The following is a 53,654-nucleotide window of genomic DNA, read 5'->3' on the forward strand; positions in this document are numbered from 1 at the left end:
TCCACTTGAATGGGGGAACGCGGCGGTGTACACCGCCGCGTTCCCTTTGCCCTATTGGGCGGTTTGGGCGCCGTTGAGGCGTCCTGTTCAAATTGGCTGAAGACTGTTTTAGCGCTCGGAAAGCGCCGGTTCTCCGGCATGGCTCCGACGGAAGGACGAATGCAATGAACGGCCAGAATATCCGCATCCGCCTGAAGGCGTTCGACCACCGAGTGCTCGACGCTTCCACCCGCGAGATCGTATCGACGGCAAAACGTACGGGCGCTAACGTGCGCGGGCCTATCCCGCTGCCGACGCGCATTGAGAAATTCACGGTGAACCGCTCGCCCCACATCGACAAGAAGTCGCGCGAGCAGTTCGAAATGCGGACCCACAAGCGGCTCCTCGACATCGTCGACCCGACCCCGCAGACCGTGGATGCGCTGATGAAGCTCGACCTCGCCGCTGGCGTCGACGTCGAGATCAAGCTCTGACGAGCCTAACAAGAACCGACCGGGTGTTGAGCCCCTAAGGTTCCTCTGAAGGAAGAACATATGCGTTCAGGTGTGATTGCACAGAAGGTCGGCATGACCCGCATCTATAATGATGCAGGCGAGCATGTTCCGGTCACGGTCCTGAAGATCGAAAATCTGCAGGTTGTCGGCCAGCGGACCGAAGAGAAGAACGGCTACACGGCGGTTCAGCTCGGCGTCGGTCTTGCGAAGGTCAAGAACACGTCCAAGGCCATGCGCGGCGTCTTCGCCCAGGCCTCGGTCGAGCCCAAGCGCAAGGTCGCGGAGTTCCGCGTTTCGAGCGACAACCTCATCGAGGTTGGTGCCGAGATCACGGCCGAGCACTTCGTAGCGGGTCAGCTGGTGGACGTCACCGGTACCTCGATCGGTAAGGGCTTCGCCGGCGCCATGAAGCGCCACAATTTCGGCGGTCTTCGTGCCACGCACGGTGTGTCCGTGTCGCACCGTTCGCACGGTTCGACGGGTCAGCGCCAGGATCCGGGCAAGGTCTTCAAGAACAAGAAGATGGCCGGTCACATGGGCCAGACCCGCGTGACGACCCAGAACCTCGAAGTGATCCGTACGGATGCCGACAAGGGTCTGCTCCTGATCCGTGGCGCCGTCCCCGGCTCGAAGGGCGGCTGGATCTACGTTCGCGATGCGGTCAAGGTTCCGCTTCCTGCCAACGCTCCCAAGCCCGCCGCGATCCGCCAGGCCGCGAATGCCGGCTCGGCCGCTGAAGCCGCTTCCGAGGGTACGGAATAATGGACATCAAGATCACTTCCCTTTCCGGCGGTGACGCTGGCTCGGTGACGCTCGCCGACGAGATTTTCGGTCTCGAGCCGCGCGAAGACATTCTGCAGCGCGTCGTTCGCTGGCAGCTCGCCAAGCGTCAGCAGGGCACGCACCAGTCCCTCGGTCGCGCGGAAATCGCTCGTACGGGCGCCAAGCTCTACAAGCAGAAGGGCACCGGTCGCGCTCGTCACGGTTCGGCTCGCGCTCCGCAGTTCCGCGGCGGCGGTAAGGCTCACGGTCCTGTGTCGCGTTCGCATGCTCACGACCTGCCCAAGAAGCTGCGCGCCCTCGGTCTGAAGCACGCGCTTTCGGCCAAGGCCAAGTCCGGCGGCCTGATCGTCGTTGACGACCTCGCGTCGAACGACGGAAAGACCAAGGCGATCGCCACGCAGTTCGCCGGCCTCGGCTGGACCAATGCGCTGATCATTGGCGGCTCCGAGCTCGACGTGAACTTCTCGCGTTCCGCTCGCAACCTTCCGAACATCGACGTGCTGCCGATCCAGGGCATCAACGTCTATGACATTCTTCGCCGTCAGACGCTTGTCCTGTCGAAGGCGGCCGTCGAGGCTCTCGAGGAGCGCTTCAAATGACCGATCTTCGTCATTACGACGTCATCACCAGCCCGGTGATCACCGAGAAGTCGACCTTCGTGTCGGACTTCAATCAGGTGGTCTTCAACGTTCCCGGTACCGCGACCAAGCCGCAGATCAAGGCCGCCGTCGAGGCGCTCTTCGGCGTCAAGGTGACGGCCGTCAACACGCTGGTCCGCAAGGGCAAGACCCGTCGCTTCCGTGGCCGTCTTGGCCGTTTGAGCGATCAGAAGAAGGCGATCGTGACGCTGGCCGAAGGTCAGTCCATCGACGTCTCGACCGGTCTGTGACGCCTGGCCGCGAGGAATTGAGAACATGGCACTGAAAAGCTTCAATCCGGTCACTCCGAGCCAGCGCCAGCTGGTCATCGTTGACCGCTCGGGTCTCTGGAAGGGCAAGCCGGTCAAGCAGTTGACCGAAGGGCTGCATTCCAAGGGCGGCCGCAACAACATGGGGCGCATCACGGCGCGCTATCAGGGTGGCGGTCACAAGCGCACCTACCGCATGATCGACTTCAAGCGTCGCAAGCTCGACGTCGTCGGCACGGTGGAGCGCATCGAGTACGATCCGAACCGCACCGCCTTCATCGCGCTGATCCGCTATGCGGACGGCGAGCTGGCCTACATCCTGGCCCCGCAGCGCCTCGCTGCCGGCGATCAGGTCGTGGCCGGCCTCACCGGCGTCGACGTGAAGCCCGGTAACGCGATGCCGCTGTCGGCGATGCCGGTCGGCACCATCATCCACAATGTGGAGATGAAGCCGGAGAAGGGTGGTCAGATCGCGCGCTCGGCTGGCGCCTACGCGCAGCTCGTCGGCCGCGATCAGGGCATGGCGATCCTTCGTCTGAACTCGGGCGAGCAGCGTCTCGTCTCCGGCTCGTGCTTCGCCACGGTCGGTGCCGTGTCCAATCCGGACCACGGCAACATCAATCTGGGCAAGGCCGGTCGCTCGGTCTGGCTCGGACGTCGGCCCCATGTCCGCGGTGTCGCGATGAACCCTGTCGATCACCCGCACGGTGGTGGCGAAGGCCGCACCTCGGGTGGCCGTCACCCGGTTTCGCCCTGGGGCAAGCCGACGAAGGGCAAGCGGACGCGTCAGAACAAGTCCACGGACAAGTTCATCATGCGCTCGCGCCATCAGCGCAAGAAGTAAGGGAAACACTCCATGACACGTTCCGTCTGGAAAGGTCCGTTCGTTGATGGCTACCTGCTGAAGAAGGCCGAAAAGGTCCGCTCCGGCGGTCGCAACGAAGTCATCAAGATCTGGACTCGTCGGTCCACGATCCTCCCGCAGTTCGTCGGTCTGACGTTCGGCGTGTACAACGGCAACAAGCACATCCCGGTCCTGGTCAACGAGGATATGGTCGGACACAAGTTCGGCGAATTCTCCCCGACCCGCACCTATTACGGCCACGGCGCCGACAAGAAGGCGAAGAGGAAGTAACATGGGCAAGGCCAAGGCCGAGCGTGGGCTCAAGGACAACGAGGCTCGGGCAGTTGCTCGCACCATCCGCGTCAGCCCGCAGAAGTTGAACCTGGTCGCGCAGCTGATTCGCGGCAAGAAGGTTGATCGTGCTCTCGCCGATCTCACCTTCTCGCGCAAGCGCATCGCCGAGACCGTGAAGAAGACGCTGGAAAGCGCCATCGCCAACGCCGAGAACAATCACGATCTCGACGTCGACGCTCTGGTCGTTGCCGAAGCGTTTGTCGGCAAGTCGATCACGATGAAGCGTTTCCACGCTCGTGGCCGCGGTCGGGCGAGCCGGGTGGAGAAGCCCTTCTCGCATCTGACGATCGTGGTCCGTGAAGTGGCCGAAGAGGAGGCCGCGTAATGGGTCAGAAAGTCAATCCGATCGGCCTTCGTCTCGGCATCAACCGGACCTGGGACTCGCGTTGGTTCGCCAACACGAACGAATACGGCAAGCTGCTCCATGAGGATCTTGCGATCCGCAAGTACCTCCTCAACGAGCTGAAGCAGGCGGCGGTCTCCAAGGTCGTCATCGAGCGTCCGCACAAGAAGTGCCGTGTCACGATCCACTCGGCTCGTCCGGGCATCGTGATCGGCAAGAAGGGCGCGGACATCGAAAAGCTTCGCAAGAAGCTCGGCGCGATGACCAATGCCGAAACGCACATCAACATTGTTGAAGTGCGCAAGCCCGAGACCGACGCGACGCTGGTCGCGCAGGGTATCGCGCAGCAGCTCGAGCGCCGTATCGCCTTCCGTCGCGCCATGAAGCGTGCCGTGCAGTCCGCGATGCGTCTGGGTGCCGAAGGCATCCGCATCAACTGCTCGGGTCGCCTGGGCGGCGCGGAAATCGCGCGCATGGAATGGTACCGCGAGGGCCGCGTGCCCTTGCATACCCTTCGTGCGGATGTCGATTACGGCACGGCCGAAGCCCACACCGCTTACGGCGTGTGCGGCGTCAAGGTCTGGATCTTCAAGGGCGAGATCCTCGAGCACGATCCGATGGCGTCTGAGCGTCGGGCGGTGGAAGGTGAAGCCTCGGGTGGCGGCAACAACCGTCGTCGCGAGCGCGAGCGCGATAACGCCTGATAGGCCAGCTCCGGAGTAAATGAAATGTTGCAGCCAAAGCGCACGAAGTTCCGGAAGGCGTTCAAGGGACGCATTCACGGGGCTTCCAAGGCCGGCGCGGTTCTGAGCTACGGAACCTTCGGCCTCAAGGCTCTCGAGCCGGAGCGCGTCACCGCACGCCAGATCGAAGCGGCCCGCCGCGCGATCACGCGTCAGATGAAGCGCCAGGGCCGGGTGTGGATCCGTATCTTCCCCGACCTTCCGGTCACCGCGAAGCCGACCGAAGTCCGCATGGGTAAGGGCAAGGGCGCGATCGAATATTGGGCGGCTCGCGTCGCTCCCGGTCGCATCATGTTCGAGATCGACGGCGTTGCCGAAGAGGTGGCGCGCGAAGCCCTCCGCCTCGGCGCGGCGAAGCTTCCGATCCGTACCCGTTTCATTCAGCGCATCGCCGAATAAGGGGTAGGGATCATGAAAGCCAACGATCTCGTCGCCAAGACGCAGGACGAACTGAGCGAAGAACTCGGCAAGCTGAAAAAAGAGCAGTTTAATCTGCGCTTCCAGCGTGCTACAGGCCAGCTCGAAAATACGGCTCGGGTCAAGGAAATTCGCCGCGACATCGCCCGTATCAAGACCATCGCCCGCCAGAAGGCGGATACGGCCAAGGCCTGAAGGTAAAATCTACTATGCCGAAACGCGTTTTGCAGGGGACTGTTGTCTCCGATAAGAATGACAAGACGGTCGTCGTGCTCGTGGAGCGTCGCTTCACGCATCCGCTCTTCAAGAAGACCGTTCGTCGGTCCAAGAAGTACAAGGCGCACGACGAGTCGAACCAGTACAAGATCGGCGACATGGTCTCCATCGAGGAGACCAAGCCGATCTCGAAGGACAAGACCTGGATCGTCGTTGCTGGCGAAGCAGCGGCTCGTTGAACACTTGTGCCGGGTGAAGCGCGCGATCCTGCGCTCCCCGGCCGCTCGTTATTTGAAGGCGGCCTGACATGATTCAGATGCAAACAAACCTCGATGTGGCGGACAATTCCGGCGCACGTCGTGTCATGTGCATCAAAGTGCTGGGCGGTTCCAAGCGGAAGTATGCTTCGGTCGGCGACATCATCGTCGTCTCGATCAAGGAAGCCATTCCGCGTGGCCGCGTGAAGAAGGGTGACGTGATGAAGGCGGTCGTGGTTCGCACGGCCAAGGACATCCGTCGTCCCGATGGTTCGGTGATCCGGTTCGACCGCAATGCGGCCGTCCTCATCGACAACAAGAAAGAGCCGGTCGGCACCCGTATCTTCGGACCGGTTCCCCGCGAGCTTCGCGCGCGGAACCACATGAAGATCATTTCCCTGGCACCTGAAGTGCTGTAAGGAGCCGGTTCTATGCAGAAGATCAAGAAGGGCGACAAAGTCGTCGTACTCGCCGGTAAGGACAAGGGTCGTACCGGCACCGTGACGCAGGTGATGCCGAAGGACGACCGCGCGGTCGTGTCCGGCGTCAACATGGTGAAGCGCCACCAGAAGCAGTCCGCCAGCCAGGAAGCCGGCATTGTTTCCAAGGAAGCTCCGATCCATCTCTCCAACCTTTCGGTCGCCGACCCGAAGGATGGTAAGCCGACCCGCGTTGGGTTCAAGGTCGTCGGTGAAGGTGAGAACGCCAAGAAGGTCCGTTTCGCCAAGCGTTCGGGAGAACAGATCGATGGCTGACACCCAGTACATGCCGCGCCTGAAGTCGGTTTACCGCAGCGAGATCCGCAAGCAGCTTCTCGAGGAGTTTAAGTACTCCAACGAGATGCAGGTGCCGCGTCTCGATAAGGTCGTGATCAACATGGGCGTCGGTGAAGCCACCGGCGACTCTAAGAAGCCGACCGTTGCCGCCGAAGACCTGGCCTTGATCGCCGGTCAGAAGCCGGTTATCACGCGCGCTCGCAACTCGATCGCGGGCTTCAAGGTTCGCGAGAACATGCCGATCGGCGCGAAGGTCACCCTTCGCAAAGATCGTATGTATGAATTCGTGGATCGCCTGGTTCAGATCGCGCTCCCGCGCGTTCGGGACTTCCGCGGTCTCAATCCGAAGAGCTTCGATGGTCGTGGCAATTTCGCCATGGGCATCAAGGAGCACATCGTGTTTCCCGAGATCAACTATGACAAGGTTGATCAGATGTGGGGCATGGACATCATCGTGTGTACGACGGCGCAGACCGACGAGGAAGCCCGGGCCCTTCTGAAGGCGCTCAACTTCCCGTTCCGCCAGTAACGGCAGGCGAAAGGACAAAACATGGCTAAGAAAAGCGCCATCGAGAAGAACAAGCGACGCACAAAGCTCGTCGCCAAGTTTGCGGCCAAGCGTGAGGCTCTCAAGGCTCTCACGATGAACCAGAGCGCGAGCATGGAGGAGCGGTTCCGCGCTCAGCTGCAGCTCGCCGAGTTGCCCCGCAACTCCGCCAAGGTTCGCATTCGCAATCGCTGCGAAGTTACCGGCCGCCCCCGGGCTTACTACCGTAAGCTCAAGATGAGCCGTATCGCCCTTCGTGATCTCGGCAACACGGGCCAGGTGCCCGGCGTCGTCAAGTCGAGCTGGTAAGAGGAGCAATCGATATGGCTTTGTCCGATCCTCTCGGCGATATGCTGACCCGTATCCGCAACGCGACCATGCGTAACAAGTCGACGGTCGCGACCCCGGCTTCCAAGCTGCGTGCGCGTGTGCTCGACGTTCTTAAGGAAGAGGGCTACATCCGTGGTTACACGGAAACCCGCTTCGAGAACGGTACGGCTGAGTTCACCATCGAACTCAAGTACTATGAAGGCGCTTCGGTGATCCGCGAGATCGCTCGCGTATCGAAGCCCGGTCGCCGCGTGTACGTCTCTTCGAAGACCATCCCGCACGTCGCCAACGGCCTCGGTATCTCGGTTCTGTCCACGCCCAAGGGCGTGATGGCCGACCACGCCGCCCGTGAACAGAATGTCGGTGGCGAGATCCTCTGCCGCGTCTTCTGACGCGGCATCGAGGTTTGGTTCCGACTAATCGACAGGTTCAACGATGTCTCGTATTGGTAAGAAGCCGGTCTCCGTACCGGCAGGCGTGACCGCCTCCGTGGACGGTCAGACGGTCAAGGCGAAGGGTCCGAAGGGCGAGCTGTCTTTCGTCGTCAACGAGGAAGTCCTCGTGAAGATGGAAGACGGGTCGATCAAGGTCGATCCGCGTGACGAGTCGAAGGATGCACGTTCGAAGTGGGGCATGTCCCGCACGATGATCGTGAACATCCTGTCCGGCGTGAAGGACGGCTTCGAGAAGCGTCTCGAAATCAGTGGCGTGGGTTACCGCGCGGCTATGCAGGGCAAGAATCTTCAGCTTGCCCTGGGCTTCAGCCATGACGTTCTGTATCCGGTGCCGGAAGGCATTCAGATCGTCGTTCCGAAGCCGACGGAAATCGTCATCACCGGTATCGACAAGCAGCAGGTCGGCCAGGTGGCGGCGGAGATCCGCGAGTTCCGTGGACCCGAACCCTACAAGGGCAAGGGCGTGAAGTACGCGGGCGAGAAGATCGTCCGTAAGGAAGGCAAGAAGAAGTAAGGCTCGGGAACATGGCTACCCAGAAGGAACTCCTCCGCCGCCGCGCGTCCCGCGTGCGTCGCGCGCTGAAGGCCGTTTCGAACGGCCGTCCGCGCCTTTCGATTCATCGCTCTTCGAAGCACATCTACGCGCAGGTGATCGACGACGCCGAGGGCAAGACCCTTGCGGCCGCGTCGACGCTCGACACGTCGCTGCGCTCCGACCTCAAGACCGGCGCGGACACCGCAGCGGCTGCTGCCGTCGGCAAGCTGGTCGCTGAGCGCGCCAAGCAGGCCGGCGTCACCGACGTCGTCTTCGATCGCGGTGCGTTCATCTATCACGGCCGCGTCAAGTCGCTGGCCGATGCCGCTCGCGAGGGCGGACTCAACTTCTGATCCGCATCCCGCTTCGGCGGGATCGATCTACCCTAAGCGGCGAAGCGGGGTTTTCTCGCTGCGCCGCTTATGCTTTAAGCCGGACGCCGCAGAGTCGGCATCCATTCTCAGACGCCTCCGGAAAAAAATAAGGACAGGATATGGCGCCTCGTAACGAACGCAATGACCGCGAAGAGCGGGATGACGGCTTCGTTGATAAGCTGGTTCACATCAATCGCGTCGCCAAGGTGGTGAAGGGCGGCCGTCGTTTCGGCTTCGCAGCTCTCGTCGTCGTCGGCGATCTCAAGGGCCGCGTCGGTTTCGGACATGGCAAGGCGCGCGAAGTGCCTGAGGCCATCCGCAAGGCCACCGAAGCCGCCAAGCGCGAGTTGATCTTCGTACCGCTGCGCGACGGTCGTACGCTGCATCATGACGTGCAGGGCCGCCACGGCGCCGGCAAGGTCATCCTGCGCACCGCGGAAGCGGGCACGGGCATCATTGCTGGTGGTCCGATGCGCGCGGTCTTCGAAGCCGTCGGCATGCACGACGTCGTCGCGAAGTCGCTCGGTTCCTCGAACCCCTACAACATGGTTCGCGCCACGTTCGACGCGCTCAAGGGTCAGATGCACCCGAAGGACGTCGCCGCCCGTCGTGGTATCAAGTACTCGACGCTGCAGGCTCGTCGCCGTGACGTCATGGGCGCTGGCGCGGAGGAGTGATGCGCTCGGGGCGCGATTTCGCTGCCCCAGTGTGTCCTTTCAAGGGATAGAGGAGCCAAGACATGGCTGAGAAGAACGCAGCGGGCAAGACCGTGACCGTCGAGCAGGTCGGCAGCCCCATTCGTCGTCCGAGCGAGCAGCGTGCCACGCTGATCGGCCTGGGACTTAACAAGATGCACCGCACGAGCACGCTGGAGGACACCCCTTCGGTTCGTGGCATGATCGCCAAGGTCAGCCACCTCGTTCGCGTTGTCGACGGCCAGTAAGCCGGGAGCAAGAGTAATGAAGCTTAACGAAATCGCCGATAAGGCAGGCGCGACCCATTCGCGCAAGCGTCTCGGACGCGGTATCGGCTCCGGCTCGGGCAAGACCGGCGGACGCGGTGTGAAGGGTCAGAAGGCTCGTTCGGGTGTTGCGATCAACGGGTTCGAGGGCGGTCAGATGCCTCTCTACCGTCGCCTCCCGAAGCGCGGCTTCGTGAACACCTTCGCGAAGGACTACAACATCGTGTCGCTGGCTCGCATCCAGCAGGCGATCGAAGCCGGCAAGCTGAACGCTTCGGCCACGATCGATGCCGAAGCCCTCAAGGCCGCTGGCGTCGTGCGCCGCGTCCTCGACGGCGTTCGGATCCTGTCGGACGGTGAGGTTTCGGCCAAGCTGACGATTCAGGCGGCTGGCGCCTCGAAGGCCGCGATCGAGAAGGTCGAGAAGGCCGGTGGTTCGCTGACCGTGCCGCAGAAGGTCGAAGCCGAAGCTTAAGCCTCGCGCAATCGATGACGAAAATAAGAAGCCGCCTGCCTTCGCAGGCGGTTTTTTTGTGCCGAGACGATTTTCGGTTGGAAATAGCTTGTCTTTCCCGCGGCAAAATCGTTTGAAACAAAGCAGTATGGGCGTTCCTGAATCATGTGGGTTCGGGGGAGGGGAAACCCGCGCTCGGGGGTAACCCGGAGAAATCGCACTCATGGCATCCGCTGCGGAACAACTCGCCGCAAATCTCAACTTCGCCGCCTTTTCGAAGGCCGAAGATCTCAAAAAGCGCATCTGGTTCACGCTCGGTGCCCTGCTGGTCTATCGCCTCGGGACCTATATCCCGATGCCCGGCATCGATCCGCACGCGCTGTCCCAAGCCTTTCAGCAGCAGTCGACAGGCATTCTCGGGCTTTTCAACATGTTTGCCGGCGGTGCGGTCGGCCGAATGGCGATCTTCGCGCTCGGCATTATGCCCTACATCTCGGCCTCGATCATCATTCAGCTGATGACCTCGGTCATTCCGTCGCTCGAGAACCTGAAGAAGGAGGGCGAGCAGGGCCGGAAGGTCATCAACCAGTACACGCGCTACGGCACTGTCTTGCTGGCGACCGTTCAGGCCTACGGCATAGCCGCCGGTTTGCAGTCTTCCAGCAATATCGTGACCAATCCTGGCGCGTTCTTCCTCGTGTCCAGCGTAATCACGCTGGTCGGCGGGACGATGTTCCTGATGTGGCTGGGAGAGCAGATCACTTCTCGCGGCATCGGCAACGGAATCTCGCTGATCATTTTCGCGGGGATCGCAGCCAACCTCCCGTCCGCCATGGCGAACCTTCTCGAGCTCGGCCGCACGGGCGCTCTTTCGACGGCGATCATTCTCTTGGTGATCGTGGTTGTCGTGCTCTGCATCGCCGGCGTGGTCTTCTTCGAGCGGGCCCAGCGTAAGCTTCTGATCCAGTATCCGAAGCGTCAGGTCGGCAACCGCATGTTCCAGGGCGACACGTCGCACCTCCCGCTGAAGCTCAACACCGCCGGCGTTATTCCGCCGATCTTCGCGTCTTCGCTTTTGCTACTGCCGGTGACGATCGCCAACTTCGCCGACACCAGCCGTCTTCCCGGTTGGGCGACGGGGATCGTGGCCTCGCTCGGCCATGGGCGTCCGCTCTACATGTTCCTCTATGCGGCGATGATCGCGTTCTTCGCTTTCTTCTACACCGCGATCGTGTTCAATCCGAAAGACACGGCCGACAATCTAAAGAAGCATGGCGGCTTCATTCCCGGCATCCGTCCGGGTGAGCGCACGGCTGAGTATATCGATTACGTGCTGACCCGCATCACGGTGGTCGGCGCGATCTACCTCATGGTGATCTGCCTTCTGCCGGAGATCCTGATCTCGGCGGCCGGTATTCCGTTCTATCTTGGCGGGACCTCGCTTTTGATCGTGGTTTCGGTCACCATGGACACAGTGGCGCAGGTGCAGGGGCATTTGCTCGCCCATCAATATGAAGGCCTCGTGAAGAAGGCAAAGCTGCGCGGAGGCAGACGGGGAACACGATGAGACTGATTTTGCTGGGACCTCCGGGGGCGGGGAAGGGCACACAAGCCCAACGGCTCATCGACAAGTACGGGATTCCGCAGCTCTCTACCGGAGACATGCTGCGTGAGGCCGTCGCCAAGCAGACCGAGATCGGCAAGCGCGCGCAGGCGGTCATGGATGCCGGTCAGCTTGTATCGGACGAGATCGTCATCGGGATCGTGGCAGATCGCATCGAGCAGCCCGATGCCCGTAAGGGCTTCGTGCTGGACGGCTTCCCCAGGACCTTGGCGCAGGCCGAGGCTCTGGATCAGATGCTGCAGAGCCGTAACCTGTCGATCGACGCGGTGATCGAGTTCAAGGTCGACGAGGAAAAGCTCGTCGAGCGGATCGAGAAGCGCGCTCGCGACGCAGAGGCCGCCGGCCTTCCGGTGCGCAAGGACGACAATCCGGATGTCTTCCGGCGTCGTTTGGTCGAGTTCCGGGCGTTGACGGCGGCCGTCGCGCCCTTCTACCGCGAGCGTGGTCGTTCGTTCGAGATCGACGGCATGGCTTCGATCGACGAGGTCAGCACGCAGATCGACACGATCCTCAAGCAGGCCGTCGCGGCCTGATTTCGTGTTCGCGCCGGGTCTTTCTGATCGGGTACGTTCAGACCATATTGACGAAACCGCCCCGAATCTTATAAGGGTCGGCCCAATTCGCGCATGATCGAGCGATCGGCACGCTGCCCGGCGGGGCGGCGCCGGTCGTTCGGCGTTTGAAGAGAACGGTGATGACCCGTTCGACTATGGTTCGTCGCGGCGGATCCGCGACATAAGGAGGCTCATTTGGCCCGTATTGCTGGTGTCAACATCCCGACCGGGAAGCGCGTCGTCGTCGCGCTTCAGTACATCCACGGCATCGGCCCGCGTTTCGCGGCCGAGATCATGGAAAAGGTCGGCCTTTCCGCTGAACGTCGTGTCAACGATCTGACCGACGCCGAGGTTCTGCAGATCCGTGAGATGATCGATCGCGACTACCGCGTCGAGGGCGATCTCCGTCGCGAGACCTCGATGAACATCAAGCGTCTGATGGATCTCGGTTGCTACCGTGGCCTGCGCCACCGTCGTGGCTTGCCGGTTCGCGGTCAGCGTACCCACACGAACGCCCGCACCCGCAAGGGTCCGGCGAAGCCGATCGCCGGCAAGAAGAAGTAGCGAGAATGCGCGCCGGACTTCCGGTCTGGCCGATGCATTCATGCTCCGTTTGAACGAGCGGGGCAGGTGGAGCCGCCGGTGTTACGGCGGTGTCGAGATCCAAGGATAAGAAAATGGCTAAAGAAGCACAGCGCGTCCGCCGCCGCGAACGCAAGAACATCATCTCCGGCGTGGCACATGTGAACTCGTCGTTCAACAACACGCTGATCACGATCACCGACGCGCAGGGTAATACGATCGCTTGGTCGTCCGCCGGTGCGCAGGGCTTCAAGGGCTCGCGCAAGTCCACGCCCTTCGCCGCGCAGATCGCTGCGGAAGACGCCGCCAAGAAGGCGCAGGAACACGGCATGCGCACGCTCGAAGTCGAGGTCTGCGGTCCGGGTTCGGGCCGTGAGTCGGCTCTGCGCGCGCTTCAGGCTTCGGGCTTCACCATCACGTCGATCCGCGACGTGACGCCGATCCCGCACAATGGCGTGCGTCCGCGCAAGAAGCGCCGCGTCTAACGATCCTCAGGGGTCGGGTTCTTGCCGCGTGCTCCGAAAGGGGCGCGCGGCTTTCGCCGTATGAGGGAAGCCGAATCTTCCCGCTCAGATCAGTCGCCACGATTGGATGGTGGCGATGTTACTGAAAGGCTCGCGTCATGATCGCCAGTAACTGGCAAAACCTCACCAAGCCGAACCAGGTCGTCTTCAAGAGCGGCGGCAGCCGCACGAAGGCGTCTCTCGTTGCGGAGCCGCTCGAGCGCGGTTTCGGCTTGACGCTGGGCAACGCGCTTCGCCGCGTGCTTCTGTCTTCGCTTCAGGGCGCGGCTGTCACCGCGATCCAGATCGACGGTGTTCTGCATGAGTTCTCTTCGATCGCCGGCGTGCGCGAGGATGTCACCGACATCGTCCTGAACGTGAAGGAAATCTCGATCGGGATGCAGGGCGAAGGCCCCAAGCGCATGGTCCTGCGCAAGTCCGGTCCGGGCGTCGTGACTGCTGGTGACATCCAGACGGTGGGCGACATCGAGATCCTGAACCCCGAGCATGAAATCTGCACGCTCGACGAGGGTGCCGAAATCCGCATGGAGTTCACGGTCAACACCGGCAAGGGCTACGTGCCGGCCGACCAGAATCGCGCCGAGGATGCGCCGATCGGCCTAATCCCGGTCGATGCGTTGTTCTCGCCGGTCAAGAAGGTGTCCTATAAGGTCGAGGCCACCCGCGAGGGCCAGGACCTGAACAAGGACAAACTCACGATGGACATCGTGACGGACGGCTCGATCACGGGCGAAGACGCCGTGGCCTATGCCGCTCGCATCCTGCAGGACCAGTTGTCGGTTTTCGTGAACTTCGAGGAGCCGCAGCGCGAAGTGCGCGGCGCCGAGGAGCAGATCGCCGAGTTGGCCTTCAACCCTGCGCTTCTCAAGAAGGTGGACGAGCTTGAGCTTTCGGTTCGTTCCGCCAACTGCCTGAAGAACGACAACATCGTCTATATCGGCGACCTGATCCAGAAGACCGAGGCGGAAATGCTCCGCACGCCGAACTTCGGACGCAAGTCGCTGAACGAGATCAAGGAAGTGCTGGCCTCGATGGGTCTGCACCTTGGTATGGAAGTGAACGCCTGGCCGCCGGAGAATATCGACGACCTGGCCAAGCGCTACGAAGATCAGTACTGATCCTCACCGAGAGGGATGACCGGCGGCGAGAGCCGCCGGCGCCGAACCGAACCCAAAAGATTCAAAGGCACATGCACCGGGATCAACCGGATTGCGAGGATGCCGACCCCGGCCAAGGCCGGACCTTCTAAACGGAGACTGATATGCGTCACGGTAAAAGCGGTCGTAAACTCAACCGCACCCACGAACACCGCAAGGCGATGTTCGCCAACATGGTCGCTTCGCTCATCGAGCACGAGCAGATCGTGACCACGCTGCCGAAAGCGAAGGACCTGCGTCCGATCGTCGAGAAGATGATCACGCTCGGCAAGCGCGGCGACCTTCATGCTCGCCGTCAGGCGATCAGCCAGGTTCGCGACGAAACCGTCATCAAGAAGCTGTTCGACACGCTGGCGCCCCGTTACTCCGAGCGTCAGGGCGGCTACACGCGCGTTCTGAAGGCCGGCTTCCGTCGTGGCGACAACGCCCCGATGGCGGTGATCGAGTTCGTGGATCGCGACGTTGACGCGCGCGGCGCCGTTGATCGCGCCCGTCTGGAAGCCGAACTGTCCAACGCTGACGCCTGATTTTTCGGGCGATCGACAGCATTTGAAAAAGGGCCCCAAGGGCCCTTTTTTTGTCTTCCGCGCTAGGATGCCGACAACCGAAAGGAGCGGACGGATATGCTGACGGGCGATACCATTCTGGTGACCGGCTGTACGGGCTTTATCGCCAAGCACATCGTGGTCGAACTGGTTCGCCGAGGTGCGAAGGTGCGCGGGACGCTTCGCGACCCGTCTCGTGCCATCCAGATACATCGTATCCTGCGCAATGAAGGATTGCCGATCGATGCCTTCTCCTCTGTCACCGCGGATCTTCGAGAGGATGCCGGGTGGGCGGACGCGGTTCGCGGTTGCCGCTTTGTCATGCACACGGCCTCACCTTTTCCCGCCTATCAGCCGCGTTCGAAATTTGCGCTCGTTCCCGCTGCGCGGGGAGGGACGGTTCGCGTGCTGGAAGGGGCCGAGAATGCGGGGGTGGAAAGGGTCGTGCTGACCTCCTCGATCGCCTCGATCTACTATGGGCACGACGAGTCTCCAGGGCATGTCTTTGGCGAAGGCGATTGGTCCCGCGTCGAAAGCGATTCGATCTCACCCTATGCCGTCTCCAAAACAGAAGCGGAGCGTGCCGCCTGGAACGTGCTGGAGGGTAGCGCGACGCAGCTTGTTGCGATCAACCCGTCGCTTGTTTTCGGGCCGCTGCTGGACGCGCGGCCTGGAACGTCCGCCTCGCTGATTCGGCTGATGATGGGAGGCCGCTTGCCGGCGTTCCCTCGCATGGGCTTTGGGGTCGTGGATGTGCGAGACGTCGCGCAGGCGCATGTGGCGGCGCTGACGGTTCCCGATGCGGCGGGGCGACGCTTTGTGCTGAACGGGGGCAACCTGACACTGTCGGACATCGTGGCCATCTTGTCGGAGACCTATCCCGATCTGGCGCGCCGCCTACCCAAACGCCAATTGCCGGATGGCTTGATTCGATTTGCGGCCCGCTTGTCCAGCCGCGTTCGCATGTTGGCCGCCGAACTGGGACCCGCCAAGCAACTGGATGCCGACCCGGCGCGGTCCGTGCTGGGCTTGTCGTTTCGCAGCCCGGAGGAGGCGGTTCGATCCCTCGCGGACTCGCTGTTTCGAGAGGGTTTGGTCAGACGATGAAGGAAGTCTGAAGACGACGCATCAAATTCGAGTTTCGCTCGGTTTTCACAAGTGAAGCTGAAATACCCGACAAATCAGCGATGTTGCAGATGCGCGATAGGCACCTTGCGCGAGCCTGTGCGATATCTGTGGCAACGGCGACACCCCCCGAAGAAGTCCTGACGAAGCGGGCAACCTTTTCCCACTCGTGGCATTTTGAAGGCAACGGGATCACCGCCTCCCGAGCGGTCGAAGCTTTACACGGAATAAACGAAAATCATGGAAAATCGCGTCAATACTCTCCCAACCGGCGGATTCTCGATGCGTCGTACTGTGCTGACTCTCCTTGGCGCGACTTTGGCTTTCGGTGTGCTCACCGCAAGCTATGCAACGGCCGAATTGCCGGAATCGGCATCCATGGCGATGGAGCGCACCATCGTCTCGCGTTGACCTGCCAGCGCGGGTGACCTCTTTAGTGAGTTGAGAAAAGGGCCGTGAGGCCCTTTTTTCTTGCGCGCTGCGTCCTGTCGGAGGAATGCCCCATATCTGCCAGATGCTGCGAGCCCGTCGCGTTGACGGTTCGCCTTTCGATTGGAGCTTTGTATGAGATCGTCCCGTCCGTTTTGGGCTGCCCTTCTTCTGTCCGTTTCGGTCATGGCGCAAGGCGCGGCCGCGCAGTCGAGGAGTGACATGCCGGTGCCGGCGCAGCCGGTGGAGCGGACGCCCAGCGTGCAGGCCGACATCAAGCTCACCTTCGCGCCCTTGGTGAAGAAGAGCGCGCCCGCGGTGGTCAATGTCTACGCGGCCAAGCGTGTGCCCCAGCGCAGCCCCTTCGCGGGCGATCCGTTCTTCGAGCAGTTCTTCGGCAACCAGTTGCGCAGGCCGCGCCTCGAATCATCGCTCGGCTCCGGTGTGATCGTCGATGCCGATGGCCTCGTGGTGACGAACAATCATGTGATCGAGGGCGCTGACGAGGTGAGGGTGGCGCTGGCGGACGGGCGCGAGTTCGATGCCAAGATTCTGCTAAAGGATCGCCGGGCCGATCTCGCGGTTCTGCGCATCGAGTCGGACAAGCCGTTTCCGGTGGTGCCGATCGCCGATTCCGACACCGCCGAAATCGGTGATCTCGTTCTCGCCATCGGCAACCCGTTCGGCATCGGGCAGACGGTCACAAGCGGCATCGTCTCGGCCGTGGCCCGAACCCATGTCGGATCCGACGATCTCGGCTATTTCATTCAGACGGACGCCGCGATCAACCCCGGCAATTCCGGCGGTGCGCTGATCGATATGAAAGGCGAACTCGTCGGCGTGAACACGGCGATCTTCTCCCGCTCGGGGGGCTCTCTCGGGATCGGATTTGCCATTCCTTCCAATATGGTGCGCGCCTTCGTGGAGGCGGCGCGCGAAGGGCGGCCGTTCCTGCGGCCCTATATCGGCGCGAGTTTCGTGCCGGTGACGGCCGACATCGCGGAAGCGATCGGCCTCGACAAGCCGGCGGGCGCGCTGGTGCAGGGTGTCGTGGACGGCGGCCCGGCTTCGGACGCAGGCTTGCGGCCGGGCGATGTGGTTCTCGCCATGGACGGGTTCTCGATCGAAGGGCCCGATTCGTTGGGATACCGCTTGGCGACCGCAGGGTTGGGGCGCAAGACCGATCTGACCGTTCGCTCGAGCGACGGTCAGACCGAGCGCGTGCGCCTTCCGCTTGAGATCGCGCCCGAAACCCCGGCGCGCGACGAGCGCACGCTGGACGGGCCGACTCCCTTTTCCGGCGCGAGCGTCGCCAATCTGTCGCCCCGCCTTGCGGACGAGTTGGAGATGTCGCAGACCAAGAACGGCGTCGTCGTCACCGAGATCGAGCCGCGCAGCCCGGCCGCGCGCCTCGGCCTCCAGCCCAAGGACATCATCCTGTCGCTCAATGGGCGTGAGGTGGCCTCTACGGCCGATCTGGAGCAGCGGGCGGCCGATGGCCGGCGCGGCTGGCGGGTGGATGTGGAGCGGGACGGCAAGGTGCTGACCCAACTCGTCCGCTAGGGCGAGAGCGGCTGACAAGGGAGGGGACGGCGCATGGCCGACCTGTTCGGAACTGCGCCGGAGCCTGCGCCTCGGCCTCGACCGTCTGACGCCGCCAAGGTGCCGCTGCGCGCGGGGCCCTTGGCCGATCGCCTGCGGCCGCAGGCCCTCTCCGAGGTGGTGGGGCAGGAGCACCTGACGGGGCCGGACGGCGTGCTGACCCGAATGCTCGGAAACGGGAGCCTTGGCTCCATCATCTTCTGGGGACCGCCCGGTACGGGCAAGACCACGGTCGCGCGGCTTCTGGCCGGCGAGGTCGGCTTCGCCTTCGAGCAGATCTCGGCGATCTTTTCCGGTGTCGCAGACCTCAAGAAAGTGTTCGAATCGGCCCGTCTGCGCCGGCAGAGCGGTCGGCAGACGCTTCTGTTCGTGGATGAGATTCACCGTTTCAACCGCGCGCAGCAGGATTCCTTCCTGCCCGTGATGGAGGATGGAACGGTGGTGCTCGTCGGCGCGACGACGGAGAACCCCTCGTTCGAGCTGAACGCGGCGCTCCTTTCGCGCGCCCGCGTGCTGACCTTCCAATCGCATGACGCAGCCAGCCTGTCGCAGCTTCTGGAGCGCGCGGAGGCAGTGGAGAATCGCCCGCTGCCGCTGGATGAGGAGGCGCGCGCCGTTCTTCTGCGCATGGCCGATGGCGATGGCCGCGCGATCCTGACGCTGGCCGAAGAGGTCTGGCGCGCAGCCAAGCCCGGCGAGACCTTGGATGCCGAGACCCTCCAGCGCATCGTCCAGCGCCGCGCCCCGGTTTATGACAAAAGTCAGGACGGACATTACAATCTGATCTCGGCCCTGCACAAATCCGTGCGCGGATCGGACCCGGACGCCGCGCTCTATTATCTCTGCCGGATGCTCGATGCGGGCGAGGACCCGCTTTATCTCGGCCGCCGTCTCGTGCGCATGGCGGTGGAAGACATCGGCCTCGCCGACCCGCGCGCCCTCATGATCGCCAATGCCGCGAAGGATGCCTACGATTATCTCGGCTCGCCCGAGGGCGAGTTGGCGCTGGCGCAGGCGACGATCTATCTCGCCAGTGCGCCGAAATCGAACGCGGTCTACACCGCCTATAAGGCCGCGATGCGGGCCGCTAAGGAAAACGGCTCGCTCCTGCCGCCGCGCCATATCCTGAACGCCCCGACCAAACTGATGAAGACGGAAGGCTACGGATCGGGCTACGCCTATGATCACGACCAGCCGGACGCCTTCTCGGGCCAGGATTACTTCCCCGAGGCACTCGGCCGCCAGAGCTTCTATCGCCCGACAGAGCGGGGCGAAGAGGCACGGATCGGCGCACGCATGGTGGAATGGGACAGGCTGCGCCGCGCGCGGCGCGACGAGGGCTGAGGGACGGGGCGCGCTCCCTCACGTCTCGCCGTCATAGCCCGCCATGCCGCTGTCCAGAAGGCGGCGAAGCTCCGTCATTCCGTTAGCGATCGTGGCGCGATCTCCAGAGGAATAGGAGATGCGGGCGCGATAATAATTATGCTCCATGCGCTCCGGCTTATATTCGTCCTCGTCGTCGATCAGGATGTCGCGCCGCGCAGCCGCCGCCTTAAACGTGCCGGAAAGCCAAGGGTCTGGAAGTTTCAGCCAGACGAAGGGCGCAAAACGATGGGTCGTGACGTCCGCACCGGCGAGTATCTCCGATACGATCCGGTGCCGGGCCTCGATCTCCGCCATGGAGCGACGCCTCAACTCTTCCGCCGTGCCCGATAGAACCAGCCGCGCGCCGGCCTCCGCCAGCACGAAGGAAATGCCGCCCGTCAGAAGGCGATGCGTGACGGTGATGCGCTGCGCGAGATGCGACGGGCAGGCCACCCAGCCGACGCGCAGCCCGGCGGCGACGCATTTCGAGAGACTGCCGACGACGAAGGTGCGGTCGGGCGCGAACTCCGCGACGAGCGGCGTCGCATCGTCCGACATGGACCCGTACAGATCGTCTTCGATCAGCCAGACGCCGTAGCGCTGCGCGATATTGGCGATCTGACGCCGCCGGTCTTCCGACAGGATCGCAAGGGTCGGGTTGTGCAGCGTCGGCATGAGGAAGGCGAGTTTGGGATGCTGCTGGGCGCAGATGCGCTCGAAATCCTCCGGTACCATGCCGCCCGAATCGATCTCGACGCCCACCGTCCGCCGCCCCGCCAGACGCGCGCTGCGAGCAATGGGACTGTAGGTCAGCTTCTCGAAGACGATCCGATCCCCCGGCGCCGACATGGCGGTGATGACCGATAGCGCGGCGGAGAAGGCTCCATGGCTGGGGACGACCGCCTCCGCGTCCGGCGCCCAGCCATTGCGCGAGAGCCACCGGGCCCCGGCCGTGCGCCAATGGGGTGGGGTCGAGCGCGAATAGCTGGCGACCTCGATCGACATGTCCCGTGCCACATCGGCGAGCGTCGCGCCGATCCGTTCGCTCTGGCCGATATCGGGCGCGGCCGTCGTGTCGAAGCGCAGCTTGCCGGACGGGGAGTCGATCGGCCGCGTTCCCGTATAGGCGAGGGCGAAACTGTCCCGCGGCGGTTGGTCTGCCGCGTGCCGCTGATCGAGCACATAGGTGCCCCGGCCGATCTCGCCGCTGACCAGCCCTCTCTCGCGCAACAGCGCATAGGCGCGTCCGACCGTCCCGACAGTGACGCCAAGGTCGAAGGCGAGATGGCGCTGAGGCGGAAGCTTGTCCCCAGGGGACAAGCGTCCATCGGCCATGGCCGCCTCGAAGGCGTCCGCCAGACGCACATAATAGGGACTGTGACCGTCCAAAGGAGAAGGGAGGAAACTTGTCATCGTCACAATTTCCTATATTGTAACCCTTTGAATGTCAATGATACGGAATGAACCCATTCAAGGTGTGCTTGGGTGGAGCTTGTACGGTGACAATTCGAGATTGGACGGGTTCAATCGTATTTCGCTCTCGCCCTCCATCCCCTCTCGAAACCGGGGAGCTTGAGACCGGACCAGACAGGAGATTAACCGGCTTGCCGCTCTGGCATCGGTTCCGGGACTGGATGCACCATCGTTGGGAGCTTCGGCGGACGCGCCGGACGCTGCTCGGCCTGACGGACGAGCAGCTTCGCGATGTCGGTTTGACGCGGCAGCAGGCCGAGACCGAGGGAGAGCGTTCGTTGCATGTCTTTTGATCTCCGCCAAAGGAAAGCCCCCGTGCGTCGTCCTACCCTTTGATTTAGAAGGGGCGGACGCCGCGCGAGGCGCGCGGCCGGAAGGTCTGGCCTGCGATGATGAATTTCCTTTTGGTTGCCGTCGGCGGCGGGCTCGGCTCGGTCCTGCGCTATGGCGCGGGTCTGGCCGCCGCGCGCTGGCTGGGGACGGCCTTTCCGTTCGGCACGCTCTTCGTCAACGTCACCGGCTCTTTCGCCATGGGCGTGCTGGTCGAATTTCTGGCGCGGCGCTATGGCGGAGCAGATGCCAATTTGCGGCTGCTGCTCGCGACGGGCGTGCTTGGCGGCTACACGACCTTCTCCAGCTTCTCGCTGGACTTCGCCACGCTGGCCGAGCGGGGGGAGCTTGCCACCGCCTTTGCCTATCTCGCTGTGACAATCCTCGTTGGTCTCGGGGCGCTGTTTGCCGGTCTGGCCTTGGCGCGGCAGGTCTTCTGAGCCGAAAAGCCGTTTTCGCACGGGCGCATATGCGCTATGGCCGAGGGAAAGCAAGAAGGACGATCCCTCATGGCAAGCGTGGAACAGATCCGGGTCGAAGCGGACGAAACGGGGCTTCGTCTCGATCGCTGGTTCAAGCTGCATTATCCCGGTCTCGGCTTCGGCCATTTGCAGAAGCTTCTGCGCTCCGGTCAGGTGCGCGTCGATGGCGGCCGCGCCAAGACGGACACCCGCGTCGAAGCGGGCCAGTTGATCCGCATCCCGCCCATGGGTGGCGAGTCCGCCAAGATGAAGGTCGCCCCGCTCACGGCCAACACGATCCGCGACAAGCACGACGGCGATGTGCTCGGCCAGATGCTGCTTTATGAGGACGAGAAGGTCTTCGTCTTCAACAAGCCGGCGGGCCTCGCCGTGCAGGGCGGCTCGGGCGTCTCGCGCCATGTCGACAAGATGCTGGAAGCCTGGCGCTCCAAGAAGGGCGAAAAGCCGCGCCTCGTGCACCGCCTGGACCGCGACACCTCAGGCATTCTGGTCGTCGCGCGCACGCGCGGCGCGGCCGTGGCGCTCACCAAATCCTTCCGCGAGCGCGACACGCAGAAGCGCTACTGGGCGATCCTGAAGGGCGTGCCCCAGCCGAAAGAGGGGCGTATCTCCACCTATCTCGTCAAGGAGGCCACCGCCGACGGCGACCGGATGCGCATCGCCCGTCATGGCGATGAGGGGGCCGACCATGCGCTCTCGCATTACCGCGTGATCGATCAGGTGGCGCAGAACTTCTCCTGGGTCGAGCTGGAGCCCTATACGGGCCGCACGCACCAGTTGCGCGTCCACGCGCTCCATATCGGTCATCCGATCATCGGCGACCCCAAATATTTCGAGCACGATACCAACTGGGAATTCCCGGGCGGCGTGCAGAACAAGCTGCATCTCCACGCCCGCCGCATCACCATTCCGCACCCGGACGGCAAGGGCAAGGTGATCGACCAAATCGCGCCGCTGCCCCCTCACATGGTTCAAACCTGGAACCTCTTCGGCTTCGACGAAGCGGCCGAGAACGACTGATGCGTCTCGTTCTGTTCGACTGCGACGGCACGCTGGCCGATACGTTCGGCCTGATCGTGGAAACGATGAAGCGCTGCTTTTCCGACGCCGGCCTGCCGGAGCCGGAGGATGCGGCGGTGCGCGGCATTATCGGCCTGTCTCTGGATCTCGCCATCTATCGTCTCGCACCGACCGTGCCGGACGTCGAGATTCCGCACCTTGTTCAAGGCTACAAGGACGCCTTCCATCGCGTGCGAGCGGAAGGAACGCATTCCGAAGCACTGTTTCCGGGCATCGAGCCCATGCTGCGCCGGTTGTCGGCCATCGACGATCTTCTGATCGGCATGGTTACCGGCAAGTCGCAGCGAGGCGTGCGCATGATCGTTGAACTGCATGGCCTAGAGGGCATCTTCCTCGCTGTGCGCACGGGGGACGACTGCCCCTCCAAGCCGCATCCGGCCATGGTGCTGGAATGCTGCGCGGAGCTGGGTGTCGATCCCGCCGATACGCTTGTGATCGGCGATGCCATCTACGATATGCAGATGGCGAGAGCGGCCGGCGCAGAGGCGCTGGGCGTCGACTGGGGCGCGGGCTCGCCCAACGAGCTGATCCTGGCGGGCGCAACGGCCGTCGCCGCGACAGCCGAAGGGCTCGAAGCTTGGATCGAGGATTGGAGAGCCAGCGCGCCGGCCTCCAAACCCCGGTTCAAGCTTTCGCCGTCCTGAAGCCGCGTCTATCCCAAGAGTTCCTGCCATGTCCACTCTGCCCGCCCGCCCCGAATTGCCCAAGCGCTTCTATCAGGACGTGTCGATCGTCGAGGAGGAGGGCGGCTTTGCGGTTCGTCTCGACGGGCGGCCGGTGCGCACGCCCTCGCGCGCGCTTCTGCGCGTGCCCTCAGCCGATGTGGCGCGGGCAGTCGCCGCCGAATGGGAAGCGCAAAAGACCCATATCGACCCCGCAACCATGCCGATGACGCGGCTCGTCAACACCGTTCTCGACGGCGTGGCGGCTGACCTGGCCGGGGTGGCCGAGGATCTCGGCCGCTATGCCGAGACCGACCTTCTCGCCTACCGCGCGGCCGAACCGCAGCGGCTGGTGGATCGCCAGACCGAGGGGTGGGACCCGGTGATGGATTGGGCACGCCAGCGCACGGGGCAGGGTTTCGCGCGCGGCACCGGGGTCATGTTCGTGGCGCAGCCGGAAGCCAGCGTCGAAACGCTGCGGGCGATCGTGCGGGCCGAGACGGATCCTTTCCGCTTGGCCGCCCTTCACCAGATGACGACGCTCACCGGCTCGCTGCTGCTGGCGCTGGCCGTCAGCGAAGGCTTCCTCGATGTGGAGCGCGCCTGGGCGCTCGCTCATATCGACGAGGACTGGAACATCGAGCAGTGGGGCGAGGACGAGGAAGCCCGTGCGCGTCGCGACAGCCGCTACCGCGACATGCGCATGGCGGCGATCATGCTCGGCCGGGCGTAAGACCCGGCCCCGACAATCTCAAATCCCAGCGAACCACTCGTAGCCGCGATCTTCCCAGTAGCCCCCGCCGCCATCGCCGAAGCTCGAAAGATTGTCGGCCAGTGTGATGGCGCGGATATATTTGGCCATCTTGTAGCCGAGCTGCCGCTCGACGCGCACCCGGATGGGCGCGCCATTGGCAACCGGCAGCGCCGCGCCGTTCATGCCATAGGCGAGGATCGTCTGCGGATGGCGAGCGTCCAGAAGGTCGATCGATTCGTAATAGCGGATCGGCCCGGTGAAGCCGTTCTCCAGCGTGTCGAAGCAGGAGAACACGACGAAGCGTGCCTGCGGCTTCACGCCGACCTGATCCAGGATCAGATGCAGCGGCGCGCCCGTCCATTCCGCAATGCAGCTCCAGCCTTCCACGCAGTCGTGTCGGGTGATCTGCGTGCGCGCCGGCATGTTTCGGATTTCCGCCAGGGAGAAGCTCGCGGGTCGATCCACCAGCCCGTTCACCTCCAAGCGATAGGTCTCGAAATTCGCGGCGGCCAGCGCGCGATAGTCCTCGTCCTGCGGGTCGGTCACGCCGTTCGGGCGCATGGGCTGGCGAATTTCGGAGCGCGAGAACTCTCGCGCCAGATTGTCGCTGCCGAGCAGCAGGCGTTGCGCGCGGTAGGTGAGGTCGTTGGCCTTGGCCAGGACGCCGCGCACCTGCGAGTCATTGGCCAGAAGCGGGTCGAAACAGCCCGCCAAGGCCGAGGTCGAGGCGATGGCGGCTCCGGTCAGAAATCGGCGGCGGTCGAGCCGGATGGTCATGCTGCGTCCTCCTCGCGGTCCACCCGCATCCGCCCCGTCACCATGGAGCGCAATTCGTTGAACGGGCCGGCCAGGAGCACCATGGCGATATGGACGGCGACAAAGAGAACCAGGAGCAGCATCACCGTGAAATGGATCGTGCGCGCCGTCTGCCGCCCCCCGAAGAGATCGAGCGTCCAGGGAGCCCAGGCGTTCATGCCCGGCGACATGGTGAGGCCTGTCGCGATCATCAGCGGCAGGGCAACGAAGAGAACGCCGAAATACGAAAGCTTCTGAAGCGGCCCATAGGTACGCCGGTGGTGCAGGCGCAGCCGCGCGTGATCGGCCATGTCGCGCGGCAGGGCCGAGACGTCCCGGCCGCGCGGGAGGATGTCCCGCGACAGGTGCCGATTGATCAGGCTGCCGACAAGCCAGAAGAGGAGCGTGCCGACCAGCACCCAGGCAAAGAAGAAATGCACGACGCGGCCCGTTGCCAGATCGCGATAGGAGGGCACGGTCAGCCAAGAGGGGAAGGTCTGGGGCTGAAGCGTTCCAGCGTTCCCGATCGCGCCGAGCCAGCCTGTCGTGTCGAAACTCGAACCGAACAGGCGGGTCACGCCGACCAATTCGCCGTTCTGGTAACCTGCGCCGATCGAGAGGATGGAATTGTCGAAGGCAAAGCCCGACTGCTGGCCGATATAGAGATCGGGCCGGGCCATGAAGATCTGCAATCCGGACAGGAGCAGGAAGAACAGGCAGATCACCCAAAGCCAATGGGTGAGGCGCGTGGTGAGGGCGTGGCGGCGAATGATCGGGCCGTCGCGCTGGGCGGTGAGTTTCATGGGGCGGGCACCATCCTGTCTCGATCCTTTCCCTTCGAAAGCGCAAGCGCTTGGGCGGGAAACGATCCGGGCTGATGCCTCATATACGGCGCGCGAGCGCGAAGGGATGCCCTCGCCCGATGTCTTTTTACGAGGTCAGCCGCCTGACAGCGCGGTCCAGCTCCTGGCGAAAGCGCGAACGGTCCTGTGCGGTGAAGGCGCGGTTCAGGCCTTTGCTCTCGCCGGTCTCGCGCAGATGCTGGTTGAAGCTGCGCATGGAGAGGGCATAGCCGATCGATTCCGGCGTGAAGGCGCGCCCGTCCGGGTGCAGCACGATCGCGCCCTTTTCGAGGGCACGGGAGGCGAGGGGGATATCGGCTGTCACGACGACATCTCGGCTCGTCGCCTCCTCGGCGATCCAATGATCGGCAGCGTCCGCGCCGGCTGAAACGGTGACGAGCCGCGCGCCGGGATAGCGCGAGGGGCGCAAGCCCCCATTGGAGACGAAGACCGCCTGCGCCCCGAGGCGCGTTGCGATCTCCAGCGCCTCGTCCTTCACGGGGCAGGCGTCTCCATCCACCAGAACCCGAACAGCCTCGCTCATGCCGCTTCGAAGCTCCGTGCCTCGGTCGGCCCGAAGACCTGTTCGAAGCCGGCGCGCATCACGCTGTCCACCTCCGGCATGGAGACGGGCAGGCCGAGATCGACGAGGCTGGTGACGCCATGGCCGGAGATTCCGCAGGGGACGATCCCAGAGAAATGGGAGAGGTCGGGATCGACATTCAAGCTGATGCCGTGGAACGTCACCCAGCGGCGCAGCCGAATGCCGATCGCGGCGATCTTGTCTTCCGCCTGAGTCCCGTCGGGCATCGGTGCCTTTTCCGGCCGACGCACCCAGACGCCGACGCGGTCCTCCCGCCGCTCACCTCGCACCTGATATTGCGCCAAGGTCTCGATCACCCAATGTTCGAGCGCCGAGACGAAGGCGCGAATGTCCGGCCGGCGGCGTTTGAGATCGAGCAGGACATAGGCCACGCGCTGGCCCGGCCCGTGATAGGTATATTCGCCCCCGCGCCCGGCCGCGAAGACAGGAAAGCGATCGGGCTGAAGCAGGTCGCCCGGCTGCGCGGAGGTGCCGGCCGTGTAGAGCGGGGGATGCTCGACCAGGAGCACGGCCTCGGACGCATCCCCCCGCGCGATGGCCTCCACCCGCCGTTCCATCCAATCGAGCGCTTGCGGATAGGGCATGAGCCCGTCGTGAATGATCCAATCGACAGGCGCGTTCGGGCCATCCGAGCGAAAATGTTCCGGCTGCGTGGCGAGTCGCGGTTTGGGCTGGGGGAGGGGCGCGTCCATGGAATCTGTCTAACGCTCCACGACGAATGTGCAAAGTCTGTTTGCCAGCGGGATCAACGGGTTCGAAGAAAAACGAGCCGCGGGCGGCGAAAGTGCTTGTGTGCTCGGGGGGCGTTTGCTAAACGCCGCTCACCGGTCGAAAGGCCGGTGCCGAACGAGAGTTCGGACACGACGTGCGGTCGTGGCGGAATTGGTAGACGCGCAGCGTTGAGGTCGCTGTGGGGCAACCCGTGGAAGTTCGAGTCTTCTCGACCGCACCATTCTCCTTCATATTTTGAGGGATGAGGTCAGGCTACCAACTGATCTCATGGCAGATCGGCCGAAAGGCCATTCCGGACGAGAGTTCGGACGCGACGTGCGGTCGTGGCGGAATTGGTAGACGCGCAGCGTTGAGGTCGCTGTGGGGCAACCCGTGGAAGTTCGAGTCTTCTCGACCGCACCATTCATATTCTGATGATCACCGAGTTTGGTTTTGATCGCTGCATGGCTCGTGCCAGCGGCGTTTTTGGCGTTTGGTGCGCTCCCGGATCGCTCCCGATCATCGATCTCGTCTTCCCGGCTGCAAAGAAAAGGCCGGCGCTGAGGCCGGCCTCCTGGCTTAGATGTTCAGATCGCTGGCGCCTGTATCGATATACGGCGCCCAGAAGGCGATGCTCTCGGCGATGGCCGGGATCACGGCCCGGTCGTTCGGCTCGCGCTCCTTGAAGGAGAGTTCGAGGCAGATTTCATTGTCCACCGCGCCGCCTTCCGCGAAGGCTTTGAGCAGCGGCTCGGGCTGGATGCGGCCCTTGGCGTTGTGCTCGGCCGTGAAGGGGCGATGGCCGCTCTTATCCATCGTGGATTGCTTGATGTGGATGATCGGCGAGACCTTCGGCACCGCGCGCGCCCAGGCATAGGGGTCGGTGTCGTCCGGGTTGGGGGAGGTGATGTCGCCATGGTCGATATCGGCCATCATCCACATGGGCACGGCCATGTTGGCCGCCGTCAGCCGGTTCTGCAGCGCCATGGTCTCGGCGATCGTATGGCCGAACTCGCGGCCGACCGACATGGGTTCCCAATAGACATAGGAGAGGCCCGCTGATTTGGCGTGCTCCGCAACCTCCGCCCAGCAATCGATCGCGATCTGGATCAGCTCTTCGCGCCGGCCCAAGTCGTCATAGTCCTGGAAGGTGAAGATCGCGAACTGCGTGCCGACGGAGAGGCCGCCGAGATCGGCGGTGATGTCGGCGAAGGTCTTAAACCAGTCGACGTAGTAGCGGCGCACGTCCCGGTCGGGGTGGCCGAAATGATTGAGCCGGCCATAGGGGCCGGTCATGCCGGACGTGACGCGAACGCCGGTGCGCCGGAGCGCAGCCTCCATCTGCCGTGTCAGGCGGCGGATGACGGGCGCGGGCCAGGACGGGTTGATGAACTCGTGCGTCAGCTGAAGGTCGCGGATGCGTAAGTCCCGCGCCACCGTCTCGATCAGATCGTCCGGATCGGCGAAGCGGTTTACCAGCGGATTGGTGTTGAGAGATAGGGTCAGGGCCATGGGGCTCGTCTCAGGATAAGGGAGAGGCGGGGAGGCGCGCGACCGGGGGCGAGCCCGGCCGCGCTGCGACCCTCAGGCGGCGCGCAGCAATTCGCCATCGAACCATTGCGCGAAGGTCTCGCGCTCGGCCGGGCTCATGTGAAGCCCCTGCTTGGTGCGCCGGAACAAGACGTCCTCGGCGCTGAGCGCCCATTCATTGTTCACAACGTGGCGAACTTCCGCCTCGTAGAGCTTGGCGCCGAAATGGCGGCCGAGCCCTTCCATCGAGGTCGCGCCCGAGAGGAGTTTGGTCATCCGCGCGCCGTAGAGATGGCCGTAATGATGGAGGAGGCCGCGCGGCAGCCACGGATAGGCCTCACGCATCTTCTCGGTGAAGGCGACGAAATCGGCATTCTCGATTTCGCCGCCCGGCAGCTTGGAGCCGGCCGTCCAGTCCGGCCCCATGTTCGGGAAGAACTTGCCGACCTTCTGTACGGCATGTTCGGCGAGCTTGCGGAAGGTCGTGATCTTCCCGCCGAAGATGTTGAGCATGGGCGCACCGCCCGTTTCATCCAGATCGAACGTGTAGTCGCGCGTCACGGCGGAGGGGTTGCCCTGCCCGTCGTCGAAGAGCGGGCGCACGCCCGAGAAGGTCTCGATCACGTCGCTGCGGCGCAGCTTTTCCTTGAAGTAGCGGTTCACGGCCGCCAGCAGATATTCGACTTCCGACTCGTCGGCCTTCACCTCTTCCGGCCGGCCCTCATAGGGAATGTCGGTCGTGCCGATCAGCGCCTTGTCGCCCTCATAGGGGTTGATGAAGATGACGCGCTTGTCGTGATTCTGGACGAGATAGGCGTGGTCGCCGTCCCAGAACTTGGGAACGATGATGTGGCTGCCCTTCACGAGGCGCACATTGCGGCGCGAATTGCTGCCGGCCACGCGTCCAACGATATCGTTGACCCAGGGGCCGCCGGCATTGATCAGGCAGCGAGCGAGAACCGTGCGCGTCGCGCCCGTGCGCTCGTCGCGCATCTCGACGCGCCACTGGCCGTTCTCGCGGCGCGCGCTGGTGCAGGCGGTGCGAGTCAGGACTTCCGCGCCCTTCTCCGCTGCGCCGACGGCGTTCAGCACCACGAGGCGGGCATCGTCCACCCAGCAGTCCGAATACTCGAAGCCCTTGGTGTATTGGTCGAGGATCGGCGCGCCTTCGGGGTCGCGGCGCAGATCCAGCGAGCGCGTGCCCGGCAGCTTCTTGCGGCCACCCAGATGATCGTACAGGAAGAGACCGAGGCGCACGAGCCAGGCCGGGCGATCCTGCGGGCTGTGCGGCAGGACGAATCGCATGGGCCAGATGATGTGGCTCGCCGAGTTCAAGAGCACTTCGCGCTCGATCAGCGCTTCGCGCACCAGCCGGAACTCGTAATATTCGAGATAGCGAAGCCCGCCATGGACGAGCTTGCCCGAGCGCGAGGACGTCCCCTGCGCCAGATCGTCCTTCTCGCAGAGAATGACCTTGAGCCCGCGCCCGGCCGCATCGCGCGCGATGCCCGCGCCATTGATGCCGCCGCCGATCACGAAGAGATCGACCATCGGAATATCCGTCATCATGCGCTCCTTTCGGCCGACTGGGCCGCGAGTAGGGTCTGTTCGGTGTGTTCGGGTTCGAGATCGGGCGCGCTGGCGGGCGCGTTGCGCTGATCCGCCAACTGGCTCCAGACCGGAACGAGGGCGCGCCGCGCCTGCGCATAGGCCGGGAAGAGGCCGCGATAGGTGCGCATGAGATCGGCATTCGGCGCTTCGGCTTCGCCCAGAAGCGGCGTCACCCATTCCGCGATGCAGGCGTCCATCGTGGGATAGGCACCGATGGCGACGGCGGCCATCATGGCCGCGCCCGCTGCGCCCGCTTCCTCCCGCGCGGAGACGCGAACGGGAGCCTCGACGCAGGCCGAGAGAACCGCGCGCAGCGCCTTAGAGCGCGCCGCGCCGCCGGTGAGCCGGAGTTCGGCCGGCAATTCGCCCATGGCCGAGTAGCAGTCGCGCGCGGCAAGGCCGAGGCCTTCCACGACGGCGCGAAGCAAGTCCGGAAAGCGGTGGTTGGCGGACAGACCGATGAAGTCGGCCCGCGCATCGGCATTCACGAAGGGGCCGCGCTCGCCGGTGTCCGAAATATAGGGGTGGTAGAGAAGCGCGCCCGGCTGGCTCTTCTTCATCCAGCCTTCGATGCGCTGCACGAGATCGGCATGGCTCGTCTCGCAGCCCATCTCGGCCAGAAGGTCGCCCGCCACGCGCAGCGCCCAATCGATATTGAGCGTCGCGGCCATGTTGGTCTGGACCTGCGTGACGATGCCGGGAATCGGCAGCGCGATCACATAGCCCGTGCCCTCGGCGTTGAGCACGACGTCGGATGCGGAAACCGCGCGCGTGTGAACGCCGGTCGAGCCGACCGTGGAGCAGGCGGCCGGCGCGCCGCCGGCATGGACGCCCGCGCCGAGCGCCGTCATCACCATGTCGACATAGCCCAGGCTCACGGGCGTCCCGGCGAGCAGCCCTGTCGCCTGCGCGGCCTCCGCGGACAGCGGATGGGTGGTTTCAGTCCCGTCCACGATCTCCGGCAGGAGCGAGCGGCGATGGGTCAGACCCAGCGATTCGATCACCGTGTCATCATAGCGCCGCGTGCGGAAATCGCCGAAGGTGAAGCTCGCCTCGGACGGGTCGGTCGCCCGAACGCCGGTCAGGTTGAGATAGAGCCAGTCCTTGCAGTGGAGCGCGATCTCGGCTCCGTCGAGCAGTTCAGGCGAGGTGGCGTCCATATGCGCCATCTGTGCGCCCTGCTGGCAGGTGTTCAGCCCTGTGCCGGTGCGCTCGAAGCGCTGGCGCTCCAGCGGCGATTGCACGAGACGGCGCACGCTCGGTGCGGCGCGGGCGTCGAGCCAGAGCCAGGCATCCGTCACCGGCCGGTTACGCGCGCCGACCAGCCATGTCCCGTCGCCCTGAGCGGTGACGGCGACGCCAGCGGTGCGGCGGGCGAGGTTTTCCACCTTCGTCCCGAGATCGCGCAGCGCGCGGGCGCAGTCGTCCCAGGTCTGGCTTAGAGATTGCCGGGCGGAGCCGTCGCGGCCGAGCGCATAATGGTTGAGAACCGATGCGACCGCGATCTGACGGCCGCCGAGATCGAAGGCCACGGCCTTGATCACCGAGGTTCCGGCGTCGATGCCGATCAGAAGATCCTGCATGTGCGACATGTCAGGCCTCGTCGCTCGAGACAGGCGCGGCCGGGAAACAAGAGGCGCTGAAGCCTTGCATGAAGATTCCTCCCTTTGATGCCGGCCGGTCGGTTGGGTCCGAAGCGCGAAGCCGGCTTGTCGTCGTGTCGAACGGCTGACGGTGAAATGCCGTGCCCCTGAGTGTCAGTTTTCGGCGCGTTCCATCAGCGCCGTTGCGGTGCGCTCGTCGGTGAGGAGACCGCTCAGCAGGCCGCTGCGGAGAATGGCACCGATCCCCTCGATCTTGGCCGGCCCACCGGCGATCGCCACGATTCGGCGCTCCCGGAGGGCCGCGAGATCGGGCGAAAGGGTGCGCGCAGCGAGCGAGGTGTCGATCGGCTGGCCGGCGCGATCGAAGAAATGGCCGAGGATTTCGCCGACACCACCACCGTTCTGCACTTCGCGAATCTCGTCGAGATCGATCATGCCGGCGCCGACGAGTTGCGCATCGGGCTGCGTCGTGCCGATCCCGACGATCATCAGATCGGCGGTGGTCGCGAGCGCAAAGACATCCGCCACACCGCGCTGAGACAGGAGCACTTCGCGGTCCGACGCCGAATTCGCAACGAAGGGAACCGGCAGAACATAGGCGGCGCTGCCCGTGCGCTCGGCGAGGCGATGCATCACGTCATGCGGATTGGCGGCGTAATTGCGTGTCAGCCCGCCCATCAGCGAGACGAAGCGGGTCGAGCCGCAATCGATGCGGGGGCTGGCGGAAATAACAGCGGCGAGCGTGCGCCCATGGCCGATCCCGATGACGCGGCCTTCCGTGCCCTCGATCTCGCGCTTCAGATAGCCTGCGCCCGCGATGCCGAGCGCGCGTAGGGGCAACCCGTCCTCATAGAGATTGGGAACGACCTGCGCATAGGCCAAGCCGAAACGCTGGCACAGGCGCTCTTCCAAGAGCAGGCATTCGGTCACATCGCCGTCGATCGTGACCTTCACCGCACCCGACTGGCTGGCCCAGGAGACGAGTCGATGCGCTTTCACATTGGACACGCCGAGCCGCTCGGCCACCTCGGCCTGCGTCAGGCCGGCGGCGAAGTGAAGCCAGGCGGCGCGAATGGCAAGGCTGTCGTCATCGGCCCGCTTGGTCGCGATCCGCGCCATGTTCGATCCCAGAGGTTTGCGTATTGAATTATTTTTCAATTGGTGCAAAGTCTTTCACGCAGCCTCGCGCTTGTCAACGAAATCACGGCGTTGGTGCGCAGGGCGGTGGGAGATGGCGGATTTCTAGTGAGGCGACGGACGCTGCCGGGAATGAGGCAGTGACTGTGGCGCGCTCGATCGCAGTTTCGAAACCATCCCTTCGATATGTCGTGTCTTGAACCCTTGTCGACGATTGACAGGTTGTTGGATTTCTAACAGTTCTTGTGTTCAAGATCACAGAATATGTAACACGGGCTGAGCCCGTGGCGGTGGGTGACGAGGTCGGCCGACGTGGAGGATCGGGTCGGTTCGGCTTCGCAGGGGAGGCAGTCTTATGCGCTTGACGATGGCATCCCGGCTGGATCATGCCGCGCGGCAGCTTTCTGGCCGCGCTCGCCGCACGCTTCCCCGCTCGCACTGAACGCATCGCCGGTCTTTTCCGGTGCGGCGCGCGATTGTCCGCTGCCCGCGCCGGCTCAACATCAATGGGAGGTCGCCTGTCATGACCGCATCCACTCTTTCCGTCCCCAAGGCCAAGCGCCGCGTCGTCGGCCCGGGCACGATCGTCACCTCGCTCATCGGCCTCGCGCTTCTGGTCGGGATTGCCTTCGACACCAAGGTCGTGCGGATCGGGTCCGAGGCAGCCAGCGGGCCTGAACGCTTCTCCGCCGAGACCTATGGCCCGGCGGAATTCCCCAAGGTGCGGGACGCGATCGCTGCCAAGGCGGTGGATGCGCCGGTGCTGGCCGCCGCGATTGCCGAGAACAAGACCGCCGCCGCCGAGAAATACGGCGTGGCTTCGGGCGGAACCTCGGTTCTGCCGGTCTCTTTCACGGGCGTCGCGGGCGAGCCGAAGGCCGGCATCTATACGGTCACCGTCCCGAACATGCCTGATGGCGTGACCCTGCGGGTTCAGACCGGGCCGGCCATCAACGGCACCGAGCTGCGCGACGCGACCGGGACGATCGAGTTCGGCCAGTTCACCAACCAGATCGAATATCAGGACGCGGGTTCCGCGCTGAACAACGCCATGAAGGCCGAGGTTCTTGCGCCGATCGACACCAAGAGCCTTGCCGGCAAGACGATCTCCGTCACCGGTGCCTTCCGCCTCGTGAACGCCAAGAACTGGCTCGTCACGCCCGTCAAGCTGACGGTGCAGTGATGGCCGCGTCCGCATCCTCCGCTGAAGCGCGCAAGGGCGAGGTCGTCCTCTCCGCCCGCAACGTCGCCAAGTCCTATGGCAGCGTCCATGCGTTGAAAGGCGTGAACTTCGACATTCATCGCGGGCAGGTCACCACGCTGTTCGGCGAAAACGGCGCCGGCAAGTCGACGCTCATGCGCATCCTGTCGGGCGTCACGCCGCCGACATCGGGCGAGATCGTGCTGGACGGCGAGCCCGTCGTCTTCGCCTCGGCCAACGACGCGCGCGATCGCGGCATCTCCATCATCCACCAGGAACTCAGCCTCGCGCCGAACCTCAGCGTGCGCGACAATATTTTCATGGGCCGCGAGATCCAGACGGCGACCGGCGTCGATTTCGAGAAGGAAGCCGAGATCGCCCGCGCGCTCCTGACCGAGCTCGAAGAGGACATCGACCCGCTGACGCCGGTCGAGGAGCTTCGCCTGGGGCAGCAGCAGATCGTGGAGATCGCGCGCGCCCTGTCGATGAAGTCGCGCATTCTCATCATGGACGAGCCGACCTCGGCGCTCAGCGCCTCCGAAGTCGAGGTTCTGTTCAAGGTGATCCGCGATCTCACCAACCGCGGCGTTGCCATCGTCTATATCTCGCATCACCTCGAAGAAGCGCTGCAGATCACCGACCACGCGGTCGTGCTGCGCGACGGGGCGATGACGGCCTATGCCGAGCGCCGCGAGATCGATCTGGAATGGATCGTGCGTCACATGGTGGGCGAGAACTACGATCTCGGCTCGCCGCCTTCGGGCTATGCCTTCGGCGATGTCGCGCTTTCGGTGCGCGATGTCTCCGTGACGCTGCCGACCGGCGCGGACGCGGTGGAGCGGCTTTCGCTCGACGTCCGGGCCGGCGAGATCGTCTGCATCTACGGGCTAATGGGGGCAGGGCGCACCGAGCTTCTGGAAGCGGTCGCCGGGCGCACCTCGGTCAGCGGCGGCCACGTCCTGCTGCGCGGCGAAGACATCTCGGATCTCTCCATCGCCGAGCGCATCCAGGCCGGGCTCGTGCTCGTGCCCGAGGATCGCCAGCGCGATGGCCTGGTCCAGACCATGTCGGTCGGCGAGAATCTGTCGCTGGCCAGCATCAAGGCCTTCACCCGCCGGCTCTTCACCTCGACCCGGGTGGAGAAGGACATCGTCGCCGATTCGATTCGCCGCGTCCATGTGAAGACGGCGGGCGGCGCGGCGCCCATCGGCTCCCTGTCGGGCGGCAACCAGCAGAAGGTGGTGATCGGCAAGATGCTGGCCACGCACCCCAAGGTCGTGCTGCTTGATGAGCCGAGCCGTGGCATCGACATCGGCGCGAAATCGGAAGTCTTCAAGCTTCTGGCCGAGCGCGCCCGTGAAGGCCTGGCGGTCGTCTTTTCGACCTCCGAGGTCAGCGAGTGCCTCGGCGTCGCACATCGAATCATCGTGATGAGCAAGGGCCGCATTTCGGCGGAATTCCCGGCGGGCGTCACCAAGGAAAAAATCATGGCCGCTTCGGGCGAGGCCGTGGTCGCGTGAACCAGAAAGAGAGCGGAATCCCGATCATGACCACCAGCACCGCTAGCGCACCCAGAAAGGCAGGCTCCGAGGGCTTCGACCTTGCCCGCCTTCTTCTGGAGGGTCGCGCCTTCTTCGCCCTTATCGCGATCATCGTCGTCTTCTCGATCCTGTCGCCGTTCTATTTCACGGTGAACAATTTCCTGATCATGGCCTCGCACGTCGCCATTTTCGGCCTTCTGGCGATCGGCATGTTGCTGGTCATCCTGACCGGCGGCATCGATCTCTCGGTCGGCTCGACCCTGGGCCTTGCCGGCGTCATCGCCGGCTTCCTGATGCAGGGCGTCACCCTGCCTGCGTTCGGCGTTGTGCTGTATCCGCCGGTCTGGGCCGTCGTGGTGCTGACCTGCGCGCTCGGCGCGCTGATCGGCCTCCTGAATGGCGCGCTGATCGCCTATCTGAAGGTGCCGGCCTTCGTTGCGACGCTCGGCGTCCTCTATGTCGCGCGCGGCGTGGCGCTTCTGATGACCAACGGGTTGACCTACAACAATCTCGGCGGCCGCGCGGATCTCGGCAATACGGGCTTTGACTGGCTCGGTTTCAACCGTCTCTTCGGTGTGCCGATCGGTGTTTTGATCCTTGCCGTCGTCGCCCTCATCGGCAGCGTTCTCCTGTCGCGCACCGCCTTCGGCCGCTGGGTCTACGCCACGGGCGGCAATGCGCGCGCGGCCGAACTGTCGGGCGTTCCGGTGCCGCGCACGCAGATCCTCGTCTATGTCCTGTCGGGCGTCTGCGCGGCGATTGCCGGCCTCGTCCTATCCTCGCAGCTGACCTCGGCCGGCCCGACGGCGGGCTCGACCTACGAACTGACGGCGATTGCCGCCGTGGTCGTGGGCGGCGCGGCGCTGACGGGCGGTCGCGGCACGGTTCGGGGCACGCTGCTCGGCGCCTTCGTCATCGGCTTCCTGTCGGACGGCCTCGTCATCATCGGCGTTTCGTCCTATTGGCAGACGGTCTTCACCGGCGCGGTGATCGTGCTCGCCGTTCTGCTCAACAGCATCCAATATGGCCGCCGCCCCAAGCGCGCCGCCACGCCTTCCCCGCAGCAGGGTGCCAAGGCCTGAGGGCCTGAACCGACGCGCGGAAAACGCCGGGCCTCAACCGCCCGGCGCGTTACCAGCCACAGACCACCAAGGGAGAGAAAGCATGTTGAAATCGGGCAAGAGCCTCCTGCTCGCGGGTATCATGGCCGTTACCTTCGCCGGCTCGGCCTTCGCCGACGGCCTGGTGACGATCATCGTCAACGATCCGTCCAACCCCTACTGGTTCACGGAAGGCGAGATCGCCTCCAAGACCGCCAAGGATCTCGGCTACGAGACGGTCGTTTCCTCCCACAAGGGCGACACCAACACCGAGAGCAACCTGATCGACACGGCGATCACCAACCGCTCGAAGGCGATCATTCTCGATCCCGCCAATGCGGACGGTTCGGTCGGCGCGGTGAAGAAGGCCGTTGCGGCCGGCATCCCGGTCTTCCTCGTCAACGCCGAGATCAACCAGGAAGGTCTCGCCAAGGCGCAGCTCGTCTCCAACAACGCGCAGGGCGCCGCGCTCGGTGCGCAGCAGTGGGTCGAGACGGTCGGCGACAAGGGCAATTATGTCGAGCTTCTCGGCGCGCCTTCGGACAACAACGCCGCCACGCGCTCCAACGGCTACAAGACCGTTCTCAGCCAATATCCGGACCTGAAGCTCGTCGGCTCGGATGTCGCCAACTGGGATCGCCGTCAGGGCTACGCCAAGATGCAGAGCCTGCTTCAGGCCAATCCGGGCATCATCGGCGTCATCTCCGGCAATGACGAAATGGCGCTCGGCGCGATCGCCGCGCTGAAGGAAGCCGGCAAGCTTTCGGGCATCACGGTCGGCGGCTTCGACGGCTCGCCCGATGCGGTCGCCGCCATCAAGGCCGGCGAACTCGCCTACACCGTGCTTCAGCCGGTCGCGATCTTCTCGAAGGAAGCGGTCCGTCAGGCCGACAACTTCATCAAGACCGGCAAGACGGGCGCGGCCAGCGAGAAGCAGCTCTTCGACTGCATCATCGTCAACAAGGACAATGTGGATCAGTACGCTTCGCCCTTCGTCATGAAGGAGTAAGGCGCTCGGGCTCTCCGGCCCGAACCGATCCGCTTTCCGAGGGCCGGCTGCGATACATTCGCAGCCGGCCTTTTTTGTAGAACGGCGAGTATTTGCCCATCAAAAATAGTGACTGAAATCTCGCATAAGACTGTTATCTTCACATTATAAAGTGATAGAAATGCGCATGGGCGGCCGGGGAGGCCGTGTTCGACGCGAGAATGCCCATGGCCAGCCTTCTGGGAATCGACAATGGTTTGACCGTCACCAAGGCGGTCGTGTTCGACGTGGACGGAACGCAATTGTCCGTTGCGCGGCGGCGTGTGCCGCAGTCCATGCCGCGCCCGCGCTGGGTGGAGCGCGACCCCGTCGGCCTCTGGAAGGCGACCGCCGAGGCCATTGCGGAAGCCATCGCTCTGTCCGGCCGGCCGGCCGAAGACATCAAGGCGGTGGCTGCGACGGCGCATGGCGACGGCGTCTATCTCCTCGACCGGGACAAGCGGCCCTTGCGTGCCGGCATCCTCTCGCTCGACAGCCGCGCGCTGGATATCGTCGCCCGTTGGCGCGACAGCGCTCTGTTCACTGAGGCCCTGACGCTGACCGGGCAGACGCCGCATGTTTCCGCGCCGTCCGCGCTCCTCGCCTGGGTGAAGGCGGAGGAGCCCGAGAATTTCGCACGCATCGGCCATATCCTCGCCTGCAAGGACTGGCTGCGCTTCTGCCTGACGGGGGAGGTCGGCACCGACCGCACCGAGGCCAGCACCTCCTTCACCGACGTGAACACGCAAGCCTATTCGCCGGGTGCGATGACGCTTTTCGGATTGGACGATCTCGCAGCTGCCCTGCCGCCCATCTTCGGCTCGGGCGAGTGCGTCGGCACGGTGACGCGCGCGGCGGCGGATGCAACAGGGCTTCGCGAGGGTACGCCCGTCGCCTGCGGGCTGCATGACGTCACCGCTTCGGCGCTCGGCATCGGCGCGCACAGGCCGGATGTGGTCGGCATCGTCGCCGGCACCTATTCGATCAACGAGGTCGTCAGCACCCGCCCGCGCACCGACCAGCGCTGGTTCTGCCGCAACGCGATCGAGCCCGGCCAGTGGAACAACATGTCCATTTCGCCGGCCTCGACCGCCAATTACGACTGGTTTCTCGACCGGCTCTGCGAGCGCGACCAGCGCGCCGCGATTGAGGCGGGGCAGTCCATCCATGAGGTTCTGGCCGCCGAGATGGACGGAGCCTTCCGCCGGCCTTCGACCCTGTTCTTCCATCCCTATCTCTTCGGCTCGCCGCATGGCGACACGGCGAGCGCGAGCTTCCTCGGCCTTCACGGCTGGCACGAACGAGGCGACATGCTGCGCGCCGTGCTGGAAGGGATCGCCTTCAACCATCGCACCCATGTCGATGCACTGCGCGACGGCTTCCCGTTCGAGCGCGCCATGCTGACGGGCGGCGGCTCGCGCAACCCGGCCTTCGCGCAGCTCTTCGCCGATGTTCTGGGAATGCCGGTGGAGGTCCCGGGCACGGAGGAGGCGGCCGCCTTTGGCGCGGCCCTGTGCGCCGGGGCGAGCGTCGGGCTCTACGCGTCGCCTCTGGCCGATCCGCGCGATCTCAGCGCGATCACACGCAGCTTCGAGCCGGACGCCCGACGCACGGCCGAGATGAATGAGCGCTTCGGCCTCTTCACGCGTCTCGCCGAAGCGTTGAAGCCCTATTGGCTGGAACTGGAAGCCATGGGCGCAGACCGTCCCGGCCACGCCTGATGGGCAAGGGCGACGATCGGCGCGAGGAGATCGCGACCTATGTCATCGCGCGCGGACAGGTGCGGATCGACGATATGGCCGAGCATTTCGGTGTCTCGCGCATGACGATCCATCGCCATATCGACCAGTTGGCCGCGCAAGGCGTCTTGCGCAAGCTGCACGGCGCCGTGTCGGCGCAGCCGACCGGCATCTACGAGAGCCTGTATCGCTATCGCGAGACGGTCGCGACCTCCGAGAAGCGCGCGCTGGCGCAAGCTGCGCTGGCTCTGATCGAACCGGGGCAGGTCGTCATGCTGGACGATTCCTCGACGGCGGGGGCGCTCGCGCCGCACTTAAGCGAGCGCGCGCCGTTGACCGTCATCACCAACAGCCTCTCGGCCGCCCAGCATCTGAAGCAGATCGATGGGATCGACCTGATCGGCCTCGGCGGGCAGTATCATCGCACCTATGACGCGCTGATCGGCCATGTCTGTGAAAGCGCCATCGCGCGGCTGCGGGCCGATATCCTCGTGTGTTCGGCCTCCGCCGTCTCGGGCACCAGCGCCTTCATTCAGGACGGGCAGGTCGTGCGCGCCAAGCAGGCCATGATGGCCGCCTGCGCCTCCCGCCTGCTCCTGCTCGATACGACCAAATTCGGCAAATCCGCCCTGCATCACTTCGCCGACCTGTCCGACTTCGACGCCGTTCTCGTGCCTCGCCACCTGGGCGACGAGCCGCGACGCGCGCTGGAGGCGGCCGGCGTACCCCTTCGTCTCGTGGAGACAGATTGATGACCTCGTTCCCTGAAACCCCTTCGCTTTTCGCCGACGCGCGCCTGAATGCCCTGGATGGCGGGGAGATCGATGTTTTGATCCTGGGCGCGGGCGTCAATGGCGCGGGCCTGTTTCGCGATCTCTGCGAACAGGGCCTGACCTGCCTGATTCTCGACAAGGGCGATTTCGGCTCGGGCACCAGCGCCGCGCCCTCGCGCCTCATCCATGGCGGGCTCAAATATCTGGAAACGGGCGAGTTCGGTCTGGTTGCGCAATCGACGCTGGAGCGAAACCTCCTCCTGCGCAACGCGCCGCACTGCGTCGAGCCGTTGCCGACGATCATTCCCGCCTTTTCCTGGACCAAGGGCATCGGCGCGGCGCTGCGCACGCTGATGGGCTCCACCACCGCGCCGCGCAGCCGGGGCGGCGTGCTCATCAAGATCGGCCTCGCGCTCTACGATTTCTACGGCTCGCGCCATCGCGTCATGCCGCGTCATCGCCTTTCGGGGCGCGCCAAGTCCTTGCGCGACATGCCCATGCTGACGCCTTCCATCAAGGCGACCGGCCTCTATTACGACGCCAAGATCGCGCGGCCCGAGCGTCTGGTGCTCGAACTCGTGCAGGATGGCTTGCGCGCTTCGCCCCGCTCCGCCGCCGCCAATTCCGCCGAGCTTCTCGGGCTGGACGAGGGCGCTGTGGCCTTTCGCCTTGCCGATGGCGCGAACCGTTCGGTTCGCCCGCGCATCACGATCAACGCGGCCGGCCCATGGATCGACCATGTGAACGCCCGGCTGGGCGCTGAGACCAAGCTGATCGGCGGCACCAAAGGCTCGCATATTCTGCTCGACCATCCGGAATTGCTGCGCCAGTTGAACGGGCGGATGATCTATTTCGAAGCGGATGACGGGCGCATCTGCCTCGTCTTCGACTATCTCGGCCGCGCGTTGGTCGGCTCCACCGACATCAAGGCGAACAATCCCGACTCGGTGCGCTGCGAGGACGACGAGATCGACTATTTCCTGGCGAGCCTGCGCAGCCTCCTGCCGGGCCTGTCCTTCGATCGCAACCAGATCGTCTATACCTATAGCGGCATTCGTCCGCTCCCGGCCTCCGACGCCAGCAATCCCGGCCTCATCAGCCGCGATCATTCCGCTCCGGTCATGGAGCCCGGCGCGGGACGATCGTTTCCGATCATCTCGCTGGTCGGCGGCAAGTGGACGACCTTTCGAGGCTTTGCCGAGGAAGTGGCCGATACCGTCCTGTCCCGGCTGGGCAGGGCGCGCAAAATCTCGACGCAGCATCTACCGATCGGCGGTGGGCGAGATTTTCCGGCCGACGAGGCGGCTCGTGCCGCCTGGATCGCCCGTGTCGCGAGCGAATCCGGCCTTGCGGCCGATCGGGTAGGCGAACTCCTGTCGCGCTACGGCACCACTGCGCGCGCGATTGCGGGGCATCGCGGGCGCTGGACGGATGCCGACCGGCTGCCGGGCGCGGAGCACTACAGCCTGTCGGAACTCGACTACATCTTGCGGTGGGAAGCCGTCCGCCATCTCGGCGATCTCGTGCTGCGTCGCACGACGCTGGCCGTTCGCGGGGAGGTGACGCGGCCGGTGCTGGAGCGGCTGGCGGACCATGCCGCCGAGGTTCTCGGCTGGGACCCGGCACGCCGGGAGCGCGAGCTGACGCAGACCGCTGAAAGCCTCGTGACCTATCACGGCGTCACCCTGTAATCGTCGCCGCCGGCCGGGTCTGCTCCGGCCGGTGGCGACACGATCAGCTTGGCAACGGGTCGGGCGAGGTCGTGTAGAGCGCGGTGCTCGGCGCTTGGGTCAGGCGTCGATAGCGCTCGAACTGCGCGAGCACGTCCGCGATCAGATCGTCCCGGCTGAAGCCAAGAACGTCATAGCCGCGCGAGCCGTCTGAGAAGCTGGTGCGCGCGGTCCAGACCTGCTCGCGGCGCGCTTCCGGCCGCGAGGCTTCGGCGGCCGAGAACATCATGGCCGGGCGCGCCGCCGGGGCGACGGCGTAAACGAAGTTGCGCGTCCCTTCCGCTTGAACCGTCAGGGAAATGCCGTCGTCCTCTCCGGATGCCACGGCAGCTTGCAGACCGCGACGATCCAGCTCGCGTCGAACCTCTTCCAACGCCGGCTGAACGGTTTTCTCCACGAAGGCCCGAACGCTCGCTTTGGTCGGGTGGTTGAGGATGGTCGCGAGCCGGGCCTGCCAGCTGACGGAGCGAGTGCGAATGGCGGGCTGGGCCTGCCGATGCTCGTCGAGCCGTGCCATATCCGCTCGCATGCCCCGCAAAAGACCGAAGGCCAGCAGAAGCAGGATCACCGCGAAGGGCAGGGCACTGATCAGTGTCATGGTCTGAAGCGCGCTGAGGCCGCCGGCCAGAAGCAGGGCTGCTGCGACGGCCCCTTCCAGGCTGCACCAGTAGATGCGCTGCCAGGTCGGCGTGTCGGAGTTTCCGCCCGCCGCGATCGTATCGATCACCATGGAACCGGAATCGGCCGAGGTGACGAAGAAGATTGCGACCAGAAGGCAGCTCAGAACCGACGCGACGCCAGACCAGGGCAGATATTCGAAGAACTGGAATAGCGAGACGGAAATATCCGCGCCGACCGCGCGCGAGATGGCGCCTGCAGCCGGCCCCATGTCCAGCGAAATGGCCGTGTTGCCGAAGACCGTCATCCAGAAGAAGGTGAAGGCCGACGGCACGAACAGGACGCCGATCACGAATTCGCGCACCGTGCGCCCACGCGAAATGCGGGCGATGAACATGCCCACGAAGGGCGACCAGGAGATCCACCACGCCCAGTAGAAGAGCGTCCAGTCGCTGATCCAGCTCTTCGGCTCGTAGGCGTAGAGCTTGAAGGTCCGAGACACGAAATCGTTCAGGTAGGTGCCGATGTTCTGGACAAAGGCGCGGAACAGAAATTCCGTCGGCCCGACCGCCAGCACGAAGAGCATCAGGACGATGGCGACCAGAAGATTGCCTTCCGACAGGCGGCGGATCCCCTTGTCGAGGCCGGAGACGACGGACAGCGTGGCGAGCGCCGTGACGAGGGCGATCAGTCCAACCTGCACGAGCGCGGTCTGCGGCACGCCGAAGAGATAGCCGAGGCCGGCATTGATCTGGAGAACGCCGAGGCCGAGCGAGGTCGCGATGCCGAACATTGTGCCGCAGATGGCGAAGATGTCGGCAGCGTGGCCGATCGGCCCGCTGATGCGCTCGCGGATCAGTGGGTAGAAGCCGGCGCGGATCGTCAGCGGCAGATTGTATCGAAACGAGAAATAGGCGAGCGACAGACCGACGATCGCGTAGATCGACCAGGCGTGAATGCCCCAATGAAAAAAAGTGATCGACATCGCCTGCCGCGCGGCGGCGAAGCTTCCGGGCGCTTCCTCGGGCGGCACGGAGTAATGCAGGATCGGCTCGGCCACCGCGTAGAACATCAAGCCGATGCCCATGCCGGCGGCGAACAGCATGGCCAGCCAGGAAATGTAGCGATATTCCGGCTCGGAATCGTCCGGCCCGAGCTTCAGATTGCCGTAGCGGCTGACCGCCAGAAACAGGACGGTGAAAACGAGAATGCCGACGGCGAGCAGATAGAACCAGCCGAAGCTACTGAGAATAAAGGATTGCGTGGCCGAGAAAATCCGGTTGGCGTCCGACGGGTCGGCGACGCCGAAAAGCGCCAGCAGAAAGATGATGGCACTGGCCGTGAAGAAAACCGGCTTGTTGATCGTGGATGCGGACAAAAGGCAGGTGGTCCCTTGTTCGTGACGAAAAGCCCTCGACCGATCATCGAGAGCTTAGTCATCAAGACTTAGTGGACGATCCGGTCATGGGAACCGGCCCTGCCATAGTTCCGCCCTCAATCGGCCGGTTTTCAGCCGCAGCTTCGGTGCCGCGGCCCTTGGCGCGAGGATTGTCCTCACGCTATCCCGATCGGTTTTCGCCTTGCCGGCGATCAGCCGCGCCGGCCTTGAGTCAGGTCACGCTCGATGTCGAAGCCCGCGCCCAGGCGCATCTTGTAGACCTGATAATTCTCCATCACGCGCTGAACGTAATTGCGCGTTTCGGTGAAGGGGATCAACTCGATCCAGTCCACGACCTTATCGATGCTCTGGCCGCGCGGGTCGCCGAACCGGTCGATCCATTCCTTTGCCCGGCGCGGGCCGGCATTGTAGGCCGCGAAGGTTAGGATGTAGGAGCCCGAGAAGTTCGAGATCTGCTGGCCGAGATACTGGCTGCCGAGCAGGGCGTTGTAGGACGTGTCGTTCAGGAGACGGGTGTCCGAATAGGGAAGGCCGGCATTCTTGGCGAGGCCCTTGGCCGTCGCCGGCATGACCTGAAGGAGGCCGAGCGCGCCGACCGGCGACTTGGCGCGCGGGTTGAAGGCGCTTTCCTGCCGGGCGATGGCATAGGCCAGTGCCTTGCCGCTGGCCGAGATATTGGCGCTCTCGGGAATGACGCCGACCGGGAAGGCGAGGGCCGGCGCGTTGACGCCGCGCCCGTAGGCGGTCTTTCCGACGGTGAGCGCCAGCGCATGGTCGCCGCGCCGCTCCGCCATGGAGGAGAGGATGGCGAGTTCGCCGGGGCTGTCGAGGTCTTCCGCCAGCGCCTTGTAGAGCGCGTCGGCCCGGCTTTCCGATCCGATCTGCTCCAGACGCTTGATGGCGCGCACCGCCTCGCGGTTCTCGAAGTTGCGGCGCTCGGCGTCCGATGGGCGGGGATAGGCGATCGGGCCGGGATTGCGGCCAAGCTTGGCGGCCGCCAGCTGCCCATAGAAGGTCGCGCCATGGCGCGCGGCCTGCTCGTAATAGGTGCGCGCATTGCCGGGGCCGCCCGCTTCCGCCGCGCGGCCGAGCCAATAGAGGGCGCGCGACTGCGAGAGCGGGCGCGAGGAGATCGACTGGATGCGACTGAAATGCTTGGCGGCGGTCGCCGGATCGTTGAGATAGCGAAGCGCATACCAGCCGGAATGGAACTCGGCCTCGACGGCCTCCGTCTGCCCTTCGGCGGAATGGTTGGCGACGAGGCGATAGGCAGCCTTGCGGTCGCCCTTCTCCAGAAGCATCCGCGAGATGATGCGCCGCTCGTTCCACCATGCGTCGGCATCGACCAGACTGTCGCGGTCGCGCGGGGCGCGTTCGATCAAGGCCGCCGCCTCTTCGATCCGGTCCTTCTTGCGCAAGTTCTCGGCGGCGGTGAAGAGATAGCTGGGGTCCGAGCGCAGATTGGCCGGCACCTTGACCAGGAGCGCGTCGGCATTGCCGTCGCCGCGAATGGAGGCGGCGCGGGCGCGGAAGAGCGATTCCGCGTTGGCGAGGCTCGCGAGACGCTGCGCATCCGACACGCGGTCGGCGTAAAGCAGCATGTCCATGCGGAACTTGTGATCGGCCCGCGTCAGAAGCGCGCCGAAGTTCGACATCATCTGCGTTTCGGTCGCCTTGTCGAACTTCTCGTGACGCCAGAAGCGCACGATCAGGCCCTTCGCCTTGCCGGCCTGACCCAGCTCGATATAGGCGCGGGCAAGCGCCATCGCGCCTTCGGGCGTGCGCGGCGCGTCCTGCCCGAAGGCGGCCACGACGTCGCGCGCCGGCATCCGCTCGCGGTTCAGCGCGCGCTCCAGATTGGCGCGGATCACCTTCATGCCGGGCCAGCTGCGCAGCTCCATCGCCGTGTGAGCGATTTCGGCGGCCGGAACGTCGGTCGTGCCGCGCAGGGCGATCGCCCAGGAGAGAATGTGCCGGTCGAGCGAGCCGGGCGCCATGCCCTCGCGAATGGCCAGTGCGCGCGGAATGTCGCGCCAGGTTGCGTCGAGCCCGTCCTTCAGATCACCGCGCATGGGCGCGATGCCGGACACGCGCGAGCCCATGGCCGCGATGGAGGAGGTGAAGGCCATCGTGTCGGCAGCCGGCGCCGCGCTCGGCACGCCGGGCTGGCGCAGCAGCGGATTGCCGGAGGGAGCCGGCGCGCCGAAGCGTTCCTGGCTCGGCTCCGGCTCGGATGACCCGCGCCCGAGGCCAAGGCCGAGCGAGGGCATCTTGAAGCTCGGCATGGGGATGCGGTCGAGAAGAGACTCCGCATTCGCTGAACCGGCCATCAGCGCTGCCAGAACGGCCGGCAGAAGAAGGACCTTGGCGCGGGTCGCGTGTCTCATGGTGAATCCCGTCAGAATGCCATCACATGGACGCCTCGAAAGGCGTAAGATCAACGAACTTTCCACCATCGCTATGAAGAACTCGTAAACCATGCCGGTTCGCATGTCGGCCCGGCACCACAGACCGGGGGACGGCGCATCCGCCATACGGCTTGTCGCTTGTCTCCCATCGGCGGCTTTATTATGGTGCCGCGTCCGCGCGGGGGCGAGAGCGCTGAAAAGCCGCTTCGCCGCGGCGTGGATGGTCGATAGCTGCCGGCATTCTCGCGCTTCGCGTGGCGGACCATCCCCTCACTATTTCAGTCGCCGGGAGTGACGACATGACCTTCAAGGGCTCGATGACGGCTCTAGTGACCCCTTTTGCCACGGACGGCAGCGTGGACGAGGCGGCGTTTCGCGACCTCGTGGAATGGCAGATCGCGGAGGGCACGCACGGTCTCGTTCCCGTGGGAACGACCGGCGAAAGCCCGACGCTGACCCATGACGAGCACAAGCGCGTGGTCGAACTCTGTATCGAGACGGCGGCCGGCCGCGTTCCGGTGATCGCGGGCGCAGGCTCCAACAACACGATCGAGGCGATCGACCTCGCGCGCTCGGCCGAGCAGGCGGGGGCGGACGGCATTCTGGTGGTCACACCCTATTACAATAAGCCGACCCAGCGCGGGCTCTACGAGCATTATGCCGCCGTGGCGCGCGCGGTGACCAAGCCCATCATCATCTACAACATTCCGCCCCGCTCGGTGATCGACATGACGCCCGAGACGATGGGCCGCCTGGCGGCGGACTTCCCCAACATCGTCGGCGTCAAGGACGCGACCGCCAAGCTCGACCGCGTGTCCGAACAGCGCATCACCTGCGGCCCGGATTTCATCCAGCTTTCGGGCGAGGACGCCACCGCGCTCGGCCATATCGCGCATGGCGGCCATGGATGCATCTCGGTGACGGCCAATGTCGCGCCGCGCCTGTGCGCCGAGTTCCAGAACGCCTGCCTCAGCGGCGATTTCGCTCGGGCGTTGGAGTATCAGGATCGTCTGATGCCCCTGCACAAGGCGATCTTCATGGAGCCGGGTCTGTGCGGCACGAAATATGCCCTGTCGCGCCTTGGCAAGGGCCGCGCTGTGGTGCGCCTTCCGCTGGTTCCGATCGAGGCTTCGACCGAGGCTGCGATCGACGCCGCGCTGCGCCATGCCGGGCTTCTGAATTGACGAGCGGCCTCTCCAGCCTCATCTAGAGGCGAGATCACATTCATGACGATCGGGGCGCTGACGGCGCCCCGTTTCGCAACCGGACGGACCCCATGGCCAAGAAGCCGGCACGAAACAATGTCGCCGCCGAAAACCGCAAGGCGCGTTTTCACTACGAGATCATCGACACGCTGGAGGCCGGCCTCGTCCTGACGGGCACGGAGGTCAAGTCGCTGCGCGAGGGGCGGGCGACCATCGCCGAATCCTATGCGACCGAGGAGGGCGGCGAGATCTGGCTGATCAATTCCAACGTACCGGAATATCTCCAGGCCAATCGCTTCAACCACGAGCCCAAGCGCCGTCGCAAGATCCTCGTTCACGCCGCCCAGCGCAACCGGCTGGCCGGCGCGGTGCAGCGCGATGGAATGACGCTCGTGCCGCTCAAGATCTACTTCAACGAGAAGGGGCGGGCGAAGCTCGAACTGGCTGTGGCGCGCGGCAAGAATGCGCCCGACAAGCGCGAAACTATGAAAGAGCGCGACTGGAACCGGCAGAAGCAGCGCGTGCTGAAAGAGGGCGGGCGCGACTGACGCGCCGAGTTTCCAAGCAGCCTCCCAGCCCTCACGCATATTCCACTTGCGCGGCGAAGCGTCTCGGCTCAGCATGGCCCCGGCGCATCTGGGAGGCTGCGAGATGACGGACTTCACCATTCTGCCCGAAGGGTTGGAGGCTCCGAGAGACGACGGCGGAGCGTCGCATCTGGTGGGGCGGCGGCTGCCGTCCCTTTCGCTCTCGTCCACGTCGGGCGGCACGATCGATCTGGCACGCCTGAATGGGCTGACCGTCCTCTATCTCTATCCCATGACCGGCCGCCCCGGGCTGCCGCTACCCGGCGGGTGGAACGAGATTCCGGGCGCGCGGGGCTGCACGCCGCAGGCCTGCGGTTTTCGAGATCATTTCGCGGCGCTGCGCGCGCTGGATGTCTCGCATGTCTTCGGCATTTCCACGCAGACCACGGCCTATCAGCGCGAGGCGGTGGAGCGGCTGCATCTGCCGTTTCCGCTTCTGTCGGATGCCACGCTCGAACTGGTCGAGATGCTGGATGTCCCGGTCTTCGACGTGGACGGCGACACGCTGTTCAAGCGCCTGACGATGATCGCGCGGGACGGCGAGATCGTGAAAGTCTTCTACCCGATCTTCCCGCCGGACAAGAACGCGGAAGAGGTTCTGGACTGGCTGAGCGACGAGCGAGAGGCGCATCGCGCGCGCCCGCTTTAGGCCTCAGCTGCCTTGGCCGAGACGCCGGGCGACGGTCTCGAAGACGTCCGCGAACATGGCTTCCGTCAGTCGCCCCGTATTGGTGTTGTAGCGCGAGCAATGATAGCTCGACACGACGAAGCGGCCGGAGACCTCGTGCGCGCCGCCATGGCTGAACGGCGCGTCCTTCAGTTTCGCGCCGAGCGCGCGAAGAGTCGAGTCATGCGCGATGCGTCCGAGCGTGACGATGGCGGAAAGATGCGGGAAGCTTTCGATCGTCGGCACGAGGAAGCGACGGCAGTCGTTGATCTCCTGGCCGTTCGGCTTGTTTTCGGGCGGCACGCAACGCACGGCATTGGTGATCGCCGCGCCCACGAGCCGCAGACTGTCATCGGGGCGCGCTTCGAACTCGCCCGATGCGAAACCGAAGCGCTTCAGCGTGGCATAGAGAAGATCGCCGGCATAATCGCCCGTGAACGGCCGGCCGGTGCGGTTGGCGCCTCGCACGCCCGGCGCGAGGCCCACCACGAGAAGCCGAACGCTCTCTGGGCCTTCCGGTGGCAGGAAGGAGCGAACGGGGCCGTTGTGCCAACTCGGCTCGCGCTCCCGCCATTCCTGTCGAAAGGCCGCAAGGCGCGGACAGATGGGGCAGTCGTGGGGCGGGGCGGCCTGGTCGGGTTCTGTCGGATGCACGAGGAGAAAACCGCCCGTGATCAATCGTTGTCTTCGACGGGCAGTGTCTCGTCCGCTTCCAGCCGGCGCGCCAGCCGGGCCTCGCGCTCGGCCGGATTGCGCCCGATCTCGGTCTGAAGCGAGCGCAGGTCGATGAAATGATCGGCCTGCCGGCGCAGATCGTCCGCGATCATCGGCGTCTGCGAAGACAAGGTGGAGACGACCGAGACCTTGCGCCCCTTGCGCTGCAGCGCTTCGACCAGCGAGCGGAAATCGCCGTCGCCCGAGAAGAGCACGAAGTGATCCACCGTCTCGGCCAGCTCCATGGCATCGACGGCTAGTTCGATATCCATATTGCCCTTGATCTTGCGCCGGCCCATGGCATCCGTGAATTCCTTGGCCGGCTTGGTGACGACGGTGTAGCCGTTATAGTCCAACCAGTCGATCAAGGGGCGGATGGAAGAGTATTCCTGATCTTCGATCATCGCCGTGTAGTAATAGGCCCGCAGAAGATAGCCGCGTTTCTGGAAGGCCGTCAGCAGCTTCTTGTAGTCGATGTCGAATCCCAGCGCGCGGGAGGTGGCGTAGAGATTAGCTCCATCAATGAAGAGGGCGATCTTTTCGCGGGGATCGAACATGGAGGGGCTTTCGGAAATGCGATGGGAAGCGAAGGAGCCTGAAACCCGTTCCGCGGACGGGACACAAAGGCGTTATATACGACGCGAAATAGGGCGGAAGTCGTATGGCGCCAATGGGGCATAATATAATGCGAATGCCATAAAACGATGGCTGCCCCTTGAGATTCATTTGTCAAGGGACTACACGGACGGTTCAGCTTCTTGCCCCCGTTCCCGAGGAGACAGGCCATGGCCCGCGTCACCGTAGAAGATTGCGTCGATAAGGTCGAGAATCGTTTCGAGCTCGTCCTGCTCGCCAGCCACCGTGCGCGCCAGATCGCCCAGGGCCAGCCGATCACGGTCGATCGCGACAACGACAAGAACCCGGTTGTCGCGCTGCGCGAGATCGCGGACGAAACGCTTTCGCCCGACGATCTGAAAGAAGACCTCATCCACTCGCTGCAGAAGCATGTCGAGGTGGACGAGCCCGAGCCCGCCGCGCCGACCTCGAGCGCGCTGCTCGAAGGCCCGAGCGAAGGCGTCATCACGGCTTCCGAGGACGACGACGACAATGTCGCCTTCGACCGCATGTCGGAAGACGAGCTTCTCGCCGGCATCGAAGGCCTCATCCCGCCGGAAAAGAACGAAGATTTCTAATCTGCGACGCGATTGGGCCTTTCTCGGCTTTCGCAATGCAACCTATATAGAGGGGGTGCCGACTTCAGGGTCGGCGCCCCCTTTTCGGTTCAGATGGAGACGGCGTCCGGTCATGATGCGTCAGTATGAGCTTGTCGAGCGCGTGGCGGCCTACAAGCCAAACCTCGACGAGGCTCTTCTGAACAGGGCCTATGTCTACGCCATGCAGAAGCATGGTGCACAGATGCGCGTGAACGGCGATCCCTACTTCTCGCATCCGCTGGAAGTGGCCGCGATCCTCACAAAGCTGCATCTCGACGAAGCCACCATCGCCGTCGCCCTTCTGCACGACACGATCGAAGACACGGACGCCACCCGCAAGGAGATCGACCAGCTCTTCGGCGCCAAGATCGGCCAGCTGGTGGAAGGCCTCACCAAGCTGAAGCGGCTCGACCTCGTGTCGAAAAAGGCTGCCCAGGCCGAGAACCTGCGCAAGCTCCTGCTCGCCATCGCCGACGACATCCGCGTGCTCCTGGTGAAGCTCGCCGATCGCCTGCACAATATGCGCACGCTTCATCATATGAAGATCGAGAAGCGCGCCCGCATCGCCCAGGAGACGATGGATATCTATGCCCCGCTCGCCGGGCGCATGGGAATGCAGGACATGCGCGAGGAACTGGAAACGCTGTCCTTCAAGCATCTCAACCCGGAGGCTTTCGAGACCATCTCGACTCGGCTCGCTGAACTCATGGATCGCCACGCGCTGACGATCAACGAGATCGAGCGCACGCTGACCGAGAAGCTGAAGGAAAACGGGATCGAGGCGCAGGTCTCCGGCCGGCAGAAGAAGCCCTATTCGGTCTTCTCCAAGATGCAGCGCAAGGCGCTGTCGCTGGAGCAGCTTTCCGATATTTTTGGCTTCCGCGTCCTCGTCGGCACGGAAGAGGATTGCTACCGCACGCTCGGCATCGTCCACCGGACCTGGCCGCTCGTACCCGGCCGCTTCAAGGACTACATCTCGATCCCGAAGCAGAACGACTATCGTTCGATCCACACGACGATCGTCGGCCCTTCGCGCCAGCGCGTCGAGCTTCAGATCCGCACGCAGGCCATGCACCACATCGCCGAATACGGCATCGCGGCGCATGAGCTTTACAAGGATGGCGAGCACGCGCTTTCCACCGAATCCTCGGCCTATGCCTGGCTGCGCCGCACCGTCGAGATGCTGGCCGAAGGCGATCAGCCGGAAGAGTTTCTCGAAAACACGCGGCTGGAGCTGTTTCAGGATCAGGTCTTCTGCTTCACGCCGAAAGGCCGCCTCATCGCTTTGCCGCGCGGCGCGACGCCGATCGACTTCGCCTATGCCGTTCATACCGACGTTGGCGACACCTGCGTCGGCTGCAAGATCGACGGGCGCATCATGCCCGTCGTCACCGAACTCACCAATGGCGACGAGGTCGAGATCATTCGTTCCAAGGCTGCGACACCGCCCCCGGCTTGGGAGAGCGTCGCCGTCACGGGCAAGGCGAAGGCGGCGATCCGGCGTGCGACGCGCCTCGCCATTCGCAAGCAATATTGCGGCTTGGGTCAGCAAATTCTGGAGCGCACCTTCCAGCGCGCCGGCAAGACCTTCACGCGCGACGGGCTGAAACCCTATTTGTCCAAGGTCGGGCATCGCGATGTCGAGGATGCTCTGGCCGCCGTCGGGCGCGGCGAGTTGGCATCCAACGACGTGTTCCGCGCCGTCCATCCGGATTTTCAGGACACGCGAGTCACGAAGACCTCCGCCAAGCCGGATGGCGACGGCTGGTTCACATTGAAGTCGGGCACCGGCATGGTGTTCCGTCTGCCGAACCATCTGGAGGGTGGCTCCAACGGTTTCACGCATGGCGATCTGCCGGTGCGCTTCAACCCGGACGGGGCGGTGCCGGGCGATCGTATCATCGGTATTCTGGAGCCGGGGCAGGGGATCACGATCTTCCCGATCCAGTCTTCCGCGCTGACGGCCTATGACGACGTGCCTGATCGCTGGATCGACGCGCGCTGGGATTTGGACGCTCAGATGACGCAGCGCTATCCCGCGCGCATCAAGCTCTGCGCTCTGAACGAGCCGGGGGCGCTCGCCGAAATCGCCGAGACGATCGCCCTCAACGACGCCAATATCCACAGCCTCTCGCTGACGGCGACCGCGCCTGACGTGTCCAGCATGGTGATGGATCTGGAGGTCTGGGATCTCCAGCATCTGACCCGAACGATCAATCAGTTGCGCGGAAAGGCTTGCGTGACCGACGTGGTTCGTGTGAACGGCTGAACCCGGCAGGGAATCGCTGGGGCAGGCCGAACCATATGGACACGAACGACGTCATCGACATTTTCCGCAAGGCGGGCGCCTTTCTGGAAGGGCACTTCATCCTGACATCGGGCCTGCGCAGCCCGATCTTCCTGCAGAAGGCGCGGGTCTTCATGCACCCGCACTACACCGAGACCCTCTGCAAGGCGCTGGCCGAGAAGCTGCGCGCCAGCGTGGATGGCGAGATCGACTATATCGTCGGCCCGGCGGTCGGCGGCCTTATCCCGGCCTATGAGACCTCTCGGCATCTGGGCGCTCCGTCGATTTATGTGGAGCGTGAGAACGGCACGTTCCGCCTGCGCCGCTTCGAAATTCCCGCAGGCGCGCGCGTGGTGATCGTGGAAGATATCGTGACCACGGGCCTGTCGATCCGTGAAACGATCACCTGCCTGCGCGATCTGGGTGCCGAGGTTCTGGCGGCGGGCTGCGTGGTGGACCGTTCGGCAGGCAAGGCCGATATCGGCATCCCCCTGATTTCCCTCGCTCAATATGAGGTTCCGGCTTATCATCC

At 64.3% G+C, this 53,654-nt stretch carries 62 protein-coding genes and 2 tRNA genes (1 of these 64 running past the window's edge); 51 read left to right on the top strand and 13 right to left on the bottom strand.

The window, feature by feature from the left end; all coding sequences use genetic code 11:
- Positions 1–164: 164 nt before the first annotated feature.
- From rpsJ to AUL28_RS15900, 31 genes are all read left to right on the top strand, one after another.
- Entirely contained in the window at positions 165–473 is a 309-nt protein-coding gene (gene rpsJ, locus AUL28_RS15755; protein ID WP_007066362.1) for a 30S ribosomal protein S10, read from the top strand.
- 60 nt (positions 474–533) lie between these two features.
- Positions 534–1,256, top strand: coding sequence for a 50S ribosomal protein L3 (rplC, locus tag AUL28_RS15760; protein WP_058599901.1), 723 nt, complete (start codon positions 534–536; stop codon positions 1,254–1,256).
- Positions 1,256–1,876: a 50S ribosomal protein L4 gene (gene rplD / locus AUL28_RS15765; protein WP_062222559.1), complete on the top strand. Its 621-nt coding sequence runs from the start codon at positions 1,256–1,258 to the stop codon at positions 1,874–1,876. Before rplC ends, rplD begins: the two co-directional genes overlap by 1 nt.
- A complete protein-coding gene (locus AUL28_RS15770; RefSeq protein WP_058599899.1) occupies positions 1,873–2,166 on the top strand; it encodes a 50S ribosomal protein L23 in 294 nt (97 codons plus the stop codon). The genes rplD and AUL28_RS15770 overlap by 4 nt, the downstream gene beginning before the upstream one ends.
- A gap of 25 nt (positions 2,167–2,191) precedes the next feature.
- Positions 2,192–3,028, top strand: coding sequence for a 50S ribosomal protein L2 (gene rplB / locus AUL28_RS15775; protein WP_058599898.1), 837 nt, complete (start codon positions 2,192–2,194; stop codon positions 3,026–3,028).
- 12 nt (positions 3,029–3,040) lie between these two features.
- Entirely contained in the window at positions 3,041–3,319 is a 279-nt protein-coding gene (gene rpsS / locus AUL28_RS15780; RefSeq protein WP_058599897.1) for a 30S ribosomal protein S19, read from the top strand.
- A gap of 1 nt (position 3,320) precedes the next feature.
- Positions 3,321–3,707, top strand: coding sequence for a 50S ribosomal protein L22 (gene rplV, locus AUL28_RS15785; RefSeq protein ID WP_058599896.1), 387 nt, complete (start codon positions 3,321–3,323; stop codon positions 3,705–3,707).
- Entirely contained in the window at positions 3,707–4,429 is a 723-nt protein-coding gene (rpsC, locus tag AUL28_RS15790) for a 30S ribosomal protein S3 (protein ID WP_058599895.1), read from the top strand. Before rplV ends, rpsC begins: the two co-directional genes overlap by 1 nt.
- Before the next feature lie 24 nt (positions 4,430–4,453).
- Positions 4,454–4,867: a 50S ribosomal protein L16 gene (gene rplP / locus AUL28_RS15795; RefSeq protein ID WP_058599894.1), complete on the top strand. Its 414-nt coding sequence runs from the start codon at positions 4,454–4,456 to the stop codon at positions 4,865–4,867.
- A 12-nt stretch (positions 4,868–4,879) separates the two neighbouring features.
- Positions 4,880–5,080: a 50S ribosomal protein L29 gene (gene rpmC, locus AUL28_RS15800; RefSeq protein WP_058599893.1), complete on the top strand. Its 201-nt coding sequence runs from the start codon at positions 4,880–4,882 to the stop codon at positions 5,078–5,080.
- Between the two features lie 14 nt (positions 5,081–5,094).
- Positions 5,095–5,340, top strand: a complete 246-nt coding sequence (gene rpsQ / locus AUL28_RS15805; protein WP_058599892.1) for a 30S ribosomal protein S17 — start codon at positions 5,095–5,097, stop codon at positions 5,338–5,340.
- A 68-nt stretch (positions 5,341–5,408) separates the two neighbouring features.
- A complete protein-coding gene (gene rplN / locus AUL28_RS15810) occupies positions 5,409–5,777 on the top strand; it encodes a 50S ribosomal protein L14 (RefSeq protein WP_019998914.1) in 369 nt (122 codons plus the stop codon).
- 12 nt (positions 5,778–5,789) lie between these two features.
- Complete coding sequence (rplX, locus tag AUL28_RS15815; RefSeq protein WP_058599891.1) at positions 5,790–6,113, top strand: 50S ribosomal protein L24; 324 nt, start codon at positions 5,790–5,792, stop codon at positions 6,111–6,113.
- Entirely contained in the window at positions 6,106–6,663 is a 558-nt protein-coding gene (rplE, locus tag AUL28_RS15820) for a 50S ribosomal protein L5 (protein WP_058599890.1), read from the top strand. Before rplX ends, rplE begins: the two co-directional genes overlap by 8 nt.
- A gap of 21 nt (positions 6,664–6,684) precedes the next feature.
- Positions 6,685–6,990: a 30S ribosomal protein S14 gene (gene rpsN / locus AUL28_RS15825; protein ID WP_058599889.1), complete on the top strand. Its 306-nt coding sequence runs from the start codon at positions 6,685–6,687 to the stop codon at positions 6,988–6,990.
- A 14-nt stretch (positions 6,991–7,004) separates the two neighbouring features.
- Entirely contained in the window at positions 7,005–7,403 is a 399-nt protein-coding gene (gene rpsH, locus AUL28_RS15830; protein WP_058599888.1) for a 30S ribosomal protein S8, read from the top strand.
- Between the two features lie 43 nt (positions 7,404–7,446).
- A complete protein-coding gene (gene rplF / locus AUL28_RS15835) occupies positions 7,447–7,980 on the top strand; it encodes a 50S ribosomal protein L6 (RefSeq protein WP_058634244.1) in 534 nt (177 codons plus the stop codon).
- An 11-nt stretch (positions 7,981–7,991) separates the two neighbouring features.
- A complete protein-coding gene (rplR, locus tag AUL28_RS15840) occupies positions 7,992–8,354 on the top strand; it encodes a 50S ribosomal protein L18 (protein WP_058599886.1) in 363 nt (120 codons plus the stop codon).
- A 140-nt stretch (positions 8,355–8,494) separates the two neighbouring features.
- On the top strand, positions 8,495–9,052 hold the full coding sequence (gene rpsE / locus AUL28_RS15845) for a 30S ribosomal protein S5 (RefSeq protein WP_058599885.1): 558 nt from the start codon (positions 8,495–8,497) through the stop codon (positions 9,050–9,052).
- A 62-nt stretch (positions 9,053–9,114) separates the two neighbouring features.
- The gene (gene rpmD, locus AUL28_RS15850; protein WP_058599884.1) at positions 9,115–9,318 is read left to right on the top strand and encodes a 50S ribosomal protein L30; all 204 of its coding nucleotides are present in this window, start codon (positions 9,115–9,117) and stop codon (positions 9,316–9,318) included.
- Between the two features lie 16 nt (positions 9,319–9,334).
- A complete protein-coding gene (rplO, locus tag AUL28_RS15855) occupies positions 9,335–9,811 on the top strand; it encodes a 50S ribosomal protein L15 (RefSeq protein ID WP_058634243.1) in 477 nt (158 codons plus the stop codon).
- Between the two features lie 202 nt (positions 9,812–10,013).
- Positions 10,014–11,357, top strand: a complete 1,344-nt coding sequence (secY, locus tag AUL28_RS15860; protein WP_058599882.1) for a preprotein translocase subunit SecY — start codon at positions 10,014–10,016, stop codon at positions 11,355–11,357.
- Complete coding sequence (locus AUL28_RS15865) at positions 11,354–11,947, top strand: adenylate kinase (protein ID WP_058599881.1); 594 nt, start codon at positions 11,354–11,356, stop codon at positions 11,945–11,947. Before secY ends, AUL28_RS15865 begins: the two co-directional genes overlap by 4 nt.
- Positions 11,948–12,163: 216 nt before the next feature.
- Positions 12,164–12,532, top strand: a complete 369-nt coding sequence (gene rpsM, locus AUL28_RS15870; RefSeq protein ID WP_058599880.1) for a 30S ribosomal protein S13 — start codon at positions 12,164–12,166, stop codon at positions 12,530–12,532.
- A gap of 113 nt (positions 12,533–12,645) precedes the next feature.
- Entirely contained in the window at positions 12,646–13,035 is a 390-nt protein-coding gene (gene rpsK / locus AUL28_RS15875) for a 30S ribosomal protein S11 (protein ID WP_019998927.1), read from the top strand.
- 137 nt (positions 13,036–13,172) lie between these two features.
- Positions 13,173–14,192 (top strand): DNA-directed RNA polymerase subunit alpha, encoded by a 1,020-nt coding sequence (locus AUL28_RS15880; RefSeq protein WP_058599879.1) that lies wholly within the window; start codon positions 13,173–13,175, stop codon positions 14,190–14,192.
- Positions 14,193–14,335: 143 nt separating this feature from the next.
- Positions 14,336–14,758, top strand: a complete 423-nt coding sequence (rplQ, locus tag AUL28_RS15885) for a 50S ribosomal protein L17 (RefSeq protein WP_062234400.1) — start codon at positions 14,336–14,338, stop codon at positions 14,756–14,758.
- A gap of 96 nt (positions 14,759–14,854) precedes the next feature.
- Complete coding sequence (locus tag AUL28_RS15890) at positions 14,855–15,883, top strand: NAD-dependent epimerase/dehydratase family protein (protein WP_062234406.1); 1,029 nt, start codon at positions 14,855–14,857, stop codon at positions 15,881–15,883.
- 258 nt (positions 15,884–16,141) lie between these two features.
- Entirely contained in the window at positions 16,142–16,312 is a 171-nt protein-coding gene (locus AUL28_RS22740) for a hypothetical protein (RefSeq protein ID WP_156418435.1), read from the top strand.
- Positions 16,313–16,516: 204 nt separating this feature from the next.
- On the top strand, positions 16,517–17,893 hold the full coding sequence (locus tag AUL28_RS15895; protein ID WP_192843477.1) for a DegQ family serine endoprotease: 1,377 nt from the start codon (positions 16,517–16,519) through the stop codon (positions 17,891–17,893).
- Positions 17,894–17,926: 33 nt separating this feature from the next.
- On the top strand, positions 17,927–19,276 hold the full coding sequence (locus tag AUL28_RS15900; protein WP_062234410.1) for a replication-associated recombination protein A: 1,350 nt from the start codon (positions 17,927–17,929) through the stop codon (positions 19,274–19,276).
- 18 nt (positions 19,277–19,294) lie between these two features.
- On the opposite strand, the gene AUL28_RS15905 is transcribed toward AUL28_RS15900, so the two are convergent.
- Positions 19,295–20,710, bottom strand: a complete 1,416-nt coding sequence (locus AUL28_RS15905) for an aminotransferase-like domain-containing protein (protein ID WP_062234416.1) — start codon at positions 20,708–20,710, stop codon at positions 19,295–19,297.
- Positions 20,711–20,901: 191 nt separating this feature from the next.
- On the opposite strand from AUL28_RS15905, the gene AUL28_RS23335 reads away from it, so the two are divergent.
- The 5 genes from AUL28_RS23335 to AUL28_RS15925 all read left to right on the top strand — a co-directional run bounded on the left by AUL28_RS23335 (position 20,902) and on the right by AUL28_RS15925 (position 24,057).
- Entirely contained in the window at positions 20,902–21,063 is a 162-nt protein-coding gene (locus AUL28_RS23335; protein WP_244493544.1) for a DUF1127 domain-containing protein, read from the top strand.
- Between the two features lie 96 nt (positions 21,064–21,159).
- Positions 21,160–21,540 carry a fluoride efflux transporter CrcB gene (gene crcB / locus AUL28_RS15910; protein WP_062234419.1) on the top strand — a complete coding sequence of 127 codons (381 nt, stop codon included), beginning with the start codon at positions 21,160–21,162 and terminating at the stop codon, positions 21,538–21,540.
- Between the two features lie 69 nt (positions 21,541–21,609).
- On the top strand, positions 21,610–22,602 hold the full coding sequence (locus AUL28_RS15915; RefSeq protein ID WP_062234422.1) for an RluA family pseudouridine synthase: 993 nt from the start codon (positions 21,610–21,612) through the stop codon (positions 22,600–22,602).
- Entirely contained in the window at positions 22,602–23,306 is a 705-nt protein-coding gene (locus AUL28_RS15920; protein WP_062234424.1) for an HAD-IA family hydrolase, read from the top strand. Before AUL28_RS15915 ends, AUL28_RS15920 begins: the two co-directional genes overlap by 1 nt.
- Before the next feature lie 28 nt (positions 23,307–23,334).
- Positions 23,335–24,057: an ATP12 family chaperone protein gene (locus AUL28_RS15925; RefSeq protein WP_062234426.1), complete on the top strand. Its 723-nt coding sequence runs from the start codon at positions 23,335–23,337 to the stop codon at positions 24,055–24,057.
- A gap of 18 nt (positions 24,058–24,075) precedes the next feature.
- Here the strand turns inward: AUL28_RS15925 and AUL28_RS15930 are convergent, their stop codons facing one another.
- The 4 genes from AUL28_RS15930 to lipB form a co-directional block, all read right to left on the bottom strand.
- Complete coding sequence (locus tag AUL28_RS15930) at positions 24,076–24,855, bottom strand: molybdopterin-binding protein (RefSeq protein ID WP_062234427.1); 780 nt, start codon at positions 24,853–24,855, stop codon at positions 24,076–24,078.
- Positions 24,852–25,676: a cytochrome b/b6 domain-containing protein gene (locus AUL28_RS15935; protein ID WP_062234430.1), complete on the bottom strand. Its 825-nt coding sequence runs from the start codon at positions 25,674–25,676 to the stop codon at positions 24,852–24,854. The genes AUL28_RS15930 and AUL28_RS15935 overlap by 4 nt, the downstream gene beginning before the upstream one ends.
- Positions 25,677–25,803: 127 nt before the next feature.
- Positions 25,804–26,259, bottom strand: a complete 456-nt coding sequence (locus AUL28_RS15940; protein ID WP_062234432.1) for a YaiI/YqxD family protein — start codon at positions 26,257–26,259, stop codon at positions 25,804–25,806.
- Positions 26,256–27,011, bottom strand: coding sequence for a lipoyl(octanoyl) transferase LipB (lipB, locus tag AUL28_RS15945; protein WP_062234434.1), 756 nt, complete (start codon positions 27,009–27,011; stop codon positions 26,256–26,258). The genes AUL28_RS15940 and lipB overlap by 4 nt, the downstream gene beginning before the upstream one ends.
- 175 nt (positions 27,012–27,186) lie before the next feature.
- Between lipB and AUL28_RS15950 the strand changes: the two genes are divergently transcribed.
- Both AUL28_RS15950 and AUL28_RS15955 read left to right on the top strand, forming a co-directional pair.
- Positions 27,187–27,271 (top strand) — tRNA-Leu (locus tag AUL28_RS15950).
- 97 nt (positions 27,272–27,368) lie between these two features.
- Positions 27,369–27,453: transfer RNA gene (locus AUL28_RS15955), tRNA-Leu, on the top strand.
- 156 nt (positions 27,454–27,609) lie between these two features.
- Here AUL28_RS15955 and AUL28_RS15960 read toward each other — a convergent pair.
- The 4 genes from AUL28_RS15960 to AUL28_RS15975 all read right to left on the bottom strand — a co-directional run bounded on the left by AUL28_RS15960 (position 27,610) and on the right by AUL28_RS15975 (position 32,894).
- On the bottom strand, positions 27,610–28,542 hold the full coding sequence (locus AUL28_RS15960) for a sugar phosphate isomerase/epimerase family protein (protein WP_062234437.1): 933 nt from the start codon (positions 28,540–28,542) through the stop codon (positions 27,610–27,612).
- A 72-nt stretch (positions 28,543–28,614) separates the two neighbouring features.
- A complete protein-coding gene (locus AUL28_RS15965; RefSeq protein ID WP_062234705.1) occupies positions 28,615–30,126 on the bottom strand; it encodes a glycerol-3-phosphate dehydrogenase in 1,512 nt (503 codons plus the stop codon).
- Positions 30,126–31,763 (bottom strand): FGGY-family carbohydrate kinase, encoded by a 1,638-nt coding sequence (locus tag AUL28_RS15970; RefSeq protein ID WP_062234438.1) that lies wholly within the window; start codon positions 31,761–31,763, stop codon positions 30,126–30,128. Before AUL28_RS15970 ends, AUL28_RS15965 begins: the two co-directional genes overlap by 1 nt.
- Before the next feature lie 165 nt (positions 31,764–31,928).
- Positions 31,929–32,894, bottom strand: coding sequence for a sugar-binding transcriptional regulator (locus tag AUL28_RS15975; protein WP_062234441.1), 966 nt, complete (start codon positions 32,892–32,894; stop codon positions 31,929–31,931).
- A gap of 541 nt (positions 32,895–33,435) precedes the next feature.
- Between AUL28_RS15975 and AUL28_RS15980 the strand changes: the two genes are divergently transcribed.
- The 7 genes from AUL28_RS15980 to AUL28_RS16010 all read left to right on the top strand — a co-directional run bounded on the left by AUL28_RS15980 (position 33,436) and on the right by AUL28_RS16010 (position 41,984).
- Positions 33,436–34,095 (top strand): DUF2291 family protein, encoded by a 660-nt coding sequence (locus AUL28_RS15980; protein WP_058599863.1) that lies wholly within the window; start codon positions 33,436–33,438, stop codon positions 34,093–34,095.
- Positions 34,095–35,633, top strand: a complete 1,539-nt coding sequence (locus tag AUL28_RS15985) for a sugar ABC transporter ATP-binding protein (RefSeq protein WP_058599862.1) — start codon at positions 34,095–34,097, stop codon at positions 35,631–35,633. The genes AUL28_RS15980 and AUL28_RS15985 overlap by 1 nt, the downstream gene beginning before the upstream one ends.
- A gap of 26 nt (positions 35,634–35,659) precedes the next feature.
- A complete protein-coding gene (locus AUL28_RS15990) occupies positions 35,660–36,736 on the top strand; it encodes an ABC transporter permease (protein WP_058599923.1) in 1,077 nt (358 codons plus the stop codon).
- Positions 36,737–36,818: 82 nt separating this feature from the next.
- Positions 36,819–37,763 (top strand): D-ribose ABC transporter substrate-binding protein, encoded by a 945-nt coding sequence (locus tag AUL28_RS15995; RefSeq protein ID WP_062234444.1) that lies wholly within the window; start codon positions 36,819–36,821, stop codon positions 37,761–37,763.
- 206 nt (positions 37,764–37,969) lie between these two features.
- Positions 37,970–39,502 (top strand): FGGY-family carbohydrate kinase, encoded by a 1,533-nt coding sequence (locus AUL28_RS16000; RefSeq protein WP_062234446.1) that lies wholly within the window; start codon positions 37,970–37,972, stop codon positions 39,500–39,502.
- The gene (locus AUL28_RS16005; RefSeq protein WP_062234449.1) at positions 39,502–40,272 is read left to right on the top strand and encodes a DeoR/GlpR family DNA-binding transcription regulator; all 771 of its coding nucleotides are present in this window, start codon (positions 39,502–39,504) and stop codon (positions 40,270–40,272) included. The genes AUL28_RS16000 and AUL28_RS16005 overlap by 1 nt, the downstream gene beginning before the upstream one ends.
- Entirely contained in the window at positions 40,272–41,984 is a 1,713-nt protein-coding gene (locus AUL28_RS16010) for a glycerol-3-phosphate dehydrogenase/oxidase (RefSeq protein ID WP_062234451.1), read from the top strand. The genes AUL28_RS16005 and AUL28_RS16010 overlap by 1 nt, the downstream gene beginning before the upstream one ends.
- Before the next feature lie 43 nt (positions 41,985–42,027).
- On the opposite strand, the gene AUL28_RS16015 is transcribed toward AUL28_RS16010, so the two are convergent.
- Both AUL28_RS16015 and AUL28_RS16020 read right to left on the bottom strand, forming a co-directional pair.
- Positions 42,028–44,019: a BCCT family transporter gene (locus AUL28_RS16015; RefSeq protein ID WP_062234453.1), complete on the bottom strand. Its 1,992-nt coding sequence runs from the start codon at positions 44,017–44,019 to the stop codon at positions 42,028–42,030.
- 212 nt (positions 44,020–44,231) lie between these two features.
- The gene (locus AUL28_RS16020; RefSeq protein WP_062234455.1) at positions 44,232–46,427 is read right to left on the bottom strand and encodes a lytic transglycosylase domain-containing protein; all 2,196 of its coding nucleotides are present in this window, start codon (positions 46,425–46,427) and stop codon (positions 44,232–44,234) included.
- A 320-nt stretch (positions 46,428–46,747) separates the two neighbouring features.
- Here AUL28_RS16020 and dapA point away from each other — a divergent pair, with 320 nt between their 5' ends.
- The 3 genes from dapA (at position 46,748) to AUL28_RS16035 (ending at position 48,889) form a co-directional block, all read left to right on the top strand.
- On the top strand, positions 46,748–47,632 hold the full coding sequence (gene dapA, locus AUL28_RS16025) for a 4-hydroxy-tetrahydrodipicolinate synthase (protein WP_062234459.1): 885 nt from the start codon (positions 46,748–46,750) through the stop codon (positions 47,630–47,632).
- Positions 47,633–47,724: 92 nt separating this feature from the next.
- Entirely contained in the window at positions 47,725–48,201 is a 477-nt protein-coding gene (smpB, locus tag AUL28_RS16030; RefSeq protein ID WP_058599855.1) for an SsrA-binding protein SmpB, read from the top strand.
- Between the two features lie 103 nt (positions 48,202–48,304).
- On the top strand, positions 48,305–48,889 hold the full coding sequence (locus tag AUL28_RS16035) for a peroxiredoxin (RefSeq protein ID WP_062234708.1): 585 nt from the start codon (positions 48,305–48,307) through the stop codon (positions 48,887–48,889).
- 3 nt (positions 48,890–48,892) lie between these two features.
- Here AUL28_RS16035 and AUL28_RS16040 read toward each other — a convergent pair whose 3' ends face one another.
- Entirely contained in the window at positions 48,893–49,585 is a 693-nt protein-coding gene (locus AUL28_RS16040) for a uracil-DNA glycosylase (RefSeq protein WP_082640515.1), read from the bottom strand.
- Positions 49,582–50,178 carry a LabA-like NYN domain-containing protein gene (locus tag AUL28_RS16045; RefSeq protein WP_058599854.1) on the bottom strand — a complete coding sequence of 199 codons (597 nt, stop codon included), beginning with the start codon at positions 50,176–50,178 and terminating at the stop codon, positions 49,582–49,584. Before AUL28_RS16045 ends, AUL28_RS16040 begins: the two co-directional genes overlap by 4 nt.
- A gap of 228 nt (positions 50,179–50,406) precedes the next feature.
- Between AUL28_RS16045 and rpoZ the strand changes: the two genes are divergently transcribed.
- The 3 genes from rpoZ to pyrE form a co-directional block, all read left to right on the top strand.
- On the top strand, positions 50,407–50,814 hold the full coding sequence (gene rpoZ, locus AUL28_RS16050) for a DNA-directed RNA polymerase subunit omega (protein ID WP_058599853.1): 408 nt from the start codon (positions 50,407–50,409) through the stop codon (positions 50,812–50,814).
- Between the two features lie 112 nt (positions 50,815–50,926).
- Positions 50,927–53,104, top strand: coding sequence for a RelA/SpoT family protein (locus AUL28_RS16055; protein WP_062234461.1), 2,178 nt, complete (start codon positions 50,927–50,929; stop codon positions 53,102–53,104).
- A gap of 35 nt (positions 53,105–53,139) precedes the next feature.
- Positions 53,140–53,654 carry the 5' portion of an orotate phosphoribosyltransferase gene (pyrE, locus tag AUL28_RS16060; protein ID WP_058636708.1) on the top strand. Its footprint extends 64 nt past the window's final position, so only the first 515 of its 579 coding nucleotides appear in the window; it begins with the start codon at positions 53,140–53,142; its stop codon lies beyond the right edge, outside the window.

This window comes from Aureimonas sp. N4, from assembly GCF_001463925.1.
GTDB classification, from domain to species: domain Bacteria; phylum Pseudomonadota; class Alphaproteobacteria; order Rhizobiales; family Rhizobiaceae; genus Aureimonas; species Aureimonas ureilytica_A.

What these genes read in the sequence shown, in the direction of transcription:
- AUL28_RS15920 (WP_062234424.1), top strand. Translation starts at nt 22,602, where the DNA reads ATGCGTCTCGTTCTGTTCGACTGCGACGGCACGCTGGCCGATACGTTC.
- AUL28_RS16005 (WP_062234449.1), top strand. Translation starts at nt 39,502, where the DNA reads ATGGGCAAGGGCGACGATCGGCGCGAGGAGATCGCGACCTATGTCATC.
- rpmC (WP_058599893.1), top strand. Translation starts at nt 4,880, where the DNA reads ATGAAAGCCAACGATCTCGTCGCCAAGACGCAGGACGAACTGAGCGAA.
- AUL28_RS15905 (WP_062234416.1), bottom strand. Translation starts at nt 20,710, where the DNA reads ATGACAAGTTTCCTCCCTTCTCCTTTGGACGGTCACAGTCCCTATTAT.
- crcB (WP_062234419.1), top strand. Translation starts at nt 21,160, where the DNA reads ATGATGAATTTCCTTTTGGTTGCCGTCGGCGGCGGGCTCGGCTCGGTC.
- AUL28_RS15970 (WP_062234438.1), bottom strand. Translation starts at nt 31,763, where the DNA reads ATGTCGCACATGCAGGATCTTCTGATCGGCATCGACGCCGGAACCTCG.
- AUL28_RS15915 (WP_062234422.1), top strand. Translation starts at nt 21,610, where the DNA reads ATGGCAAGCGTGGAACAGATCCGGGTCGAAGCGGACGAAACGGGGCTT.
- AUL28_RS15995 (WP_062234444.1), top strand. Translation starts at nt 36,819, where the DNA reads ATGTTGAAATCGGGCAAGAGCCTCCTGCTCGCGGGTATCATGGCCGTT.
- AUL28_RS15880 (WP_058599879.1), top strand. Translation starts at nt 13,173, where the DNA reads ATGATCGCCAGTAACTGGCAAAACCTCACCAAGCCGAACCAGGTCGTC.
- rpsC (WP_058599895.1), top strand. Translation starts at nt 3,707, where the DNA reads ATGGGTCAGAAAGTCAATCCGATCGGCCTTCGTCTCGGCATCAACCGG.
- rplE (WP_058599890.1), top strand. Translation starts at nt 6,106, where the DNA reads ATGGCTGACACCCAGTACATGCCGCGCCTGAAGTCGGTTTACCGCAGC.
- AUL28_RS15960 (WP_062234437.1), bottom strand. Translation starts at nt 28,542, where the DNA reads ATGGCCCTGACCCTATCTCTCAACACCAATCCGCTGGTAAACCGCTTC.
- rplB (WP_058599898.1), top strand. Translation starts at nt 2,192, where the DNA reads ATGGCACTGAAAAGCTTCAATCCGGTCACTCCGAGCCAGCGCCAGCTG.
- AUL28_RS15980 (WP_058599863.1), top strand. Translation starts at nt 33,436, where the DNA reads ATGACCGCATCCACTCTTTCCGTCCCCAAGGCCAAGCGCCGCGTCGTC.
- AUL28_RS15940 (WP_062234432.1), bottom strand. Translation starts at nt 26,259, where the DNA reads ATGAGCGAGGCTGTTCGGGTTCTGGTGGATGGAGACGCCTGCCCCGTG.
- rplO (WP_058634243.1), top strand. Translation starts at nt 9,335, where the DNA reads ATGAAGCTTAACGAAATCGCCGATAAGGCAGGCGCGACCCATTCGCGC.
- rpsS (WP_058599897.1), top strand. Translation starts at nt 3,041, where the DNA reads ATGACACGTTCCGTCTGGAAAGGTCCGTTCGTTGATGGCTACCTGCTG.
- rplD (WP_062222559.1), top strand. Translation starts at nt 1,256, where the DNA reads ATGGACATCAAGATCACTTCCCTTTCCGGCGGTGACGCTGGCTCGGTG.
- AUL28_RS15770 (WP_058599899.1), top strand. Translation starts at nt 1,873, where the DNA reads ATGACCGATCTTCGTCATTACGACGTCATCACCAGCCCGGTGATCACC.
- rplC (WP_058599901.1), top strand. Translation starts at nt 534, where the DNA reads ATGCGTTCAGGTGTGATTGCACAGAAGGTCGGCATGACCCGCATCTAT.
- rplX (WP_058599891.1), top strand. Translation starts at nt 5,790, where the DNA reads ATGCAGAAGATCAAGAAGGGCGACAAAGTCGTCGTACTCGCCGGTAAG.
- AUL28_RS16035 (WP_062234708.1), top strand. Translation starts at nt 48,305, where the DNA reads ATGACGGACTTCACCATTCTGCCCGAAGGGTTGGAGGCTCCGAGAGAC.
- secY (WP_058599882.1), top strand. Translation starts at nt 10,014, where the DNA reads ATGGCATCCGCTGCGGAACAACTCGCCGCAAATCTCAACTTCGCCGCC.
- AUL28_RS15865 (WP_058599881.1), top strand. Translation starts at nt 11,354, where the DNA reads ATGAGACTGATTTTGCTGGGACCTCCGGGGGCGGGGAAGGGCACACAA.
- AUL28_RS15895 (WP_192843477.1), top strand. Translation starts at nt 16,517, where the DNA reads ATGGCGCAAGGCGCGGCCGCGCAGTCGAGGAGTGACATGCCGGTGCCG.
- rpmD (WP_058599884.1), top strand. Translation starts at nt 9,115, where the DNA reads ATGGCTGAGAAGAACGCAGCGGGCAAGACCGTGACCGTCGAGCAGGTC.
- rplF (WP_058634244.1), top strand. Translation starts at nt 7,447, where the DNA reads ATGTCTCGTATTGGTAAGAAGCCGGTCTCCGTACCGGCAGGCGTGACC.
- AUL28_RS15925 (WP_062234426.1), top strand. Translation starts at nt 23,335, where the DNA reads ATGTCCACTCTGCCCGCCCGCCCCGAATTGCCCAAGCGCTTCTATCAG.
- rpsK (WP_019998927.1), top strand. Translation starts at nt 12,646, where the DNA reads ATGGCTAAAGAAGCACAGCGCGTCCGCCGCCGCGAACGCAAGAACATC.
- AUL28_RS15985 (WP_058599862.1), top strand. Translation starts at nt 34,095, where the DNA reads ATGGCCGCGTCCGCATCCTCCGCTGAAGCGCGCAAGGGCGAGGTCGTC.
- AUL28_RS16045 (WP_058599854.1), bottom strand. Translation starts at nt 50,178, where the DNA reads ATGTTCGATCCCCGCGAAAAGATCGCCCTCTTCATTGATGGAGCTAAT.
- rpsJ (WP_007066362.1), top strand. Translation starts at nt 165, where the DNA reads ATGAACGGCCAGAATATCCGCATCCGCCTGAAGGCGTTCGACCACCGA.
- AUL28_RS15900 (WP_062234410.1), top strand. Translation starts at nt 17,927, where the DNA reads ATGGCCGACCTGTTCGGAACTGCGCCGGAGCCTGCGCCTCGGCCTCGA.
- rplN (WP_019998914.1), top strand. Translation starts at nt 5,409, where the DNA reads ATGATTCAGATGCAAACAAACCTCGATGTGGCGGACAATTCCGGCGCA.
- dapA (WP_062234459.1), top strand. Translation starts at nt 46,748, where the DNA reads ATGACCTTCAAGGGCTCGATGACGGCTCTAGTGACCCCTTTTGCCACG.
- AUL28_RS15975 (WP_062234441.1), bottom strand. Translation starts at nt 32,894, where the DNA reads ATGGCGCGGATCGCGACCAAGCGGGCCGATGACGACAGCCTTGCCATT.
- rplP (WP_058599894.1), top strand. Translation starts at nt 4,454, where the DNA reads ATGTTGCAGCCAAAGCGCACGAAGTTCCGGAAGGCGTTCAAGGGACGC.
- rplR (WP_058599886.1), top strand. Translation starts at nt 7,992, where the DNA reads ATGGCTACCCAGAAGGAACTCCTCCGCCGCCGCGCGTCCCGCGTGCGT.
- AUL28_RS16010 (WP_062234451.1), top strand. Translation starts at nt 40,272, where the DNA reads ATGACCTCGTTCCCTGAAACCCCTTCGCTTTTCGCCGACGCGCGCCTG.
- rpsE (WP_058599885.1), top strand. Translation starts at nt 8,495, where the DNA reads ATGGCGCCTCGTAACGAACGCAATGACCGCGAAGAGCGGGATGACGGC.
- rpsQ (WP_058599892.1), top strand. Translation starts at nt 5,095, where the DNA reads ATGCCGAAACGCGTTTTGCAGGGGACTGTTGTCTCCGATAAGAATGAC.
- AUL28_RS15935 (WP_062234430.1), bottom strand. Translation starts at nt 25,676, where the DNA reads ATGAAACTCACCGCCCAGCGCGACGGCCCGATCATTCGCCGCCACGCC.
- rpsN (WP_058599889.1), top strand. Translation starts at nt 6,685, where the DNA reads ATGGCTAAGAAAAGCGCCATCGAGAAGAACAAGCGACGCACAAAGCTC.
- lipB (WP_062234434.1), bottom strand. Translation starts at nt 27,011, where the DNA reads ATGGACGCGCCCCTCCCCCAGCCCAAACCGCGACTCGCCACGCAGCCG.
- rplQ (WP_062234400.1), top strand. Translation starts at nt 14,336, where the DNA reads ATGCGTCACGGTAAAAGCGGTCGTAAACTCAACCGCACCCACGAACAC.
- smpB (WP_058599855.1), top strand. Translation starts at nt 47,725, where the DNA reads ATGGCCAAGAAGCCGGCACGAAACAATGTCGCCGCCGAAAACCGCAAG.
- rpoZ (WP_058599853.1), top strand. Translation starts at nt 50,407, where the DNA reads ATGGCCCGCGTCACCGTAGAAGATTGCGTCGATAAGGTCGAGAATCGT.
- AUL28_RS15990 (WP_058599923.1), top strand. Translation starts at nt 35,660, where the DNA reads ATGACCACCAGCACCGCTAGCGCACCCAGAAAGGCAGGCTCCGAGGGC.
- AUL28_RS15965 (WP_062234705.1), bottom strand. Translation starts at nt 30,126, where the DNA reads ATGACGGATATTCCGATGGTCGATCTCTTCGTGATCGGCGGCGGCATC.
- rpsH (WP_058599888.1), top strand. Translation starts at nt 7,005, where the DNA reads ATGGCTTTGTCCGATCCTCTCGGCGATATGCTGACCCGTATCCGCAAC.
- AUL28_RS16020 (WP_062234455.1), bottom strand. Translation starts at nt 46,427, where the DNA reads ATGAGACACGCGACCCGCGCCAAGGTCCTTCTTCTGCCGGCCGTTCTG.
- rplV (WP_058599896.1), top strand. Translation starts at nt 3,321, where the DNA reads ATGGGCAAGGCCAAGGCCGAGCGTGGGCTCAAGGACAACGAGGCTCGG.
- AUL28_RS22740 (WP_156418435.1), top strand. Translation starts at nt 16,142, where the DNA reads ATGGAAAATCGCGTCAATACTCTCCCAACCGGCGGATTCTCGATGCGT.
- AUL28_RS16000 (WP_062234446.1), top strand. Translation starts at nt 37,970, where the DNA reads ATGGCCAGCCTTCTGGGAATCGACAATGGTTTGACCGTCACCAAGGCG.
- AUL28_RS15930 (WP_062234427.1), bottom strand. Translation starts at nt 24,855, where the DNA reads ATGACCATCCGGCTCGACCGCCGCCGATTTCTGACCGGAGCCGCCATC.
- AUL28_RS15890 (WP_062234406.1), top strand. Translation starts at nt 14,855, where the DNA reads ATGCTGACGGGCGATACCATTCTGGTGACCGGCTGTACGGGCTTTATC.
- AUL28_RS16055 (WP_062234461.1), top strand. Translation starts at nt 50,927, where the DNA reads ATGATGCGTCAGTATGAGCTTGTCGAGCGCGTGGCGGCCTACAAGCCA.